General features: G+C 60.4%; 50 protein-coding genes, 2 tRNA genes and 2 pseudogenes (1 of these 54 cut by a window edge). 46 read left to right on the top strand and 8 right to left on the bottom strand.

Annotated elements, in window-relative coordinates; translation table 11 throughout:
* A protein-coding gene (locus DXC67_RS06445) for a hypothetical protein (RefSeq protein ID WP_117635109.1) crosses the window boundary here: on the top strand, positions 1 to 243 show its final stretch. The gene continues 264 nt to the left of window position 1, outside the view; 243 of the gene's 507 nt are visible here — the last part of the coding sequence; the start codon falls outside the window, past its left edge; its stop codon occupies positions 241 to 243.
* Positions 244 to 389: 146 nt separating this feature from the next.
* Complete coding sequence (locus tag DXC67_RS06440; RefSeq protein WP_158551302.1) at positions 390 to 1,382, top strand: PLP-dependent transferase; 993 nt, start codon at positions 390 to 392, stop codon at positions 1,380 to 1,382.
* A gap of 223 nt (positions 1,383 to 1,605) precedes the next feature.
* Here DXC67_RS06440 and DXC67_RS06435 read toward each other — a convergent pair whose 3' ends face one another.
* A complete protein-coding gene (locus DXC67_RS06435; RefSeq protein WP_117637772.1) occupies positions 1,606 to 1,953 on the bottom strand; it encodes a winged helix-turn-helix domain-containing protein in 348 nt (115 codons plus the stop codon).
* Positions 1,954 to 2,146: 193 nt separating this feature from the next.
* On the opposite strand from DXC67_RS06435, the gene DXC67_RS06430 reads away from it, so the two are divergent.
* From DXC67_RS06430 to ffh, 27 genes are all read left to right on the top strand, one after another.
* Positions 2,147 to 3,658 carry an IMP dehydrogenase gene (locus tag DXC67_RS06430; protein WP_117637771.1) on the top strand — a complete coding sequence of 504 codons (1,512 nt, stop codon included), beginning with the start codon at positions 2,147 to 2,149 and terminating at the stop codon, positions 3,656 to 3,658.
* Between the two features lie 259 nt (positions 3,659 to 3,917).
* Positions 3,918 to 6,494, top strand: coding sequence for a leucine--tRNA ligase (gene leuS, locus DXC67_RS06425; protein WP_117637770.1), 2,577 nt, complete (start codon positions 3,918 to 3,920; stop codon positions 6,492 to 6,494).
* A 258-nt stretch (positions 6,495 to 6,752) separates the two neighbouring features.
* A complete protein-coding gene (gene rimP, locus DXC67_RS06420; RefSeq protein WP_117637769.1) occupies positions 6,753 to 7,247 on the top strand; it encodes a ribosome maturation factor RimP in 495 nt (164 codons plus the stop codon).
* Position 7,248: 1 nt separating this feature from the next.
* On the top strand, positions 7,249 to 8,496 hold the full coding sequence (gene nusA / locus DXC67_RS06415; RefSeq protein WP_006234042.1) for a transcription termination factor NusA: 1,248 nt from the start codon (positions 7,249 to 7,251) through the stop codon (positions 8,494 to 8,496).
* A 91-nt stretch (positions 8,497 to 8,587) separates the two neighbouring features.
* Entirely contained in the window at positions 8,588 to 11,302 is a 2,715-nt protein-coding gene (gene infB, locus DXC67_RS06410) for a translation initiation factor IF-2 (protein ID WP_117637768.1), read from the top strand.
* Positions 11,303 to 11,313: 11 nt separating this feature from the next.
* Positions 11,314 to 11,724 (top strand): 30S ribosome-binding factor RbfA, encoded by a 411-nt coding sequence (gene rbfA, locus DXC67_RS06405; RefSeq protein ID WP_117637767.1) that lies wholly within the window; start codon positions 11,314 to 11,316, stop codon positions 11,722 to 11,724.
* Positions 11,717 to 12,760, top strand: coding sequence for a bifunctional oligoribonuclease/PAP phosphatase NrnA (locus DXC67_RS06400; protein ID WP_099431635.1), 1,044 nt, complete (start codon positions 11,717 to 11,719; stop codon positions 12,758 to 12,760). Before rbfA ends, DXC67_RS06400 begins: the two co-directional genes overlap by 8 nt.
* 15 nt (positions 12,761 to 12,775) lie before the next feature.
* Positions 12,776 to 13,708: a tRNA pseudouridine(55) synthase TruB gene (gene truB, locus DXC67_RS06395; RefSeq protein WP_117637766.1), complete on the top strand. Its 933-nt coding sequence runs from the start codon at positions 12,776 to 12,778 to the stop codon at positions 13,706 to 13,708.
* Complete coding sequence (gene ribF, locus DXC67_RS06390; RefSeq protein ID WP_233503192.1) at positions 13,705 to 14,712, top strand: riboflavin biosynthesis protein RibF; 1,008 nt, start codon at positions 13,705 to 13,707, stop codon at positions 14,710 to 14,712. The genes truB and ribF overlap by 4 nt, the downstream gene beginning before the upstream one ends.
* Positions 14,699 to 16,807, top strand: coding sequence for a DNA primase (dnaG, locus tag DXC67_RS06385; protein WP_233503191.1), 2,109 nt, complete (start codon positions 14,699 to 14,701; stop codon positions 16,805 to 16,807). The genes ribF and dnaG overlap by 14 nt, the downstream gene beginning before the upstream one ends.
* A 116-nt stretch (positions 16,808 to 16,923) precedes the next feature.
* A complete protein-coding gene (gene rpoD, locus DXC67_RS06380; protein ID WP_055286388.1) occupies positions 16,924 to 18,273 on the top strand; it encodes an RNA polymerase sigma factor RpoD in 1,350 nt (449 codons plus the stop codon).
* Positions 18,274 to 18,434: 161 nt separating this feature from the next.
* Positions 18,435 to 18,509, top strand: a tRNA-Asn gene (locus DXC67_RS06375).
* Positions 18,510 to 18,543: 34 nt separating this feature from the next.
* Positions 18,544 to 18,618 (top strand) — tRNA-Asn (locus DXC67_RS06370).
* Between the two features lie 161 nt (positions 18,619 to 18,779).
* Positions 18,780 to 19,169, top strand: a complete 390-nt coding sequence (locus DXC67_RS06365; protein WP_187361832.1) for an Asp23/Gls24 family envelope stress response protein — start codon at positions 18,780 to 18,782, stop codon at positions 19,167 to 19,169.
* Between the two features lie 27 nt (positions 19,170 to 19,196).
* The gene (locus DXC67_RS06360; RefSeq protein ID WP_117637765.1) at positions 19,197 to 20,858 is read left to right on the top strand and encodes a DAK2 domain-containing protein; all 1,662 of its coding nucleotides are present in this window, start codon (positions 19,197 to 19,199) and stop codon (positions 20,856 to 20,858) included.
* A gap of 10 nt (positions 20,859 to 20,868) precedes the next feature.
* Complete coding sequence (gene recG, locus DXC67_RS06355) at positions 20,869 to 23,046, top strand: ATP-dependent DNA helicase RecG (RefSeq protein ID WP_117637764.1); 2,178 nt, start codon at positions 20,869 to 20,871, stop codon at positions 23,044 to 23,046.
* Positions 23,043 to 23,699 carry a 16S rRNA (guanine(966)-N(2))-methyltransferase RsmD gene (rsmD, locus tag DXC67_RS06350; RefSeq protein WP_117637763.1) on the top strand — a complete coding sequence of 219 codons (657 nt, stop codon included), beginning with the start codon at positions 23,043 to 23,045 and terminating at the stop codon, positions 23,697 to 23,699. The genes recG and rsmD overlap by 4 nt, the downstream gene beginning before the upstream one ends.
* Positions 23,692 to 24,189 (top strand): pantetheine-phosphate adenylyltransferase, encoded by a 498-nt coding sequence (coaD, locus tag DXC67_RS06345; RefSeq protein WP_099431641.1) that lies wholly within the window; start codon positions 23,692 to 23,694, stop codon positions 24,187 to 24,189. Before rsmD ends, coaD begins: the two co-directional genes overlap by 8 nt.
* A 68-nt stretch (positions 24,190 to 24,257) precedes the next feature.
* Positions 24,258 to 24,755 (top strand): hypothetical protein, encoded by a 498-nt coding sequence (locus DXC67_RS06340; protein ID WP_022094019.1) that lies wholly within the window; start codon positions 24,258 to 24,260, stop codon positions 24,753 to 24,755.
* Complete coding sequence (locus DXC67_RS06335) at positions 24,755 to 25,309, top strand: DUF177 domain-containing protein (protein ID WP_117637762.1); 555 nt, start codon at positions 24,755 to 24,757, stop codon at positions 25,307 to 25,309. Before DXC67_RS06340 ends, DXC67_RS06335 begins: the two co-directional genes overlap by 1 nt.
* Positions 25,310 to 25,373: 64 nt before the next feature.
* Entirely contained in the window at positions 25,374 to 25,553 is a 180-nt protein-coding gene (gene rpmF / locus DXC67_RS06330; protein ID WP_117637761.1) for a 50S ribosomal protein L32, read from the top strand.
* Positions 25,554 to 25,640: 87 nt separating this feature from the next.
* On the top strand, positions 25,641 to 26,660 hold the full coding sequence (gene plsX / locus DXC67_RS06325) for a phosphate acyltransferase PlsX (RefSeq protein WP_117637760.1): 1,020 nt from the start codon (positions 25,641 to 25,643) through the stop codon (positions 26,658 to 26,660).
* A gap of 124 nt (positions 26,661 to 26,784) precedes the next feature.
* Positions 26,785 to 27,027, top strand: coding sequence for an acyl carrier protein (locus DXC67_RS06320; RefSeq protein WP_055309519.1), 243 nt, complete (start codon positions 26,785 to 26,787; stop codon positions 27,025 to 27,027).
* Between the two features lie 3 nt (positions 27,028 to 27,030).
* A complete protein-coding gene (gene rnc / locus DXC67_RS06315) occupies positions 27,031 to 27,756 on the top strand; it encodes a ribonuclease III (protein ID WP_117637759.1) in 726 nt (241 codons plus the stop codon).
* A gap of 10 nt (positions 27,757 to 27,766) precedes the next feature.
* Positions 27,767 to 31,303 (top strand): chromosome segregation protein SMC, encoded by a 3,537-nt coding sequence (smc, locus tag DXC67_RS06310; RefSeq protein ID WP_117637758.1) that lies wholly within the window; start codon positions 27,767 to 27,769, stop codon positions 31,301 to 31,303.
* Positions 31,303 to 32,220, top strand: coding sequence for a signal recognition particle-docking protein FtsY (gene ftsY, locus DXC67_RS06305; protein WP_089571706.1), 918 nt, complete (start codon positions 31,303 to 31,305; stop codon positions 32,218 to 32,220). Before smc ends, ftsY begins: the two co-directional genes overlap by 1 nt.
* 10 nt (positions 32,221 to 32,230) lie before the next feature.
* A complete protein-coding gene (gene ffh, locus DXC67_RS06300; RefSeq protein ID WP_117637757.1) occupies positions 32,231 to 33,706 on the top strand; it encodes a signal recognition particle protein in 1,476 nt (491 codons plus the stop codon).
* A 120-nt stretch (positions 33,707 to 33,826) separates the two neighbouring features.
* Here the strand turns inward: ffh and DXC67_RS06295 are convergent, their stop codons facing one another.
* Positions 33,827 to 34,591 (bottom strand): DUF134 domain-containing protein, encoded by a 765-nt coding sequence (locus tag DXC67_RS06295; protein ID WP_117564145.1) that lies wholly within the window; start codon positions 34,589 to 34,591, stop codon positions 33,827 to 33,829.
* Between the two features lie 166 nt (positions 34,592 to 34,757).
* On the opposite strand from DXC67_RS06295, the gene thyA reads away from it, so the two are divergent.
* The 4 genes from thyA (at position 34,758) to DXC67_RS06275 (ending at position 38,633) form a co-directional block, all read left to right on the top strand.
* Positions 34,758 to 35,606 (top strand): thymidylate synthase, encoded by an 849-nt coding sequence (thyA, locus tag DXC67_RS06290; RefSeq protein WP_117564144.1) that lies wholly within the window; start codon positions 34,758 to 34,760, stop codon positions 35,604 to 35,606.
* 9 nt (positions 35,607 to 35,615) lie between these two features.
* A complete protein-coding gene (locus tag DXC67_RS06285) occupies positions 35,616 to 36,134 on the top strand; it encodes a dihydrofolate reductase (protein WP_117637756.1) in 519 nt (172 codons plus the stop codon).
* A 109-nt stretch (positions 36,135 to 36,243) separates the two neighbouring features.
* Entirely contained in the window at positions 36,244 to 37,158 is a 915-nt protein-coding gene (locus tag DXC67_RS06280; protein ID WP_055286414.1) for an RNA methyltransferase, read from the top strand.
* 125 nt (positions 37,159 to 37,283) lie between these two features.
* Positions 37,284 to 38,633 (top strand): MATE family efflux transporter, encoded by a 1,350-nt coding sequence (locus DXC67_RS06275; RefSeq protein ID WP_117637755.1) that lies wholly within the window; start codon positions 37,284 to 37,286, stop codon positions 38,631 to 38,633.
* A 22-nt stretch (positions 38,634 to 38,655) separates the two neighbouring features.
* On the opposite strand, the gene DXC67_RS06270 is transcribed toward DXC67_RS06275, so the two are convergent.
* Positions 38,656 to 39,141 (bottom strand): cob(I)yrinic acid a,c-diamide adenosyltransferase, encoded by a 486-nt coding sequence (locus tag DXC67_RS06270; protein WP_117637754.1) that lies wholly within the window; start codon positions 39,139 to 39,141, stop codon positions 38,656 to 38,658.
* A gap of 92 nt (positions 39,142 to 39,233) precedes the next feature.
* Here DXC67_RS06270 and ftsH point away from each other — a divergent pair, with 92 nt between their 5' ends.
* Positions 39,234 to 41,126, top strand: coding sequence for an ATP-dependent zinc metalloprotease FtsH (gene ftsH, locus DXC67_RS06265; RefSeq protein ID WP_198019956.1), 1,893 nt, complete (start codon positions 39,234 to 39,236; stop codon positions 41,124 to 41,126).
* A 78-nt stretch (positions 41,127 to 41,204) separates the two neighbouring features.
* Positions 41,205 to 41,666: a DUF523 domain-containing protein gene (locus tag DXC67_RS06260; protein ID WP_117637753.1), complete on the top strand. Its 462-nt coding sequence runs from the start codon at positions 41,205 to 41,207 to the stop codon at positions 41,664 to 41,666.
* Positions 41,667 to 41,894: 228 nt separating this feature from the next.
* Here the strand turns inward: DXC67_RS06260 and DXC67_RS06250 are convergent, their stop codons facing one another.
* Positions 41,895 to 42,497 carry a Type 1 glutamine amidotransferase-like domain-containing protein gene (locus tag DXC67_RS06250; protein WP_117564137.1) on the bottom strand — a complete coding sequence of 201 codons (603 nt, stop codon included), beginning with the start codon at positions 42,495 to 42,497 and terminating at the stop codon, positions 41,895 to 41,897.
* Between the two features lie 514 nt (positions 42,498 to 43,011).
* On the bottom strand, positions 43,012 to 44,094 hold the full coding sequence (locus tag DXC67_RS06245) for an iron-containing alcohol dehydrogenase family protein (protein ID WP_117637751.1): 1,083 nt from the start codon (positions 44,092 to 44,094) through the stop codon (positions 43,012 to 43,014).
* A gap of 511 nt (positions 44,095 to 44,605) precedes the next feature.
* On the opposite strand from DXC67_RS06245, the gene ileS reads away from it, so the two are divergent.
* The 11 genes from ileS to DXC67_RS06190 all read left to right on the top strand — a co-directional run bounded on the left by ileS (position 44,606) and on the right by DXC67_RS06190 (position 57,049).
* On the top strand, positions 44,606 to 47,383 hold the full coding sequence (ileS, locus tag DXC67_RS06240) for an isoleucine--tRNA ligase (protein ID WP_369831366.1): 2,778 nt from the start codon (positions 44,606 to 44,608) through the stop codon (positions 47,381 to 47,383).
* A 222-nt stretch (positions 47,384 to 47,605) separates the two neighbouring features.
* On the top strand, positions 47,606 to 48,205 hold the full coding sequence (lspA, locus tag DXC67_RS06235) for a signal peptidase II (RefSeq protein WP_233503190.1): 600 nt from the start codon (positions 47,606 to 47,608) through the stop codon (positions 48,203 to 48,205).
* The gene (locus DXC67_RS06230) at positions 48,205 to 49,218 is read left to right on the top strand and encodes an RluA family pseudouridine synthase (protein WP_117637749.1); all 1,014 of its coding nucleotides are present in this window, start codon (positions 48,205 to 48,207) and stop codon (positions 49,216 to 49,218) included. The genes lspA and DXC67_RS06230 overlap by 1 nt, the downstream gene beginning before the upstream one ends.
* Before the next feature lie 82 nt (positions 49,219 to 49,300).
* Positions 49,301 to 50,596 carry a glycosyltransferase family 2 protein gene (locus DXC67_RS06225; RefSeq protein ID WP_117635141.1) on the top strand — a complete coding sequence of 432 codons (1,296 nt, stop codon included), beginning with the start codon at positions 49,301 to 49,303 and terminating at the stop codon, positions 50,594 to 50,596.
* A gap of 81 nt (positions 50,597 to 50,677) precedes the next feature.
* Positions 50,678 to 51,100, top strand: a complete 423-nt coding sequence (locus DXC67_RS06220) for a prepilin peptidase (RefSeq protein ID WP_117637748.1) — start codon at positions 50,678 to 50,680, stop codon at positions 51,098 to 51,100.
* Positions 51,101 to 51,131: 31 nt separating this feature from the next.
* On the top strand, positions 51,132 to 52,379 hold the full coding sequence (locus DXC67_RS06215; RefSeq protein WP_117637747.1) for a deoxyguanosinetriphosphate triphosphohydrolase family protein: 1,248 nt from the start codon (positions 51,132 to 51,134) through the stop codon (positions 52,377 to 52,379).
* A 60-nt stretch (positions 52,380 to 52,439) separates the two neighbouring features.
* Positions 52,440 to 53,789, top strand: a complete 1,350-nt coding sequence (locus DXC67_RS06210) for a replication-associated recombination protein A (protein ID WP_117637746.1) — start codon at positions 52,440 to 52,442, stop codon at positions 53,787 to 53,789.
* Between the two features lie 100 nt (positions 53,790 to 53,889).
* A complete protein-coding gene (locus DXC67_RS06205; protein ID WP_117637745.1) occupies positions 53,890 to 54,480 on the top strand; it encodes a hypothetical protein in 591 nt (196 codons plus the stop codon).
* A complete protein-coding gene (locus DXC67_RS06200; protein WP_117583445.1) occupies positions 54,473 to 54,850 on the top strand; it encodes an ATP-binding protein in 378 nt (125 codons plus the stop codon). Before DXC67_RS06205 ends, DXC67_RS06200 begins: the two co-directional genes overlap by 8 nt.
* Position 54,851: 1 nt before the next feature.
* On the top strand, positions 54,852 to 55,643 hold the full coding sequence (locus DXC67_RS06195) for an RNA polymerase sigma factor SigF (protein ID WP_117583446.1): 792 nt from the start codon (positions 54,852 to 54,854) through the stop codon (positions 55,641 to 55,643).
* Entirely contained in the window at positions 55,640 to 57,049 is a 1,410-nt protein-coding gene (locus tag DXC67_RS06190) for an AI-2E family transporter (RefSeq protein WP_117637744.1), read from the top strand. The genes DXC67_RS06195 and DXC67_RS06190 overlap by 4 nt, the downstream gene beginning before the upstream one ends.
* A gap of 24 nt (positions 57,050 to 57,073) precedes the next feature.
* Here DXC67_RS06190 and DXC67_RS10635 read toward each other — a convergent pair whose 3' ends face one another.
* The 3 genes and pseudogenes from DXC67_RS10635 to DXC67_RS10625 form a co-directional block, all read right to left on the bottom strand.
* Positions 57,074 to 57,313, bottom strand: a complete 240-nt coding sequence (locus DXC67_RS10635) for a hypothetical protein (RefSeq protein ID WP_117637743.1) — start codon at positions 57,311 to 57,313, stop codon at positions 57,074 to 57,076.
* A gap of 6 nt (positions 57,314 to 57,319) precedes the next feature.
* Positions 57,320 to 57,460 (bottom strand): annotated as a pseudogene (locus tag DXC67_RS10825) (topoisomerase DNA-binding C4 zinc finger domain-containing protein); the annotation flags it as partial.
* A 33-nt stretch (positions 57,461 to 57,493) separates the two neighbouring features.
* A pseudogene (locus DXC67_RS10625) lies at positions 57,494 to 57,616 on the bottom strand (rRNA adenine methyltransferase); the annotation flags it as partial.
* Between the last annotated feature and the right edge of the window lie 55 nt (positions 57,617 to 57,671).

The raw sequence follows: 57,671 nt of genomic DNA, 5'->3' as shown, positions 1-57,671 counted from the left end.
GTCCTGCGCGTGCCGTATCTGTATACCGCATCGCCGGCATTAACCGACCCATTTTTGGTGCCGCTATTCGACGCATGCTCGGGCGGGTCGGTCGCGCTTCAGGGTGCGGCAGATGCGCCGTTTCCCCTGCTGTGTGCCGAGGAACTCGCGGTGTTGGTGCATCGTATCTTTGACTGCTGGGATGCCAACTTTGAGATGCTCGACGTTGCAGACGCTTTTGGCCACCCGAGGCCTATGGCGTGATCGTTGACGCTCCGGGTGCGAGCGTGACCTATCACACGCTCAGCATCTAGGCGTTTCGTCGCCCAACGGCGCTATACTGCAGCCGTTGCCCACGATGCGGGGAACACCCGCATCGTGGGTTTTTGCTTATGAAGGGACGGTGCCGCGTGGACGTACAGCAGCTAGAAGAGGCTTGGGCTTTGAGGGCCGGCGCGCGTGAGGCGCGATTGGTTGCGGCCTCGCATGTGCCGGCGGCGCTGTCTCTGTTGGGGATTGTACGTTCCGGCGATCGCCTGGTTGCGTTTGCCGATGACTTTGCCGATGCGTTTGCGCGCAGCTTTGATGGATGCGGCGTGGCTATGGTGGGGGAGCCGTCGGTTGCGGCGTTTAATGCCGCGTCCGAGGGCTTTGATGCTTCGTTTGATGCCGAGGGACCGCACCTGTGGTGGTTCGTCAACTCTATTGGCGGGTTTGGATTGCGCGTGCCCGATCTGCGCGCGCTAGGACGCGCCGCGCGTGAGGCTCATGCGCTGCTCGTGGTGGATAACACCGTGGCTGGTGTCTTTGGGTGCGATCCGCGGCGCTTGGGTGCCGTGCTGTCGCTCGAGGCACTTGATCGCATATGCGCGGGCGATGCTCCGCACAAGTTGGTTGCCGTATCGGTCGCGCGCTCGCAGCTCAAGCGCCATCGCGTGGATGCCGCTGCCGAGTGCGCGCATGCTCTGCTTAAGGGCTGTGGCTTGGTCAAACTTGATTTGCCTGCTGATGAGGCCGGTGTGCTGGAGTGCGGGCTGGACTCGCTCGATGCCCGCATGCAGGCACATTTCGACCGCGCACGTGCGCTGGCCGAGTACTTGGCTGCCAATGAGATGGTGCACGCCGTGCGCTATCCCGGACTGAGCTCGCATCCCGACCATGCGGTTGCAACTGGAATCCTCGAGCACGGCTTTGGTCCGGCAGTTGAGTTTGACCTTATTGAGCGCAGTGCGGGCGATTTGTTCGATGCTTTGCCGGGGGAGTTTCGTACATCGCAGGCCGGCGGCGCAACGACGCGCCTTTCGGCTCCACGCGGCAAGCAGGGGTGCACCATTCGCCTCTTCGCCGGTACCGACGACCCCCTGGTTGTAGCGTCCACCCTGGACAACGCGCTCCGAAAGTAACTAATCGGGGTGTGTGTCACGAAAACGGCCTATTTACTACGTTTAAGCCATAGGGGTCGACCATACCCGCCTATTTCGAAAATTGCCAAGCTGTCTACCAGCGGTTTTATTTTCATAATGTCCGGTATGGTCGAGGGTATTCAGCTAAACGTAGTAGATGGGCCCGTTTTGTGGCGCGAGCCTCAACCCGAGGGCGCTGTGGGCTAAAAACCGCCCAAAAGGACTACTCCGCGTTGATGTTGGCGATGAGGGCGTCGGCTTTGGTGGCGATGACGTTGTTGATGTCGGTCTGCAGCTCCTCGTAGACCGCTATGGCTCGCTCGCCGGCGGGGGTGAGCGTGGATCCGCGGGCGCCGTCGCGCTCGATGAGCTTGCAGCCCAGCTGGCCTTCGGCCTCGTTCACGATGCGCCAGGCCTTGGAATACGCCATGCCCATGCTCTTGGCGGCGCGATTGAGCGAGTGCTCGCGGGCGATGCCCTGCAGCAGCAAGACACAGCCGTGGCCGAACACGCCCGGCAGATCCTTGTCGCACGCTTGAATGACCAACTTTGCCGTTGTCTTGTACTCCATGTGCTCCACGTCTCCCCGCTAAAGTATTTGCTGGGCAAACGCAAAGCCTGCGTCAAACCCTCGTGTGCTCTTCTTAAATCATGCATTGTAGCAGTCAAAGTGCGTTAAGATACTTCCCCAGTATTGGGCGCCCAAGGTTGGGCTGGGTCCTACGAGGCCTGCAGCCGACCGGTCGCATGGAAAAAGGAGAAACATGGCTACGTTCTTTCCCGGTGAGTCCCACACGTTTTCGGAGTATCTGCTGGTCCCTGGTTACTCGTCCTCGCAGTGCATCCCCAACAACGTCTCTCTTAAGACGCCGCTAACCCGCTTTAAGCGCGGTGAGAAGCCGGCAATCACCCTGAACATCCCCATGGTTTCCGCCATCATGCAGTCCGTCTCGGGCGTCGACATGGGTGTCGCGCTCGCTACCGAGGGTGGCCTGTCCTTCATTTACGGTTCCCAGAGCGCCGAGTCCGAGGCCGCTATGGTCAAGGCCGTCAAGGATCACAAGGCCGGTTTCGTTCAGTCCGATTCCACGCTGACCCCCGACATGACCATGGAGCAGGTCATCGAGCTCAAGGAGAAGACCGGTCACTCCACCATGCCGGTCACCGACGACGGCACTCCCAAGGGTAAGCTCCTGGGTATCGTCACCAGCCGTGACTATCGCCCCAGCCGCGATGACCACCAGAAGAAGGTCTCCGAGTTCATGACCCCGCGTGAGCAGCTCATCGTGGGCGACAAGAACATCAGCCTCAAGGTTGCCAATGACGTCATCTGGGACAACAAGCTCAACGCCCTGCCCATCGTCGACGACAACGATCACCTCATGGGCATCGTCTTCCGCAAGGATTACGACAGCCACAAGACCAACCCCAACGAGCTGCTCGATAACGACAAGCGCTATATGGTCGGCGCCGGTATCAACACCCGCGACTATGCCGAGCGCGTGCCGCTGCTCATCGAGGCCGGTGCCGATGTCCTGTGCATCGACTCCTCCGAGGGCTTCAGCGAGTGGCAGAAGCGCACCATCGAGTGGATCCGCGCCAACTACGGCGAGGACGTCAAGGTCGGTGCCGGTAACGTCGTCGACGCCGAGGGCTTCCGCTTCTTGGCCGACTGCGGTGCCGACTTCATCAAGGTCGGTATCGGCGGCGGCTCCATCTGCATCACCCGCGAGACCAAGGGCATCGGCCGTGGCCAGGCCACTGCGCTGATTGACGTCTGCCGCGCTCGTGACGAGTACTACGAGGAGACCGGCATCTACGTGCCCGTGTGCTCCGACGGCGGCATCGTCTACGACTACCACATGACTCTCGCCCTTGCCATGGGTGCCGACTTTATGATGCTGGGCCGTTACTTCGCCCGCTTCGATGAGAGCCCGACCGAGCGCGTCAACGTGAACGGCCAGTACATGAAGGAGTACTGGGGCGAGGGTTCTGCTCGTGCCCGCAACTGGCAGCGCTACGACCTGGGCGGAGCCGCGAAGCTCAGCTTCGTCGAGGGTGTCGACTCCTACGTTCCCTACGCCGGCTCCCTCAAGGACGGCGTGGGCGGCACGCTCTACAAGGTCAAGTCCACGATGTGCAACTGCGGCGCCCTCTCGATCCCCGAGCTCCAGGAAAAGGCGCGCCTGACGCTGGTGAGCTCGACCTCGATTGTCGAAGGCGGTGCCCACGACGTTGTCGTAAAGGACTCTCAGCAGAGCGTTTCCTATCGATAGGATAAGAGCTGCACATAAAGGTTGAGTATCAACCACGTTATTTAGATAAAGCGAGATGCCTGCAAGTCGCAGGCATCTCGCTTGTCGTATTTGCTATCATCAGACGAGTTAACCTTAGGGTCGGGCGGCTTGGCTTTGTTCGCTACAAGTTCCGCACGCAAAGAAGAGCACTTAATGTGCTCTTCGTCTTGCGCAGGACTGTCCGCAGTAGCGAATAAAGCCAAGCCGCCCGACCCCATCTAAGATTAAAGGAGCTGATATGTGCGATTGCACAGATCATAAGGACGAGATCCCTGCCTACGACGCGCAGGCCATTGAGTCCAAGTGGATGAAGGCCTGGGAGGACTCCAACCTCTTCGCGGTCGACACCGACGCATCCAAGCCCAAGAAGTACGTGCTCGAGATGTTCCCGTATCCGTCGGGCGACCTGCACATGGGCCACGCGCGCAACTATACCATCGGCGATGCCATGGCCCGTCAGGCCCGCATGCGCGGCTTTGACGTGCTGCACCCCATCGGCTTCGATGCCTTTGGTCTGCCCGCCGAGAATGCCGCCATCAAGCACAACACACAGGCTGCCGCCTGGACGTATAAGAACATGGACCAGGCGCTCGCCACGATGAGGCGCATGGGCTTCTCCTACGATCTGGATCGTACCGTTAAGACCTGCAGCCCCGACTACTATCGTTGGGGTCAGTGGATCTTTGAAAAGATGTGGGAAAAGGGTCTGGTCTACCGCAAGAAGAACCCGGTCAACTGGTGCCCCACCTGCAAGACCGTTTTGGCCAACGAGCAGGTAACCGAGGGCAAGTGCTGGCGTTGCGGCACCGAGCCCGAGAAGCGTGACCTCGAGCAGTGGTACTACAAGATCACCGACTACTCCCAGGAGCTGCTCGACGACCTGGAGAAGCTCCCCGGCTGGCCCGAGCGCGTCAAGCAGATGCAGGCCAACTGGATCGGCCGCTCCGAGGGCGCCGAGGTCGACTTTACCCTGTGCGACAAGGATGGCGAGCCCATCGAGGGCGACGAGGGTAAGATCACCGTCTTCACCACGCGCGCCGACACGCTCTTTGGTGTTTCCTTCTTTGTCCTGTCTCCCGAGTACGCGCGCCTGCACGAGCTCGTCGAGGGCACTCAGTACGAGGAGGCCGTCACCAAGATCGTCGAGGACTCCAAGCATATCTCTGCCGTCGAGCGCGCCCAGGGTACCCTCGAGAAGCACGGCGCCTTTACGGGCCGCTACGTGGTAAACCCGGTCAACGGCGAGAAGATCCCCGTGTGGGTTGCCGACTATGTCGTTGCCGACTACGGCACCGGCGCCGTCATGGCCGTTCCCTGCGGCGACCAGCGCGACTTTGAGTTTGCCCGCAAGTACGACCTGCCGATCGTGCCGATCATCCTGGACGATGAAGACCGTGCTGCCGTCGAGGCCAGCGGCGAGACCATCGATACCTTCCATGCCGAGACCGTCGACTGGGATTGTGCCCACGCTGCCGAGGGCACGCTGGTCCAGTCGGGCAAGTACACCGGCATGCGCGGCGGCAAGCACTCCGAGGGCGAGGCTGCCATCGTGGCCGACCTCGAGGCCATGGGCTGCGGTCGTCGCAAGGTCGAGTTCCGCCTGCGCGACTGGCTCATCAGCCGTCAGCGCTATTGGGGCAACCCCATCCCGGCCATCCACTGCGAGCACTGCGGCATCGTGCCCGTGCCCGAGGATCAGCTGCCGGTGACGCTGCCCGAGAATCTGGACCTGGGCGCAGGCGAGACCCTCGCCGAGTGCAAGGAGTTCTACGAGACCACCTGCCCGGTCTGCGGTCGCCCGGCCAAGCGCGAGACCGATACCATGGACACCTTTACCTGCTCCAGCTGGTACTACCTGCGCTATACCGACCCGCACAACACCGAGCTGCCCTTCTCCAAGGAAGCCGCCGACCGTTGGATGCCCGTCGATAACTACATCGGCGGCATCGAGCACGCCATTCTGCACCTGCTCTACAGTCGCTTCTTTACCAAGGCCCTGCGCGACCTGGGCCTGCTGAGCGTGGACGAGCCCTTCACCAACCTGCTGTGCCAGGGCATGGTCAAGGACGAGAACGGCGACACCATGTCCAAGTCTAAGGGCAACGTCGTGCCTCCGAGCTCGGTCATCGAGCCCTACGGCGCCGACACTATGCGTCTGGCGATCCTCTTTATTGCCCCGCCCGAGAAGGACTTCGACTGGGATCCCAAGGCCGTCGAGGGCGCTAACCGCTTCATCAAGCGCGCCTGGCGTATCGTGTGGCAGCTCGTCCAGTCCGGTGACGCCAACGTGGCCTTTGACAAGTCCGCGCTCGACGAGGCCGCGATGAAGCTCTATCGCGAGCGTCACCGCACCATTGCCAAGTGCACCGAGGACTTTGACCGCGGCCAGTTCAACACCGCGATCTCGGCCGTCATGGAACTCGTCAATGCCGCGAGCGCCTACCTCAACGCTACTGAGGGCGCTTCCCGTGACAAGGCCCTGTGTTACGGCGTGGCCAAGGATATCGTGAGCGTCCTTGCCCCCATCTGCCCGTTCTGGGCCGATGAGCTGTGGCATGAGGCGCTCGGCTGCGAGGGCAACGCCTATACCGCCGCCTGGCCCGAGTTTGACCTGGCCGAGTCCATCGAGGACACGGTGCAGATTGTCGTACAGGTGCTCGGCAAGGTCCGTGGCCGCATCGACGTCGCCCGTGACGCCTCCAACGAGGAGATGCAGGCTGCCGCCGAGGCCGCCGTTGCCAAGTGGCTTGAGGGCAAGACGGTCGTCAAGGCCATCTGCGTGCCCGGCAAGCTGGTCAACCTGGTGGTCAAGTAAGCGCTGCGCGCTTAGCTGACACATTAAAGACGAGGGACGATCCGGCTGGGTCGCCCCTCGTCTTGCGTGTACCCGACCAAGTGCTTGCGGTCAATTGTCCTATTCTTGTGGAGAAGCTGTGCGCACGCTGACCTGCAGATTCGTACGGTGCTTGCACGTTTCCGCAGCTATTGGTATAGTTTGCTTGCAAATGAAGTTGTAATTGAAAGAAGTGGGGTTTCGGCCCCGCTTCTTTTTTGTATGGATGGAGGCGCCGCAATGGTCAAGACCAAGACCGAGCAGGCGATCATCGACGCGCTCGAGGCCGTTGCTCCCCAGCACGATGTCGACATCGTTGACGTCGAGCTCGTGGGTGCCACCAAGGCCCCCTGCGTGCGTGTGCGTATCGAGGGTGCCGAGGGCCAGAGCCTGTCGCTCAATGACGTCACGGCCAACACCAAGTGGGTCGGCGATGTGATTGAGGAGCTCGACCCCATCTCTTCGAGCTATACGCTCGAGGTGTCGAGCCCGGGTATGGCGCGCCCGCTGCGCCGCCCGTGCGACTTTGCCCGCTTTGTGGGCGAGAACTGTGAGCTCACCTCCACCGCCACCGAGGGCCGTCGCAAGTACGCCGGCAAGATTGCCGCTTCGACCGAGACCGACGTGACCCTCGAGCTCGAGGACGGCGAGTCCGTCACCCTCGATTTCTCTGATGTTAAAAAGTGCAAGTTGAAGCCCACCTACGACTTCAAGCCCGCGAAGGAAGGAAAGTAAGATGGCAGCATCCGACATGATGTCCGCCCTGATGGAGCTTTGCCAGGAGAAGCACATCGACCAGCTCTACCTGATCGACCGCCTGGAGCAGTCGCTCGCCAAGAGCTATGCCGAGATCCTGCATCTTGAGTGGGGCGCCAAGGTGACCATCGACCGCACCACCGGCAAGATCTACGTCTACCGCCTGGAGCCGATCGACGATTCCATGGACGAGGAGGGCAACTTCACCGAGTTCGAGGAGATCGACGTCACCCCCAAGAACACGAGCCGCATCGCTGCCCAGCACGCCAAGGCCGAGATCAACGCCATCGTGCGCAACTCCGCCCGCGAGCAGATCTACGAGGAGTTCTCCGGCCGCATCGGTGACCTCATCAGCGGTACCGTGCTGCAGTCCACGCCCGACTTCACGATTGTCAAGATTCGCGAGGGCGTCGAGGCTGAGCTTCCGCACTTCGATCAGCGTCGTTACGAGAACGAGCGCAACGAGCGTCCGATGGGCGAGCGCTACCTGCACAACCAGCACATCAAGGCCGTGATCATCGACGTTCGCGACCCCAACTCCAACCTGCAGCCGGTTCGTGGCGAGCACAGCCGTCCGCCGATTGTCATCTCCCGTACCCACCCCGAGCTCATGCGTCGTCTGTTTGAGCAGGAGGTGCCCGAGATCTATGAGGGCACCGTCCAGATCAAGTCGATCGCCCGCGAGCCCGGCCAGCGCTCCAAGGTCGCCGTCCACTCGCTTGACGACCGTCTGGATCCCGTGGGTGCCTGCGTCGGCCCCAAGGGCAGTCGTGTTCGCGCCGTCGTGGGCGAGCTCCGTGGCGAGCGCGTCGACGTCATCCTGTGGGATGCCGATCCTGCCGTCTACGTCGCCAACGCCCTGTCGCCCGCTAAGGTCACCCGCGTCCTCATCGACGAGGAGAAGGCCTATGCCGGCGTCATCGTGCCCGATGACCAGCTGTCCCTCGCCATCGGCAAGGAGGGCCAGAACGCCCGCCTCGCTGCGCGCCTGACCGGCTGGCACATTGACATCAAGTCCGAGACGCTTGCCGCCGACATCCTCAAGAACGTTCCCGTTCACGAGGAGCCCGCCGCCGACCTGATCGGTGACGAGGAGGACGAGGACGTCCGCCGCTGCGAGTACGTGTCCGAGGACGGCATCCAGTGCCGCAACCAGGCTCGTCCCGGCTCCCGTTTCTGCGGTGTCCACGACACCGACGCCTTCGATGATGCGGAGGACCTGATCTAGCGCGCGGTCGCGCCGGGCGGGTCCCGGCGCGTCTCCCACGCTCGTTCAGTCTCTAGGCACCCAAGGTGCCAGAAAGGGTAGGTGAAGTCATATGGCAAAAGTCCGTGTGTCCACCCTGGCCAAAGAGTTCGGCATGACCTCCAAGGAACTGATGGGTCATCTCGCCGATATGAAGATTCCCGCTAAGTCCGCTTCCTCCACCTTGGAGGACGCTTATGTCGCTATGGTCCGCAAGCAGCTCGCCTCGGTGATCGAGGCCCGCGCCCAGGAAGTCGAGGCCGCCAAGCAGGCCGAGGAGCAGGCAGCTGCCGCCGAGGAGGCCGCCCGCGCCGCCGAGGCCGAGCGCGAGCGCATCGCTGCCGAGAAGGCACGTGAGGAGGAACGCCGCCAGTTTGCCGCAGCCCAGGCTGCCGAGGAGGCCGCCCGCGCCGAGGCCGAGGCCAAGAAGAAGGCCGAGCAGGAGCGCCTTGCCCGCGAGAAGGAGGAGGCTGCCCGCGAGGCCCAGCGCCGCGCCGTTCCCGCTTCCGACTCCGGTTCGCGCTTCCGTTCGCTGCTCGACCAGATTGCCGCACAGGAGACCGTGCTCAAGGAGAAGAAGGACGCCGAGGACAAGGCCAAGGCCGAGCGCGCCGCCGAGCGCGGTAACCGTCGTGGCGGCAACAACGACCGCCGCGGTGGCCGTCGTAACGATCGCAACGCTTCCGACAACAACTCCGAGCGCAACGCCTCCGAGAGCCGTCCGCACAGCCATCGCACCAACGCCAGCAACAACGTCGCTGCCGGCATGAACTTCCCCAACCCCGATAAGCAGGGCAAGGGCAAGAAGCGCAAGGGCGGTCACAACAACGAAGAGGACCGCTATAGCCGCATGGCTCGCGAGGCCGAGGAGTACAGCCGCGAGAAGGTGCTCGAGGAGGCTCGAGCTGCCGTCGAGGAGGCCTCTCGCGAGTCCACCGGTCGCCGCAAGAAGCGCAAGGAGAAGCGCGAGCGCGAGGCTGCCAAGGCTCAGGAGGAGCGCAAGATAGAGGAGGCGCTGGCCCAGGGCGTGAATCCCGAGGAGCTCGACGCCATCAAGGTCTCCCAAGGCGTTACCGTCCAGGAGCTCGCCGAGGCGCTTGACGTTCCGGCCAACGACATCATCAAGCGCCTGTTCCTGCTGGGCACGCCGCTCACCATGACGCAGTCCATGTCCGACGACCTCGTCGAGCTCGTTGCCGACGACCTGGGCCGTCAGATCAAGATCATCACCCCCGAGGAGGAGAACACCTTCTCGTTCTACGACGATCCCGCCGACCTTAAGCCGCGCGCCCCGGTCGTCACCGTCATGGGCCACGTCGACCACGGCAAGACGAGCCTCCTCGACGCCATCCGTCACACCGGTGTCGCTGCCGGCGAGGCGGGCGGCATTACCCAGGCAATCGGCGCTTCGCAGGTTATGATCAACGACCGCAAGATCACCTTCATCGATACCCCGGGCCATGCCACCTTTACGGCCATGCGTGCCCGTGGTGCCAAGGTGACCGACATCGTCATTCTGATCGTGGCTGCCGACGACGGCGTCATGCCCCAGACCGTCGAGTCGATCAACCACGCCAAGGCCGCCGGCGTACCCATCGTCGTCGCCGTCAACAAGATCGATAAGCCGGGCGCCAACCCCGACCGCGTGCGCCAGGAGCTCACCGAGTACGGTGTCATCCCCGAGGAGTGGGGCGGACAGAACATGTTCGTCAACATTTCGGCCAAGCAGAAGATCGGTATCGACGACCTGCTCGAGACCGTGCTGCTCCAGGCCGACGTGCTCGAGCTCAAGGCCAACCCCGACACCTTTGCCTCCGGTAACGTCCTCGAGGCTAAGCTCGACAAGGGCCGCGGCTCGGTCGCCACGGTGCTCGTGACCCGCGGTACCCTGCACGTGGGCGATACGCTGGTCGCCGGCCTTACCTACGGCCGCGTCCGCGCCATGCTCGATCCCAAGGGCAACGCTGTCACCGAGGCCGGCCCCTCCGACGCCGTCGAGATCTTGGGCCTGCAGTCCGTGCCCAACGCTGGCGACGAGTTCCGCGTTTTCGAGGACGAGCGCGAGGCTCGCGCCCTGGCCGATGAGCGTTCGCTCAAGGCCCGTATCGAGGAGCAGAGCCGCGTGAAGCACGTCACGCTCGAGAACCTCTTTGAGACCATCGCCGACGCCGAGGTCAAGGAACTCAACCTGATCATCAAGGCCGACGTCCAGGGTTCCATCGAGGCCCTTCAGGACTCGCTCGACAAGATGGATCAGTCCGAGGTCCGCATCAACACGATCCACTCCGCCGTCGGTGCCATCAACGAGACCGACGTCGTCCTGGCCGACGCCTCCAACGCCATCATCATCGGCTTTGGCGTGCGTCCCGACGGCAAGGCCCGCTCCGCTGCCGAGCGCGAGGGCGTCGAGATCCGTTGCTACGACGTTATCTACAAGTGCCTCGAGGAGCTCGACGCTGCCCGCATCGGCATGCTCAAGCCCACCGAGGTCGAGGTTTCCACGGGTACCGCGACCGTCCTGGACACCTTCAAGGTGCCCAAAGTCGGTATCGCCGCCGGTGTCCGCGTCGAAGAGGGCGAGATCGCCGCGACCGATTCCGTGCGTCTGGTGCGCGACGGCATCGTGGTCTTCAACGGCAAGATCGCCTCGATGCGTCACTACAAGGACGAGGCCAAGAGCCTCAAGAGCGGTTCCGAGGGCGGCATTGGCCTGGAGAACTTCCAGGACATCAAGCCCGGCGACCAGATCGAGGGTTATCGTATCGACCAGGTTGCCCGTACCGAGTAGGGGGTAGCGCTATGAAGCAGACGCAGGCAACCCGCCGTCTGGGCGAGCAGCTTCGCGAGAAGCTCGGTTATATCCTGCTCTTTGAGGTTTCCGATCCGCGTCTCGACCTGGTTACTTTGACCGCGGTCGAGGTCGCGGTGGACCGTTCGTTCGCGCGCGTGTACGTGTCGTGCGATGCGAGCCGCTACGACGAGGTCTTGGAGGCGCTCGCAAGCGCTAAGGGCCGTATTCGCAGCCTGTTGGCTCGCTCGCTCGATTGGCGTGTTACGCCCGAGCTCGATTTTCGCATCGATCGCTCGACCGATGAGGCCGAGCGTATCACGCGTGCGCTGGAAAACGTTCCCGCCACGCTTGCGATCGAAAAGGACGAGGACGGCTATCCGATAGCGGATGCCGCCCAGGAGGCAGCTTTAGATGACTAATTCCGCCGACCTCGCCTCGTGCGAGTCTGCAGATATTCAGCGACGCATCCTCGAGCTCATCGAGGGTGCGTCCTCCATTGCGATTTCGGGACATACTTCTCCCGATGGCGATGCCTTGGGCTCCGTTTTGGGTCTGGGCCTTTCGCTCATGAAGTTTTTCCCCAACAAGGACATTGCCCTGCTGCTGGCAGACGATGATCCGGTTCCGCGTATCTACCGCTTTATGGAAGGCTCCGATCGCCTGGTGCCGGCATCTGCGTACACCGGCAATCCGGACCTGTTCATCTCGGTGGACGTGCCGGTCGTCGAGCGTCTCAATAATTCCGCCGAGGTGCTTCGTCGCTCCAAGCATGTGGTGTGCTTCGATCACCATCCGGCGCGTGAGGAGTTTGCCGAGCTCAGCCTGAGGCGCGTCGAAGCTGCAGCCTGCGCCATGATCATCGACCGCTTCTTGGACAATTGCGGCATTGTCGCACGTGATGGCGTTGCGACCTGCCTGCTGTGTGGCTTGGTTACCGATACCGGCCGTTTTCAGTACCAAAACGCCGATGCCGCCGCGTTCCATGCAGCCTCGCGTCTGGTCGCCCACGGTGCCGATCCGGCGCGTGTGGCACTCGAGGTCTACCAGAGCATGCGCGTTGAATTTTTGCACCTCAAGTCCATCGTTATGGGCCGCATTAAGACGGTGGCCCACGGGCGCGTCGCGTATAGCTACGCGTACCAGAGTGACCTTGAGGCTTGCGGTGTCACCTCGGATGAGTGCGACGGTCTGGTTGACGTGGTGCGCTCGGTGATGGGCGTCGAAGTCTGCCTGTTCCTGAAGGGCATTGAGGGCGATACCAAGGTGCGCGGCAACCTGCGCTCCAAGGGCGACCTCAACGTGTCCGAGATCGCTGCTGCCTTTGGCGGAGGCGGACATCCCGCTGCCGCCGGTTTCTCCAACAACGGAACGATTCTCGAGACGCTCACCGTGGCACTTCCCATGCTGGCCGAACTGGTAGGGGAGGATCCCGCTTCGGTGACCGTCGAGCTTTAACTTTTTGGATGGTACATGGCTCGTCGTACGCCTTCTCAACTGAATATGCTGCTCGCCGTCGATAAGCCGGTGGGCTGCACGTCCCACGATGTGGTCTCGCAATGTCGGCGCGCCCTCCATGAGCGTCGCGTCGGCCATGCCGGCACGCTCGACCCCATGGCATCGGGTGTCATGGTGGTGGGTGTTGGCCAGGCTACTCGTTTGCTGGGCATGCTCACGCTCGATACCAAAAGCTATGTCGCCGACATTTCGTTTGGCGCCGAGACCAATACCGATGATGCGGAGGGCGAGGCGGTCCGCACGGTGGCTATTGCCAACGAGCTCCGCGATCCTGCCTATGCCCGTGAGCGCTTGGCGGCCATGCTGGGTCCGCAGATGCAGGTGCCGCCGGCGTTTTCGGCTATCTCGGTCAATGGCGTTCGCGCCTACAAGTCTGCTCGCGAGGGCAATGCGGTGGACCTACCTCCGCGCCCTGTCGAGGTCTATGCCGCCGACCTGATCGCCGTGGGCGGCGAAGGTGATACGTGTGTGTGGACCGTGGCGTTCTCGGTGAGCAAGGGCACCTATATCCGTGCGCTCGCTCGAGACTTGGGCCGCGCCTGTGAGAGCGCCGCGCACATTTCCGCGTTGCGCCGCACGGCCTCCGGTGTTGTTTCCATTGGCGCTTGTCATGCGGTCGAGGAACTTTCCCCCGAGTCCGCGGCTGGCTTTGCCCTGGATCCCATTGCGGCCCTGGGCGCCACGCGTGTTGACTTGCCTGGCAATCTTGCCGATGACCTGCTCTGCGGCCGACGCATTCCCGTTGAGCGTGCGCTTGCGGATTTCGATGCCTCGAAGGCGCCGTTTGCGTTGGTGCTCGATGGGGGACTCAAGGCGCTCGCCCGCATTGAGAGTGGCCGCTTTGTCATGGAGCACGTGTTTCCGCAGGCAATCGGCGGTGTTCGATGATGTTGTCCGCTCGCGAGCTCGCGCGTATCTTTTTCGCGGGCGAGTCGGACGAGGCTCGCATCGTTGCTGCCGATGCATTTGATGAGTGCGAGCACTTGGGTGCTGCCTCCATCGGCATCGGCGTTTTCGATGGTGTGCACCGTGGACACCAGGAACTCATCGAAGCGCTTGTCTGTGATGCCCGTGCCCATGGCTGTAAGGCGGTCGTGGTTACCTTCGATCCCGACCCGGACGTCGTGGTGAGCCCTTCGCCCGCTCAAAAATTGATGACGACGGCCGACCGTCTGCATGCCCTGGCTCAAACCGGGGTCGATTCAGTGGTGGCCGTTCCCTTTACGCCTGAGGTTGCGGCGCTCGACCATGTCGGTTTTCTCGCACTGTTGTCACGCGTGGTCGACATTCGCTCGATTCGCGTTGGCGGCGACTTTAGGCTGGGTCGCGGCGGTGCTTCTGGTGTTGCCGAGATGCGCGCCTGGGGTGCCGAGCGCGGCGTTGACGTATACGGGCACGACTTGCTTTGCGAGGGCGGTGAGGCCATTTGCGCCACCCGCATTCGTCACGAGCTGGGACAGGGCCATGTGGGGCTTGCTGCTGGGTTACTTGGCCGCCCGTATATGGTGCGTGGCGGTGTTATTCGCGGCCGTCACGAGGGCTCTGGCATGGGCTTTCCCACGGCAAACCTACAGGTTCCCGACGGCATTCAGGTGCCTGCCGATGGCGTGTATGAGGGCCTGGTGCTGGTAAACGACATCGTGTGGCCCGCTGCCGTTAACGTCGGACTGCCGCCGACGTATGCCGACGATGCGGCATCTGCGCATCTCGAGGCCAATTTAATTGGTTATACGGGCGACCTGTACGGCGCTTCCGTTTCGCTGGCGTTTACGCGCTGGCTGCGTCCGTCGCGCGTGTTCGATTCGCTGGATGAGTTGATCGCGACCGTCGAGGGTAATATCGAAGATATTCGTCACAACTTGGGTGAGCAGGGGGTGAGTGTCCGTGATTAGTGATGAGGAAAAAGACCAGGTACGCGTTGCGTCCGACCTAGTTGCCATCGTGCAGGAAACGGTTGAGCTCAAGCCCCGCGGCCATGAGTTTTGGGGTTGCTGCCCCTTCCATGGCGAAAAGACTCCGTCCTTCCACATTATTCCCGCCACGCAGGTGTGGCATTGCTTTGGCTGCGGCGAGGGTGGCGACGTCTTCACCTATATCATGAAGCGTGAGAACCTGAGCTTTCCCGAGTCAATCCGTTATTTGGCCGATCGCGCGGGTATTGAGCTGCACGACACCGGAGACCGCCGCGAGCGCGGTACCAAGCGTGCCCGCATCTACGATCTGTGCGCCGAGACCGCCCAGTTCTATCACACCATGCTTATGCGCGGTAAGGACGGCCGTCCGCGCGAGTACTTTGCCAGCCGCGGCATGGGTGGCGACGTCTGCCGCCGCTACTGCCTGGGCTTTGCGCCTGGCCGCAACGCGCTGGTGTCGCACCTGTCCCAGGCGGGTTTTACCCCGCAGGAGATGATCGATGCCAACGTTGCCGTGAGCCGCGGGCGCGGGCAGCTTGCCGACCGCTTCTACGACCGCGTGATGTTTCCCATCTTTGACGAACAGGGTCACAACATTGCCTTTGGCGGTCGCATCATGGGTGACGGTCAACCCAAGTACCTCAATACCGCCGAGACGAGTGTGTTTCATAAAAAGCGAAACCTCTATGGCTTTAACTGGGCCAAGGAGTTTATCGTCGCGCAGGATACGGCCATCGTGGTGGAGGGCTATACCGACTGCATCGCCTGCTGGGAGGCGGGGATCAAAAACGTTGTCGCCACGCTGGGCACCGCGCTCACGGAGCATCACGTCAAGACGCTCACCCGCTTTGCCAAGCGCATCGTGTATATGTTTGACGGCGATGCCGCCGGTCAAAAGGCCGCTCGCCGTGCAATTCAGTTTATCGAGCAGGATTCTATGGACCTGCGCTGCGTGGTGCTGCCCGACGGTAACGATCCCATGGAGTTCATCACGGCGCACGGCGGAGGGGAGCTGCAGAAACGCATTGACGCCGCCGAGCCGCTCATGGACTTCGTGTACCGTTCGCTGCAGGAGTCGAGCGACATCTCCACGCCGGGCGGTCGCGCCAAGGCGCTGGAGGATGCGCTCACGCTCATCTATCCGCTGCGCGACAGCTATATGATCGACACGTACTTTATTCAAATTGCCGACCTGTTGGGTTTGGATCTGGAGACAGTGCGTGCGAGCTCGGGCCGTGTGTTTCGCGATGTCGCCAAGCGCGAGGATGCGGAACGACGTCGTGAGCAGAACTATGAGCGCCAGCGGGCACAGGCTGAGCGCTCTGGTAGCGCGGGCGGTCGGACGTCTGGTTCGCAGGGGGCATCTCGCGGTGCTTGGGCATCGGGCGCGACGCCGCCTGTGTCCGCGCCGGTCGAAGAAGAGCCGTATGACTACGTCCCGCTCGATGCCTACGGCGCCGCGCCCGTGGAGGTCGTCGACGACCTGCCGCCGATCGACGCGCCTGATGGTATGGGTGCTGTACCTGCGACTGATGGTTCGGGTGCTCCGGCTGCGGCGGCGCCGATGGTTCTTACTGATCTTGAGCGTAAGTCCTTGGCAGGGGAGCGTGAGCTGCTGACCATGCTCACGAGCTACCCCGACCTGTTCCGCACGTATGCCGACCGCATCTGCTCTATCGAGTGGGTTGACCCACGTCACGAGTCCATCGCATGGGCCGTTCTGGCAACGCCGCCGGGAACCGATCCTGCAGCCTGCATGGATGCGGCGCGCTCGGTGTGTCCCGAGGCGGCAACGCTTGTGAGTGCCGGGCGCATCTCGGCGACGAGCAAGCACCCCACCGAGACGAACATCGTGTTTATGCTCGATACGCTCGAGCTCTACACCATCAAGCGCCGCATGCGTGCCGCACAGGCCAAGCTGCGCCAGGACCGTTCGCTCGACGATGAGGCCCGTCGCGCGCTGACCGTGCAGGCCGCGCAGGATTCGCAGCGTCAACGCGAACTGCAAAAGTCGATCGGCGGCGTGGCGGACCCGTTCCGTTTGATCGGTCTGGAGGCCGCAGACGCCGAATAGGCCTAGATGTTGTGGTCAACCAGCGTATTCTCGCCTATATCCTGTCCTCTTTTTGGGTATAGACGTCGATGTGTGTGCTAAAGTATTGAGTCCTGTGGACTATGAAGGGAGAATCTGTGCCAAAAAAGACTGAGAGCACGGGTACTGGGCTGGAATCCTACGTTGCAAAGCTCATGGGCAACGGCTCAAACAGGACTTCGGTAACCGAGGACGAGATTCAGGTCGCCCTGAAGGATATCGATGTTTCTGACGAGCAGCTCACCGCGGTGTATTCCGCGCTGCGCAACAGCGGCATCCAGATTATCTCCGCGAGCGGAAACGACGACGCCCCCATGGACGTCGACGATGACGATAACGATACCGATACCGACGATTTTGATGACGACGACGAGCACGATTCCGGCTCGCTCGACGATCACGAGCTCAAGATGGCCCGTCAGGCCGACGCCGAGATGGGTTCTTCCAAGAGTAAGAAGAAGCGCACCGTGCGCACGTCCCGTTCACGCTCCCGCGTGCGTGGCATCGATGCCTCCACGGTGATGCTGACCGGCGATCCGGTTCGTATGTACCTCAAGGAGATCGGCAAGGTCGACCTGCTGACCGCTTCCGAAGAGGTCGATCTGGCTATGAAGATCGAGGCCGGTCTTGAGGCCACCGAGAAGCTCGAGGCTGCCGATGCCGGCGAGCTCGAGCTCACGCGTGCCGAGATGCGTCGTCTTACGCGCATTGAGAACGTGGGCCTCGAAGCCAAGCAGGCACTCATCAGCGCAAACCTGCGTCTGGTCGTCTCCATCGCCAAACGCTATGTCGGCCGCGGCATGCTGTTCCTTGACCTGATCCAGGAGGGCAACCTCGGTCTGATCCGCGCTGTTGAGAAGTTCGACTACCAGAAGGGCTTTAAGTTCTCCACGTACGCCACGTGGTGGATCCGTCAGGCCATTACGCGCGCCATTGCCGATCAGGCCCGTACCATCCGTATTCCCGTGCATATGGTCGAGACCATCAACAAGCTCGTCCGCGTGCAGCGCCAGCTCCTTCAGGACCTGGGTCGCGACCCGACCCCTGAGGAGATCGGTGCCGAGATGGACATGAGCGCCGACCGCGTCCGCGAGATCCAGAAGATTTCGCAGGAGCCCGTGTCGCTTGAGACCCCCATCGGCGAGGAAGAGGATTCCCAGCTGGGCGACTTCATCGAGGACTCCCAGGCTATCGTTCCGCCCGATGCCGCCAGCTTCTCCATGCTGCAGGAGCAGCTCACCCAGGTGCTCGACTCGCTTGCCGATCGTGAGCGCAAGGTTATCGAGCTGCGCTTTGGCCTTGTCGACGGGCATCCCCGCACGCTCGAGGAAGTCGGCCGCGAGTTTGGCGTCACGCGCGAGCGTATCCGCCAGATCGAGTCCAAGACCTTGGCCAAGCTCCGCCACCCGAGCCGCAGCAGCAAGCTCAAGGACTATATCGAAAGCTAGTCAAGCAAGAAGCGCCCTCAAGCACATCCGCTTGGGGGCGCTTTCATGTGGTCATTGGGGACGTCCCCAATGACTAGGCGGAGAAAAATTCTTAAAAAAGTTCTTGCCCTGCGCTGATTCGTCCGTATAATAAACTTCGTTGCTTGAGAGCACGCACCTATTCCTCGGTAGCTCAATGGTAGAGCACGCGGCTGTTAACCGCGCTGTTGTAGGTTCGAGTCCTACCCGGGGAGCCAGAATTTCTCAGCCCATTCTGCTGGGCTTTTAAATTCCTCGGTAGCTCAATGGTAGAGCACGCGGCTGTTAACCGCGCTGTTGTAGGTTCGAGTCCTACCCGGGGAGCCAGGTTGTAAAACCCGTCGCTTATGCGGCGGGTTTTTTCATGCCGCGACCACTTGACTCGAACGTTGCCATATCAACATTTCGTGTCGAGGATGTAATCCCGCGACCCACCACCTCAACATGGCGCGGTCGTTGTAGAATATTGCAATGATTGCTCCCACGACATGGTGCCGCGAGCACCAGATAAGGAGATTCTTGTGTCTGAGACCATTAACGGCAGCCTGAGCGTCTCGAACGACGTTATTGCCGATATTGCCGGTTATGCCGCGATGACGTGCTATGGCGTTGTCGGTATGGCTGAGCAGCTCCAGGGCGCCGAGAGCGTGCGCCTGCTTGCCGGCCAGCGCCTCCGCAAGGGCGTGCTTGTCTCCGCCGACGAGAACGGCCTTACGGTCGATCTTCACGTCGTGCTCGAGAACGGCGTCAACATGAAGTCCGTCTGCCACAATCTTTCGAGCTCCGTTGCCTTCACCCTGCAGGAGATCGCCCAGATCGATCCCGCCAGCCTTAAGATCGGCATCCATATCGACGCGCTCAAGAGCCGTCTGAACTAGCATCCGAAAACGGAGATTCAAATACCCATGATTGCAAAGACCATTCGCACCTGTTTTCCGATCGCTGCGGCTGCCGTTTCCGACAAGGCCGAGGAGATCAACAAGCTCAACGTCTTCCCCGTGCCCGACGGCGACACCGGCACCAACATGTCGCTCACGCTCGCCTCGGTGACCAAGGAGCTCTCCGCCCTTCCCGCCGATGCCGACATGGAGGCCATTGCCGGCGCCATCACCCACGGCTCCCTGATGGGCGCCCGCGGTAACTCCGGCGTCATTACCTCGCAGATCCTGCGCGGCGTGGCCGAGGGCCTTGTCTCCGCCGACGAGCCCATTACGTCCGCCAACATCGCCTTCGCCTTCCGTCGTGCCGTCAAGGTGGCCTTCCAGGCCGTCCGCAAGCCCATCGAGGGCACGATCCTCACGGTGCTGCGCGATGTCTCGACCAAGGCCGACGAGTGCGAAAAGAAGAAGTTCTCGGCCGAGGATGCGCTCGACGCTATCGTCGTCGAGGCCTACCAGTCCGTCGCACGCACGCCCGACCTGCTGCCCGTCCTCAAAGAGAACGGCGTGGTCGACTCCGGCGCCTTCGGCTTTGCCATCTTCCTGGAGAACTTTGTGGCTGCAGCACTTGGTCGCAGCACCGTTGTCGAGGATTTCTCCGCTACGTTCGATTCCGCTGGCTCTGCACGCGATGCCGCTCTTGGCCGCGTTGAGATCGAGGCCAACGACGATTGGGAGGGCTCGGAGTTCCGCTACTGCAACGAGTTCCTCTTTAAGGCCGACGCCCCGTTTGACGAGGATGAGTGCCTTAAGTTCCTGGGTTCCATGGGCGACTGTGAGCTACTCGTGGGCGCCTACCCCGATTACAAGATCCACGTGCACTCCAACACCCCCAACCTGGTGCTCGAGCACATGCTTCAGCTTGGTCAGATCTACGAGGTCTTTATCCACAACATGGAGATGGAGGCCCACGACCGTACCGCCAAGATCCACGAGGATCAGGAGAAGGCCGCCGAGCCCGCGAAGGCCCTGGGCTTTGTCGCCGTTGCCGCCGGTTCCGGCGAGGCCGACATCCTCAAGTCCCTCGGCGTCGACGTGATCGTGTCGGGTGGTCAGACCATGAACCCCTCGACTGCAGACCTGCTGGGTGCTGTTGACCAGGTCAACGCGACCTCGGTCATCATCCTGCCCAACAACGGCAACATCCGCATGGCCGCTGAGGCCGCTGCCTCAGCCTGCACCGACAAGAAGGTCGCCGTCGTTCCCACCAAGACCGTTCCGCAGGCCTTCTCCGCGCTGTTCGCGGTCCTGCCCGATTCCGAGCTCGCTGATGCCGTCGCCGCTATGGTCGACGCCATCAGCGAGGTCCGCGATGGCGAGGTCACCCGCGCCGTGCGCGACTCCAGCGCCTCCGACGGCTCGCCGATTCACTCCGGTGACGTCATGGGCATCATTGCCGGCTCCATCGATGTCGTCGGCTCCGACGTGAAGCAGGTCACGCTCGATTGCATCAACCGCATGCAGGAGGAAGAGGAGGGCGACGCGCTGACGATTCTGGCCGGCGAGGAGCTGTCCGATGAAGCCTTCCAGGAGATCGTCGACGCTATCGAGGAGGCTCAGCCCGACCTGGAGATCGACGCCCATCGTGGCGAGCAGCCGCTCTATCCCGTGATCTTCTCGATCGAGTAGGCATCTGCCCATGTCCGAGCTCTGCTCCGTGCCGCGCGTCTCTGATCGCTTTGCCCAGAGCAATGCGCTCGACGAGGATATCGCGCGACTCAAATATGTTTCGGGTAAACGTGAGGAGGCCCTTCGCCGTCTGGGAATTCGGACGGTGGGGGACCTCCTTCTCCATATCCCTCATCGATACCTGGACTTTACGCGCTCCTGGTCCATCGAGATGGCGCCCATCGGTACCGTGTGCACCATCATCGCCACGGTCGACCGTATCGTTCAAAAGAAGCCGCGTCCGCGCATGCAGGTGACCGAGGTCTCACTCGTTGACGAGACGGGCGTGCTGCAGGTCGCCTTTTTCCGTCAGCCTTGGATTGCCCAGCAGCTTAAACAGGGCGACCGCCTGGCCGTGATGGGCAAGGTCGAGTTTGCCTACGGTTTTAAGCAGATGGCCTCGCCGCACTTTGAAAAGCTTGATGACGGGCGTGCTGCGGGCACCATTTTGCCGGTCCATTATGTGAGTGACGGCGTGAGCCAGGCATGGATGCGCCGCATCGTAAGTGGCGCGCTCGAGGTCGTCGGCAATCCCTTCGACCCGATTCCCGCACGCTTGCGCGTTAAACGTCGCCTGATGAGCGATGCTCGTGCGCTTCGATCGATCCACTTTCCTTCGAGCATGGCTGAGCGCGATATCGCGCGCGCACGGCTTGCCTACGAGGAGTGCCTCTACCTGCAGCTGGCGCTGCGCCTGCGCAACGACGGCAGCCTGGTCGATGTGGTGCCCTACGCCCACGCCGCGGGCGAGCACCTGGCCGCGCTTAAGCAGGCCCTGCCGTTTTCGCTGAGCGACGAGCAGGAGGCCGCGTTCCAAGATATCCTGCGCGATATGTGCGATGGCGGGCGCGTGATGAACCGCCTGCTGCTGGGCGATGTCGGTACCGGTAAGACCGCCGTTGCCGCCTGCGCGCTGGCTGTGGCTGCCGATAGCGGCACGCAGGCCTGCGTTATGGCGCCCACGGGCGTGCTGGCGCGTCAATATGCCGATAAGACCGGCCCCTTGCTCTTGCAGGCTGGCATGACCTGGGCGCTCCTGACGGGCGCCACGCCGGCGGCCGAGCGCGAGCGGATCCATGCCCAGCTGGAATCGGGCGAGCTCGATGTCCTCTTTGGCACCCACGCGGTGCTTTCGGATAACGTGGCGTTTAAGCATCTGTCGCTCGTGGTCATCGATGAGCAGCACCGGTTTGGCGTCGGCCAACGCAACGCCCTGCGTGCGAAGGGCCCTGGTGCCGATCTGCTCGTTATGACGGCAACGCCCATCCCACGTACGCTGGCGCTTTCGGTCTACGGCGATCTGGACACGAGCATCATCCGCCATCGGCCCGTCCCTGGCGCTGGCGTGACGACACGCGTGCTTACCGAGTCGAGCCGCGACCTTGCCTATGGCGCCATCCGCGAGGCGCATGAAAAGGGTCAGCAGGCCTACGTGATTTGCCCGCTCGTGGAGCCGAGCGATTCGGCCGATGAGCTTGAGGATGTGCCCGGTATCGCCCGTGACGACGAGGGTCGCGTAACCGTGCCCGTGCCGCTGCACGATACGGCAACCGAGCTCGATCGCCTGCGTCTGGCGTTGCCGGGTCTTGCCATCGAGCGCCTTCACGGCCGCATGCCAGCGGGGGAGAAGGACCAGGTTATCGATGCCTTTAAGCGTGGCGAGATTGACGTGCTCGTCTCGACTACGGTGGTCGAGGTGGGCGTCGACGTGCCCAACGCCACCGTCATGGTCATCGAGAACGGTGAGCGCTTTGGCTTGGCGGCCCTGCACCAGCTGCGCGGTCGCGTGGGCCGTGGCAGCGTGTCGGGCACGTGCCTGGTCATGACGCACTCCAAGGGCAACGGCGGCGCTTCGGCAGCACAAGATCGCCTGCAATCGCTCGAGAAGACCTCGGATGGCTTTACGCTCGCCCAGATGGACCTGCGTCTGCGCCACGAGGGCGAAATCCTGGGGTACCGCCAGCATGGCGGAGTGACCCTGCGCTTTGTTGACCTGGATGCCGACGAGGAGCTGATCGAGTGGGCCCATTTGGACGCAGTCGAGCTCTTGCGGTATGCTTGCAACCTTGACTCCGTGGCGACGCGCCCCCTGCGCGATGCAGTCGCCATGCGATATCGACACATTTTTAAGGAGGTCAGCGGAGGATGAGAATCATCGGCGGCGAATGGCGCGGTCGTAAGATCGAGGAGCCCCGTGGTCGCGTTGTCACCCGCCCCACGACCGATCGCGTGCGCGAGGCATGCGCATCTATGGTCATGTCGGCATTCGACTTCGATCTGGACGAGGTCCGCGTGCTGGACGCTTTTGGCGGCTCCGGTGCCTTAGGGTTAGAGATGCTCTCACGTGGCGCCCGCTCACTCACGACGTTCGAGATCGATCGGAATGCCGCGCGGCTCATTACCAAGAATATCGAGTCGCTCTGCCGTGACCGTGCGCGTTGGCGCGTGGTAACGGGCGACATGCTGGCGAGCGCCTCGCGCGGTCGTGTGCCGGGCGGCCCCTTTGATCTGGTCCTGCTCGACCCGCCCTATGCTTTTGGTGCCGAGCCGGTCGAGATACTGCTGCAGAACCTGGCTCAGCAGGGTCTGCTTGCACCTGGCGCTTATGCCCTGTTTGAGCATGCCGCCGCCGATGCGGGCGCGCATCCGGCAGGCTTTGAGATCGTGCGCGAGAAGCGCTACGGCATTACCTCGGTCGACCTGCTTCGTTGGGTCGGCGATGACGATAGTGAGGAAGATTGCGCCGGCACCGATGCTTACAACAACGATGCCATGACGGTTCAGGAGAACGCCCATGAGTGACACCATCAACCGCGTGATCGTCCCGGGCACCTTCGATCCCATCACGTTTGGCCATATTGACGTCATCCGCCGCGCCCGCCGCATTTTTCCCAGCGTGATCGTTGCCGTTGCCGAGTCGCAGGGAAAAAACGGCGTAGGCACCACGTTTATGCTCGACGAGCGCGTGGCGCTGGCCCGTGAGGCGCTTGGTGATATTGACGGCGTCGAGGTGCTACCCTTCACCGGCCTCTTGGTCGATTTTGCCCGCGAACAGGGAGCAGGAGCCGTGGTCAAGGGCCTGCGTGCCATGACCGACTTTGAGTACGAGCTGCAGCAGGCCGACCTCAACTACCGCCTGGATAACGAGCTGGAGTCCATCTTCGTCATGAGCGCGCCGCAGTACGGCTATATCTCGAGCTCGGTGGTTCGCCAGATTGCCTCGCTCGGTAGCGACGTCTCTAATTTTGTTCCGCCCAATGTGGTCAAGGCGCTCAAACATCGCTTTTCGTGACGTTTTTTAATGCCTGGTGGCATGTGGTAAACTAACTCGATGATATGTTACCTATGAAAGGAGACCGGATGCCGGGCGAGAATTTTCCTGGCGACAGGATCGTGAGTCTTGTCGACGAGCTCGAGGGGCTCATCGAAGAGGCTAAGACGCCGTTCGGCAAGAACGCCCAGATGAAGGTTATCGACGCCGACGTCTTCTTTAACATCCTCGACGAGATCCGCATGAGCTATCCCGAGGAATGGCAGAAGTCCCGCCGTATCCTCAAGGAGCGCGAGGAGCTTATGGCTTCCGCCGCCGCTCAGGCCGATTCCATCATCGCCGATGCTCAGCAGCAGGCCCTCACCATTGCCGGTGAGCAGGAGATTGTCCGCTTAGCTCAGCAGCAGGCCGACGACATTCGCGATCGTGCCCAGCAGTATGAGCGCGAGACGCGCTATGCCGCCGAGGATTACGCCGAGCAGGTCTTTACGCACCTCGAGGAGAACCTCAAGAGCCTGACCGGCACGGTGACCCGTTGCCGTCAGCAGCTCAACGAGGGTGCCGCCCAGCAGAATGGTCAGTGGTAATGGCTGAGTTCCCGAGCGTTACCGTCGATCTTTCCGAGCAGCTCGAGTTTCCCGGAGACTCGTACCCGCTGACCGGTAAGGTCGATGTTGCCACCTATACGGTGGGCGAGAAGGAGTACCAGCTGCAGAACGGCATTGATTACGATGTGGTCTTTACCAATGCCGGCACCGGTGTTCTGCTTACGGGCATGGTCCGCGCGCATGCAACCGGTGAGTGCGACCGTTGCCTGGAGCCCGCTTCGTTTGATATTGCCGGTGAGATCGAGGAATTCTATCTCTTTAACGAGCCCGAGGATCCCGAGGCCTACGAAGACGGCTACGAGCTGCTGGGCGAGGATCGCATCGTCGATCTGGGTGAGCCCATCAACGACGCGGTTGTCATGGACACGCCGTTCGTTGTCCTGTGCAAGCCCGATTGTCGCGGCCTATGCCCCACCTGCGGCATCAATCTCAACGTTGAGCAATGCGATTGCGCCGCTCAAGCAGAGGCCGAATGGGCCGCTGCCACGGAAAATCCATTTGCAGCATTGAAGAATCTCAAGCTTGACGAGTAAAACTGTGGTAGTATCGCTACTTGCGCGTAATCGCCACACTGGATAGTTCATAAGGAAGGTCACTATGCCCGTACCTAAACAAAAGCAGGGTCGTATCCGCACTCACACCCGCCGTTCCGCCAACATGAAGATCTCGGCTGCGGCTCAGTCCACGTGCCCCCGTTGCGGCGCTGTCAAGCTCCCGCACCACGTGTGCTCCAGCTGCGGTTTCTACAAGGACCGCGAGGTTATCGTTACCGAGTAACTGTATACTCTGGATGCGATGCCGTTCCAACTGGAACCACAATGGCCGGCTCAATGAGTCGGCCATTTTTGTTTAAGGAGCATGTATATGAGTAACGTTCGCGTTTGTGTAGACGTTGTGGGCGGAGACGAGAAGCCTCAGGTTGTCCTCGACGGTATCGAGGCGGCGCTTGCGGCGGATCCCGATATCGAGGTCTTGGCCGTCGGTCCCGCAGAGATCGTGAACCCCTTTGCCGCGGCTCACGCTCGCGTTGAGGCCTTGGAGGCTCCCGATGTCATCGCCATGGATGACGATCCCATTCGAGCCGTGATGACCAAGCGCAAGTCCTCGATTGTGCTTGCCTGCCGCGCTATCAAGAAGGGTAACGCGGATGCCTTCTTCTCTGCCGGCTCCACCGGCGCCATGACCGCTGCCGCTACCGCCTACGTGACGCCATTTAGGTATCAGGCCGAGGGCAAGAAGCAGCCGGTGCGTCCGTGCCTCACTAATGCACTGCCCAACCGCGCCGGCGGCCTGACGGTCCTCTGCGACATGGGCGCCAACCCCGATGTCGAGGTCGACGACATGGTGCGTTTTGCCCAGATGGGTAGCGCCTATGCGCGCGTCGTCTTGGGCATTGAGCATCCCCGCGTCGGTCTGCTTGCCAACGGCACCGAGGACGAGAAGGGCTCCAACTTTACCAAGTCGTGCTTCCCGGCCATGAAGGTCGCTGTTCCCGGTTTTGTGGGCAACTGCGAGGGCACCGATCTTACGTCGGGCAATTTTGACGTCGTGGTCGCCGACGGCATGTCGGGCAACATCGCACTCAAGGCCACCGAGGGCGCTGCCAAGTTTTTGCTGCAGGAGCTCAAGGGTGTCTTTATGTCTTCGCTCGGCACCAAGATTGCCGCCCTGCTCATAAAAAAGCAGATGCGCGAGATTAAGGCAAAGCTCTCGGGTGATGCTAAGGGTGGCGCCATTCTGCTGGGCCTGCGTGGCGTAGTTCTGATCGGCCATGGTGCCACCTCAGTCGAGGCCGTCAAAAACGGTACGCTCGCCGCGGCGGAGGCCGTGCGCGCCGGGCTTGTCGAGAACGTCGCCAACTCTATGGACGGCATCGTTTTGTAGGAGCGAGTTAGGGCGCTGTTATGTGCCTCGCGGCCTGCGTCGTGGGGTAGAATCAAAACCGTGTCTTGGCGCTGCGCTTGCGGCGCCAGCGCGTTGATGTTCACGCAATATGAGAGGAAGCGCTATGGACCGCTCCGAAATCTTCGATAAGATCGCCGAAGTTGCCGCCGATGTGCTGGGCGTCGATGTTGCCGAAATTAGCGATGAGACCACCTTTGACGACCTCGATGCCAACTCGCTCGAGCGCCTGCAACTGGTTACGGCTATCGAGGACGAGTTCAATCTCGAGATCGATGACGAGACCCTGCTCTCGCTCAACTCTGTCGCCGACGCCGTCGACGCGATCGAAAACGCCAGGGAGGCTTAGGTCTTGGCTTTGTCTGAACGACTTACGCGTGCCCAGGAAATCCTGGGCCACGAGTTCAATAATAAGGTGCTGCTGCGCGCGGCGCTTACGCATCCCTCGGCAGTCGAGGGCCAGCCGGTTTCTGCCAGCTATGAGCGCCTTGAATTCTTGGGCGATTCCATTTTGGGCGCTGTGGTCGCACGCTCCCTGTTTGAGTCCTATCCGGAGTTTGACGAGGGCAAGCTCACGCGCCTGAAGGTGTCGCTTGTCTCGGGCGCTACGCTGTCCGAGGTGTCGCACGAGCTGGGTATCGACGACATCATCATCTTTGGTGCCTCCGAGACCGGTACCGGCGCGCGTGGCCTGCACTCGGCGCTCGAGAACGTCTATGAGTCGCTCGTGGGCGCGCTGTATCTGGATGCTGGCTGGGATGCGGCGGCGGAGTTTATCCACCGTACGCTTAAGCCCCATTTGGCCTCTGAGCGTGCCGAGCATCCTGCGAACCCCAAGTCGTTCTTGCAGGAGTGCGTGCAGGCAGACGGCCATGAGCCTCCCGCGTATAAGCTCGTTGGCTCCGAGGGCCCGGCGCATGCGCCCACCTTTACCGCCGTGGTGTTGATCGATGGTATTCGCCAGGGTCGCGGCTCCGGCTCCTCAAAGAAGGAAGCCGAGGGAGCCGCTGCACTCGAGGCACTTGACCGCATGGGCTACACCACCAACGGCGTGATTCTCAACAAGAAGCCTGTTTAAGCGAGGAACCGTGTATCTCAAGTCCCTCACGCTCAAAGGGTTCAAGTCGTTTGCCGACCGCGCCCATATGACGTTTGAGCCGGGCCTGACCGTCATCGTCGGTCCCAACGGCTCGGGAAAATCGAACATCTCTGACTCGATTCTGTGGGTCCTGGGCGAGCAGAGCGCCAAGCAGCTGCGCGGCCAGGCCATGGAGGATGTCATCTTCTCGGGCTCGTCAGCGCGCAAGCCGGTGGGTGTCGCCGAGGTCACGCTGGTGCTCGATAACTCGGACCATATGCTGCCCGTCGACTTTGACGAGGTCGCCATCACCCGTCGTATGTATCGCTCGGGCGAAAGCGAGTACCTCATCAACTCGAGTCCGTGCCGCCTGATGGACATTCAGGACATCCTGCACGATTCGGGCTTGGGCAAGGATACGCATTCCATCATCAGCCAGGGCAAGCTCGACGCCATTTTGCAGAGCCGCCCCGAGGAGCGCCGCGCCCTCATCGAGGAGGCCGCCGGCATCTCCAAGCACAAGCGCCGCAAGGAGCGTGCGCTCAAAAAGATTAAGTCGATGGACGAGCACCTGACGCGTGCCCGCGACATCAATAAGGAAATTGCCCGTCAGCTGCGACCGCTGGAGCGTCAGGTCGATCGTGCGCGCAAGTACAAAGAGCTGTCCTCGCGCGCGAACGAGCTTACGCAGATGCTAGCCGTCGACGAGCTGCGTTCGCTGCAGTCGCAGTGGAACGACCTGGAGAGCCGCTCCAAGGAAGGCGCCGCCGAGCTGGAGCTTGCGCAGTACCGCATGGGCGAAAAGGAGCGCGAGCTCGAGAAGCTCCAGGTCATGCTCGAGGAAAAGGGCCTGTTTGTGGGCGATCTGGGCGAGCAGCGCCGCCATATGCAAGATGTGGTCGGTCGCATTAACTCCGATATGCGTCTGCTCGAGGAAAAGGGCCACAACATGGTGTCGCGCCTGTCCGACATGCGCGGGCAGATTTCGAGCTCCGAGCATCAGCGTCGTCGCGTGGTAGAGGAGCTCGAGGATGCACGTGCGCAGCTTGAGGAAGTGACCGGCGCGCACATGCAGGCCCAGGAGGACGTTGACGCCGCCGGTCCTGCCGCCGCCCAGCTCCACGAGCGTCGCGTGGCACTCGACAATCAGATTTCGCAGCTCACGCGCGAGCAGCGCGATGTGCAGCGTGTGGCCGATAACGCCGCGCTCGAGCTCGCCAAGGTGAAGGACTCGCTGAGTAACGCCGAGGTCGAGGACAACATGTACGCCTCGCGCCTGGAGCAGATCGACGAGCAACTCGAGGAGGTCACGGCCTCGCTTGAGAGCCGTCGCGACCGTGCCGAGGAGCTCGATGGCGCACTCGATCAGACCCGCCAGGCCCAGGTCGATGCGCGTGAGGCCACCGAGGTCGCCCGTGCGGCGCTTAAGGACCTACGTGCCCGCGAGAGCGAGGCGCGCAACAAGCTGTCCGAGGTGCGCTCGGAGCTTGCCAGCCAAAAGAAACTCGATGCCCGCATGGCCGACAGTTCGCCGCTCGTGAGCCGTCTGGTGGGTGCGCTGGGCGACGATGTCTCGGGTCGTCTGGGCGACGTGCTCGAGGCCCCGCGTGAGCTTGAGGGCCTGGTTGAGCAATTGCTCGCTGGCGATATCGATGCGCTGCTGTTCGACGATGCGTCCGCGCTTGAGCGTGCCGGTCGTGCCGCTCTGGACCAGAAGAAGGCCTCGGGCGAGGCGCTGCTGGTCGCGCGCGGTGTGAGCGCCTCTGCTGCCGCTAAGGGCGCTGCCGGTTCCCGCCTGGTCGATCGCCTGTCCGTACGCGCCGGCTATGGCCCGGTTGTCGAGGCGCTGCTCGGCGGCTATTACGTTGTCGACGACTTGGCGGCTGCGCTGGCCGCGCCTGTCGTTGACGGCGTGACTTACGTGACCCCCGATGGCGCCCGCGTCGCCTGCGGCGGCCTGGTGCGTGTGGGGCTCGACGCCGGCGAGGCTTCGGGTGCTTTGGAGCGCAAGCGTCGCATTCGCGAGCTGGAGGGCCTGGAACCCGATCTGGCTGCTGTGTTTGAGCATGTGTCGGATCAGGTCGTCGAGGCCAATGCGGCCGTCGAAGAGGCGCGTGCCGCTGAGGGCGATGCCGCCGGCGAGATCGCCCGTCTTGAGGGCGAGCGCCGCTCGCTGCTCTCCGAGATTGGCCGCCTGGAGCAAAGCGCCAACAACGCCGAGGTCGAGCGCGTGCGCATCTCCAAGCGCCGCGAGCAGGCCGCCGAGGCCGTTCGCGCTGCGCGCCCGCGCGTGGACGAGCTCACCCGCTCGCGTGACGAGGCCCGAGCGCAGGCAAGCGATCTTGGCCTTCAGATTGCCGAAGCCAACGACGAACTCGACCGCGTTCGCCGTGACGATTCCGAGGCCGCCGGCAAGCTCGCCGATGCCAAGGTCCGCCTGGCCCAGACGAGCGAGCGCCTTCGTTCTCTGAAGGGCCGCGTGCCCGATCTGGAGCATCGCCTGGAGGGCATCGACCGCCGTATCCGCGGAACACGCCAGGCCTCGCGCTCACTCGAGCTGCTGCGCCTGCGCGTCGATCCCATGCACGAGCGCTATTCGGCCCTGCTGGAGCGCGCGTCGGATTGGGCAGCGCGTCTGCGTGACCAGGCCTCTCTGGAGGAGGCGGACTCCGCTTCGCTCAAGAAGACCATCGAGGATGCCAAGGCAGAGGTTGCCCGCGCTAAGGAGAAGGTCGATACCGCCACCGCCACGCAAAACGAGTTTAAGGTCGCGCGTGGCAAGCTCGAGGTGCAGGTAGAGGCCGCCATTAAGGCCATTACCGCCGATGGCAACACGGTACTCGAGGAAGCGCTCATGCTTCCCGCGCCCACGGACCGCGATGCCGCCGAGCGCGAGCTCAACCAGCTTGTGCGCCAGATCAACAACCTTGGTCCCGTGAACCAAGTTGCCATGGAGGAGTACGAGCAGCTCAAGCGCCGCGCCGATTACATCGAGGAGCAGCTGGCCGATCTGGAGAGCGCGCGTAAGGCGCTCACCAAGATCACGGTGGCTATTGATCGCAAGATGCGCAAGGCGTTCCTTGTGACGTTTGAGAAGGTCGACGCGAACTTCCGCGAGATCTTCGCTATGCTGTTCCCGGGTGGCCAGGCTCATCTGGAGATGACCGATCCTGAGCATCCGGCCGAGACGGGTATCGAGGTCGTGGCGCAGCCGCGCGGCAAGCGCATCACCAAGATGATGCTCATGTCGGGCGGCGAGAAGAGTCTGACGGCACTCGCCCTGCTCTTTGCCGTGTACCGCACGCGCACGGTGCCGTTCTATGTGCTGGACGAGGTCGAGGCGGCACTTGACGACGCCAACCTGTCCAAGCTCATCGGCGCGCTCGACGTGTTGCGTTCCGATACGCAGCTCTTGGTCATTTCGCATCAGCGCCGTACTATGGAGGACGCTGACGTTCTCTATGGCGTCTCGATGCAAGCCGACGGCGTCAGCCGCGTCGTCTCGCAAAAACTCGATCGCGAAACCGGAAAGGTCGTGAATGCATAATGGGATTCTTTGACGCTCTCTCGCGCGGACTTGAGCGCAGCCGCGAGGCCCTCAACGAGGTCTTCTACTTTGGCGGCGAGGTCGACGAGGACTTTTGGGAGGACCTTGAGGATACCCTCGTTATGGGTGACATGGGTGCCGAGGTCGCCATTCAGGTCTCCGATGATCTGCGCGAGACGGCCGCCAAGAAGAACCTCAAGACCGCCCCGCAGCTCCGTCGCGCCCTGGCTGAGCAGCTCGAGCAGCATTTTGTGCCCGCCGAGCGCGATCCGTTCTCCGACACGCCGAGCTGCGTGCTGTTTGTAGGCATTAACGGCGCCGGGAAGACCACGACGGTCGGCAAGATCGCGAGCGCCATGGCCGCCCGCGGCAAGAATGTCGTGATCGGTTCTGCCGATACCTTCCGCGCCGCCGCCATCGAGCAGCTCGATGTGTGGGGTCAGCGCGCCGGCGTCCCCGTCATCAAGCGCGATCGCGGCTCCGACCCGGCAAGTGTTTGCTACGACGTGCTCGATGAGGCCGATAAGCGCGGCAGCGACCTGGTGCTGATCGACACCGCCGGCCGCCTGCACACGAGTCCCGAGCTCATGCGCGAGCTTGCCAAAGTGGTTAACGTGACGCGTAAGCGCGCCGCCAATATGGCCGCCGGCCCCATGCCCGTCTCGGTCGTGCTCGTGATCGATGCCGCCACCGGCCAGAACGGTCTGAACCAGGCGCTCGAGTTTAACGAGGCGCTGGGTCTGGACGGTATCATCATGACGAAGCTCGACGGTACGGCAAAGGGCGGCATCGCCATGGCCGTGGCCGAGAAGCTCAAGCTCCCGATTCTGCGCGTGGGCGTGGGCGAGCAGGTCGATGACCTACAGGAGTTCAATGCCAAAGATTTCTGCCGCGCCCTGGTGGGCGAGTCCAATTAAGGAGTGACTAGTGTTTGATTCTCTGAGCGATCGCCTCAATGACACATTTGACCGCTTGCGCGGCAAGGGTAAACTGACCGAGGCCGATATCACTTCGGCCATGCGCGATATTCGCATGGCGCTGCTCGAGGCCGACGTTAACTTTAAGGTTGTCAAGGAGTTCGTTGCCAAGACCAAGGAGCGCTGCATGACCGCCGAGGTCATGGAGTCGTTGTCGCCGGCGCAAAACGTCGTCAAGATCGTGCTCGACGAGCTCACCGAGATGCTCGGCTCAACCGAGAGCAAGCTCGTCTTTAGCAACCGCATTCCCAATGTCATCATGCTCGTGGGCCTGCAGGGCTCCGGTAAGACCACGGCTGCCGTAAAGCTTGCCTACCTGCTCAAGAAGCAGGGCCGCTCGCCGTTGCTCGCCGCGTGCGACGTCTACCGTCCCGCCGCTGCCGACCAGCTGGCCACGCTCGGTGGAGAGATCGGCGTTCCGGTCTTCCGCGGCGACGGCGCGCACCCGGTCGACATCGCCAAGGGTGCCATTCAGGAGGCCGTCGACCACCTGCGTGACGTGGTCATTGTCGATACCGCCGGTCGTCTTCAGATCGACGAGCAGATGATGCAGGAGGCCGTCGACATCAAGAAGGCCGTCAAGCCCGATCAGGTGCTGATGGTCGTCGATGCCATGACCGGCCAGGATATCGTCAACGTCGTCTCGACCTTCGCCGAGCGCACTGACTTTGACGGTGTTATCATCTCCAAGCTCGACGGTGACGCCCGTGGCGGTGGCGCACTTTCGGTGCGTCAGGTGACCGGCAAGCCCATCAAGTTCGTGAGCATGGGCGAGAAGCCCGACTCGCTGGAGCCGTTTTACCCGGACCGCATGGCCAAGCGCATCTTGGGCATGGGTGATGTCGTAGGTATTATCGAGAAGGCCCAGGAGGCAGCCGATGCAGAGCAGCTTGAGGCTGCCGAGCGTATGCTGCGCGAGGGCTTCACCATGAACGACATGCTCGACCAGATGAAAGCCGTCAAAAAGATGGGCGGCATGAAGGGTATCCTGGGCATGCTCCCCGGTGGCCAGCGCGCGCTCAACCAGATGGGCGGTAACCTGGACGAGGGCATCTTCGACAAGAACGAGGCCATCATCATGTCGATGACCAAGGAGGAGCGTCTGCGTCCCTCCATCATCAACGGCCAGCGTCGCGCGCGTATCGCCAAGGGCGCCGGTGTGACCCCCACCGAGGTCAACAGCCTTATGAAGCAGTGGGGCGAGATGAACAAGATGATGGGCCGCATGCGCACGATGGCCAATCAGGCACAGGCCGGCGGCAAGAAGGGCAAAAAGGGCAAGAAGGGCAAGAAGATGCGCATGCCCAATATCCCTGGGCTGGACGCTATGGGTCTGGGCGGCATGGGCGGCCTGGGTACGGGCGGTCCCAAGTCCGATATGGAGCTGCTGCGCCAGATGGAAGCACAGATGCGCAATAAGAAATAGGGCTGTAATTCCAGCTTGATATGGCAAAGGCCACTCGGAAGCTACCGGGTGGCCTTTGTTGTTGGCTTTGATAGTTGGGCTGCGTTCAGCGTCGCGCCCCGAGCTCGCGGTGCCGTGCCGTTAGTGGCAGCCGCAGTCCTCGTGGCCCTCGTGCTCGTGATGGCCGTGGCAGCTGCAGGACTCACCATGTTCGTGGGCGTGGTCGTGGTCATGGCCGTGGCAGCCGCACGTGGCCTCGCCGTTCTGTGCGAGCGTTCCGGCGATAAGGGCCTCGACACAAGCGTCGCAGCTGCCCTGAGCTCCTGCGTACACCGTGATGCCGGCTTGGGCAAGCGCGTTGATGGCGCCACCGCCGATGCCGCCGCAGATGAGCGTGTCCACGCCACCGTTGGCGAGCAGGCCCGCAAGGGCACCGTGGCCGGTGCCGTCGGTGCCCACGACCTGCTCGTTGAGTACCTTGCCATCCTGAATGTCGTAGATCTTGAACTGCTCGCTGCGGCCAAAGTGCATAAAGATGTTGCCGTTGTCGTACGTGGTTGCCACCCTCATGGTGTCGACCTCCTTTGCTGGCCATGCGGCCGTCGTTGCGGTGATGGGGGAGTACGCGATATTGCCGCCCTCGATGACGAGCGCCCGCCCGTTGACCAGCGCGTTTGCCACCTTGCGATGTGCGCGGCTGCAAATAGCCGCCACCGTGGCGCGCGCGATACCCATCTGCTTTGCGACTGCCTCTTGGTTAAGGCCTTCCAGGTCGCACAGGCGCAGCGCCTCGAGTTCGTCGACCGTCATGTCGATGGCGTCTCCGCTGGCTAGGCCGTCAGGGGTAAAGCCGCGGTATTCGGGGATGATCCCGACGCGGCGCAGTTTCTCGCGTCTTCCTGCCATACGTGCTCCTTATCTGACATATGTCAACAATAGAATAGCGAACGCGCAGATTAACGCAAGGAATTTCTGGCATATGCCAGAAAATGAAGGCATATGTTTGGGCTGTGGGGCCGCATGTGCCTGGGATACAATGAATCTCGCTTTTAGGCGACTGACAGGAGGGTCAATGAGCAAGGCTGATCAACAGTTTGTAACCATGTGCCGCGATATTCTGGACCATGGCACCACCACCGAGGGCCAAAAGGTCCGCCCGGTGTGGGAGGATGGCACCCCTGCCTATACCATTAAAAACTTTGGTGTCACGGCACGCTATGACCTGCGTGAGGAGTTTCCGGCGCTTACCTTGCGTCGTACGGCCCTCAAATCTGCCATGGATGAGATCCTATGGATCTATCAAAAGAAGTCCAATAACGTGCATGACCTCAACAGCCATATTTGGGACGAGTGGGCCGACGAGACTGGCTCCATCGGCAAGGCCTACGGGTATCAGATTGGGCAGAAGAGCCATTATGCCGAGGGCGACTTTGACCAGATGGATCGCGTGCTGTACGACCTTAAGAACACGCCGTACAGCCGCCGCATTATGACGAACACCTATGTGTTTAGCGACCTGTCCGAGATGCACCTGTATCCGTGTGCCTACAGCGTGACGTATAACGTGACGCAGCGTCCGCAGGATGATAAACCGACGCTCAACATGATTCTCAACCAGCGCAGCCAGGATATTTTGGCTGCGAACAACTGGAATGTGTGCCAGTACGCCATTTTGCTGATGATGGTCGCGCAGTCGGTCGATATGATCGCTGGCGAGCTGCTGCATGTGATCGCCGATGCCCACATTTACGACCGTCATGTCGATATCGTCCGCGAGCTTATCGAGCGTCCGCAGTTTGCGGCTCCCAAGGTAACGCTCAACCCCGATGTGCATGATTTCTATGCGTTTACGACCGATGATCTGATTGTCGAGGGCTATGAGCACGGTCCGCAGGTCAAGAACATCCCCATTGCGGTGTAGGTGACGCGCATGACGTGCAAGCTTTCCGCTATTGTCGCCGTGTGTGACGATTGGGGCATTGGGTGCGAGGGTGACATGGTCGTGTCCAATCGCTCCGATATGCGCCATTTTGTGGCGTGCACCAAAGGTTGCCCGGTCATTATGGGACGCAAGACGCTGCTGAGTTTTCCCGGCGGGCGTCCGCTTAAGAACCGCCGCAATATCGTGCTCACGCGCGATGAGGACTTTGCTCCCGAGGGCGTCGACGTGGTGCATAGCATCGACGAAGCGCTCGCCGCGGTAGCCGATGAGACCGTTGCGTGGGTGCTTGGCGGCGGCGAGGTATATCGACAGTTTTTGCCGTATTGCGTGGAGGCCGAGGTTACGCATAACCATTGCGTGCATGACGTGGATACGTATTTTCCCGATCTGGATGCCGATCCCGCGTGGGAGATTGCGCGGCGTGGCGGTGTTGCCACGATTGCCTCGGGCGAGGGCGACGAGGGTGTCGATTATGAGTTCGTAACGTATCGTCGCGTTGAGGCGTAAATCGTCCGGCGTGAACGGTATCATCGGATTGTTTGAATGCATGGGGCGGCGCTTAGCGTCGCCTCGTTTGGTATAGATGCGCTGTAAAGAAAGGTGCGGGCTGGCTGCTATGACTGATGCCGTTGAGGTGCTGCGAATCGATTCGCTCGAGGACGAGCGGCTTGATGCCTACGTGCGACTGACCGAGCGTGAGCTGCGCTGCGTGCTGGAGCCGCAGAAGGGCATTTTTATCGCCGAGAGTGCCAAGGTCATCGAACGTGCGGTTCGCGCCGGATACGAGCCGGTGAGCTTTCTTTTGGGCGAGCGCTGGCTCGACCAGATGATGCCGCTGTTTGAGCGCCTGGCGGTACGCGAGGGCGCGGGTCCGGTTCCCGTGTTCGTTGCCTCGATGGAGCTTATGGAGCGTCTGACGGGTTTTAACGTGACGCGCGGTGCGCTCGCGGCATTTCGTCGCCCGCGACAGATTCCGGTTGATGAGTTCTTGGGCGGCGTCGTCGAGGCGGCGGGGGAGCGCCCGGTGCGCGTGTGCGTGCTCGAGGGCATTGTCGACCATACCAATGTGGGCGCAATATTCCGCTCGGCGGCCGCGCTCAACGTCGACGGCATTTTGGTCAGTCCTACGTGTTGTGATCCGCTGTATCGTCGTTCGGCCCGCGTGAGCATGGGCACGGTGTTCCAGGTGCCCTGGACACGCATTGGCAGCGAAGCGCGCGTATGGCCGCATGATGGGCTGGCGGCGCTACACGATGCCGGCTTTTCGTGTGCCGCTATGGCGTTGACGGATGATTCGGTGTCGCTGGACGATCCCGCGCTCCAGGAGATTGACCGCCTGGCAATCTTTATGGGCACCGAGGGTGCTGGCTTGGGCGCCAAGACCATTGCAGGCTGCGACCGCGCCGTGCGCATTCCGATGGCGCACGGGGTCGATTCACTCAACGTTGCCGCTGCGAGTGCCGTCGCCTTTTGGCAACTGTGCCCGCATGTGAGCAACGAGTACCACTACCAGCCGGGGCTGTATCACTAGGCAGATAGTTCGCACCGGGCTCTGGTTCGGGGCGTTTCGGCCGACGTCGGTCGGTGCTAAGCTGGTATTGGCTTTGGTCTTAAATTGCCGTTTTGTTGTTTGACGTACGCTGGTGGGGAGGGCGTGTGGCTAAGAAATCTACGGCTATCGATGTAACGCAGGGCGTTATTTGGCAGCAGCTGCTGTCGCTGTGCGTCCCTATCTTCTTTAGTTCGTTCTTTCAGCAGGCATACACGCTTATCGGTACCTATATCGTCGGTCAGTTTGGCGGCAAGCTCGCACTGGGTGGCATTCAGGCCACGATGGTGCTTACGGAGCTCTGCATTGGTTTTTGCGTCGGTGTTGGTGCTGGCTGTGCCGTTATTACCGGCCAGTTTTTTGGTCAGCACGATGACGAGCGCTTGAGCCTATCGGTCCATACGGCCATGACGCTCGCGCTGGTGGGCGGCATTGTCATTTCCATTCTGGGCATGGTGTTTGTCGAGCCGATGCTTGTGTTGATGAATACGCCGCATGAGCTGCTGGCCGAGGGTGTGGCGTATGCCCGTTGCTACTTTGCCGCCATGTTTGCGGCGCTGCTGCTCAATATGGGGACGGCGTTGTTGCGCGCCGTGGGCGACACGCGCGGTCCGGCGGTTATTATTGCCTCCGGCTGCTTCGTCAACGTTGCACTCGACATTCTCTTTGTCGCCGTGCTGCACATGGAAGCGCTGGGCTGCGGCATCGCGGTGGCGCTGACTATCTGCACCAATGCCACGATGATTGTGATCCGCATGATGCGCGCTCCGGGGGCGTGGCGGTTGTCGCTATCCAAACTCGGTATCGATCGCGGCATTTGCAAGAGCATGCTTTCGTGCGGTTTGCCGCTGGGCGTTCAGTCTGCGGCGTATTCGATCTCCAATGTTTTGATTCAGGTGTCGGTCAACTCGTTTGGAGCCGATGTCACGACCGCTTGGGGTCTTTCCGGTCGCCTGGACGGCATTATCTGGATGGTGACCGAGGCACTCGGCGTGTCGATCACCACGTTCTCGGCGCAGAACTTTGGTGCGCGCAATTACGAACGCATGCGAAAGGGATACCACACGTCGCTCGTGCTGTCGTTTGTGCTTATCGGTGGCCTGTCTGCCGTGCTGCTGGTATTCTCGGGCCCGCTTTCGCGTCTGTTTATCGACGATGCCGCAATTTCGGCCTACACCACGACGATTCTTCATTTCATCGCGCCGTTCTACGCGATCTTCTCGATTATCGAAAACGCGTCCGGCTCCATCCGTGGCGCTGGCGTGAGCTTCCAGCCTATGATGCTGACGATATTCGGCACGGTCGTGCTCCGCGTGGCGTGGGTGTTCGCGATTATGCCGCTCGACCCCTCGCTCGAGCATCTGCTGCTGGTCTACCCCGTAACCTGGGTAATAACCGCCACGATGTTCACCGTCTATCATCACAGCGGCAACTGGCTAGGCCGCGCCACTGCCTAGCCATTGGGGACGTCCGCAATGGCTAGTATTCGATGCCTTGGCGGGCTAGGAGGCCTTCGTCGAAGTAGTGTTTGACGGGGCGCATTTCGGTGACCAGGTCTGCCAGATCGGCGAGGGGCAGCAGACCGCGGCCGGTGAGCACGAGCTCCGTGGTGGCGGGCTTTGTCGCGATCAGCGCTTCGACATCCACGCGCGTCACAAATCCACGGCGCATGGCCTCGCCAAATTCGTCCAGAATCAGAACGTCGACTTGGCTAATCTGCTCGCGCGCCAGCTCCATGATCTGTGCGGCACAGGCTTCGGGCGTGTCGCGGTCGGCTTGTACGATGCGCAGACCTAAACGGGGCGCCGCATCATGCTCGGCGCAGTGCAGCTTCTTGGCAAACTGCAGCATAAGCACGTTAAGTCCATAGCCCGTGGCGCGCAGTGCAAGCCCCAGCGCAGCCGTCGTCTTGCCCTTGCCGTCGCCCGTGTAGATCTGAACCTTGCCGACTTCCAGTGATGCCATCTCTGTCCTTTCGTGCCCGGCGTCGGTTTATCGCCGTCCGGGTTGGGTATTCTAGAAACCATTATCAACCCCAGTAGATGGAGTTCAAGCAGATGGAGATGGATGACAACAAACGTAGACGGAATATGATCCTCTACGTGCTCATCGCCTTCGTCGTCTACCTCGTGCTCTCGACCGTTCTGTTCCCCAACATCGGTCACACGCAGCAGATTACGAAGACCGATTACTCGACCTTTGTCAAAGCGCTCGATAAGAAGAGTGTCGACAAGGTCGAATACAATACGGACGATTACACGATTTATTACACCAAGAAGGGCGAGGACGAGAACATCGCCTACAAGACGACCGGTGTGCCGAACGATGCGGGCTTTACCGATCGCGTGCTTGAATCCGGCGCCTCGCTGGAATCTGTTGTCCCCGATAAGAACTCGGGTCTGATGACTTACTACCTGCTTACGCTCATTCTTCCCATGGCTATCTTCTTCCTCATCGGTTGGTGGCTCAATCGTCGCATGAAGAAGGCCATGGGCGATGACGGTCCGTCGATGAACTTTGGCGGCGGTGGTTTTGGCGGCGGCGGACTGGGCAAGTCCGGTGCTCGCGTTATCGCTTCCAAGGATGTGGGCGTGACCTTTAAGGACGTTGCTGGCCAGGAAGAGGCCAAGGAATCCCTTAAGGAGGTCGTCGACTTTCTGGAGAAGCCGCAGCGCTACGAGGAGATCGGCGCCAAGCTGCCGCGCGGTGCTCTTCTTGTCGGCCCTCCGGGTACCGGTAAGACCCTGCTTGCCAAGGCTGTGGCCGGCGAGGCCGGTGTTCCGTTCTTTAGCATTTCGGGCTCGGAGTTTGTTGAGATGTTTGTCGGTCGCGGCGCTGCTAAGGTGCGTGACCTGTTTAAGCAGGCCAAGGAAAAGGCCCCGTGCATCGTTTTTATCGATGAGATCGATACCATCGGCAAGAAGCGCGATGGCGGCGGCTTTAGTGGCAACGACGAGCGCGAGCAGACGCTCAACCAGCTGCTGACCGAGATGGACGGCTTCGATAACCACAAGGGTATTGTCGTTCTCGCTGCTACCAACCGACCCGACAGCCTTGACCCGGCCCTGTTGCGCCCCGGTCGTTTTGACCGCCGCATCCCCGTTGAGCTGCCCGACCTGACCGGCCGTAAGAACATCCTTGAGCTGCATGCCAAGAGCGTGAAGACTCAGCCGCCGATCGACCTGACCGCGATTGCCCGCGCCACGCCCGGTGCCTCGGGCGCCGACCTGGCCAATATCATCAACGAGGGCGCGCTGCGCGCCGTCCGCGAGGGTCGCAAACGCGCGACGCAGGATGACTTTGAGGAGTCTGTGGAGGTCGTTATCGCTGGCCAGCAGCGTAAGTCGACGGTGCTGTCCGACCACGAGAAGCAGGTCGTTTCCTACCACGAGATCGGCCATGCAATCGTTGCCGCTCGCCAGAAGGGCTCTGCGCCGGTTACCAAGATCACCATCGTGCCGCGTACGAGCGGTGCTCTGGGCTACACCATGCAGGTCGAGGAGGATGAGCGCTTCCTGACCACGCGCCAGGAAGTCCTGGACAAGCTCGCCGTCTACTGCGGCGGACGTGCTGCCGAGGAGCTGATCTTTGGCGAGATGACGACTGGCGCGGCCAATGATATCGAGCAGGCCACCAAGCTCGCCCGCAACATGGTGACGCGCTTTGGTATGTCGGATGAGTTTGGCATGATGGCGCTCGGTACCGTACAGAATGCCTACCTTAACCAAGACACGTCGCTCACCTGCGCCCCCGGTACGGCCGAGCGCGTCGACGCGATCGTCGCCAAGCTGATCGAGGATGCGCACGATCGCGCCCTGCAGATCCTCAAGGAGAACAAGTTTAAGCTCCATGAGCTGGCTCGTTATCTGTACAAGAAGGAGACCATCACGGGCGAGGAGTTTATGAATCTCCTCACGCGTGAGAATCCGCTGATGCCAAAGCAGCAGTAATACTAGTTGCGCAGTGTCGATCGCCCCATTTGAGTGTTCATCTCAAATGGGGCGATTTTTCGTGAGGAGAGTTGTTATATGAAGATCGTGGTAAGTGCCTGCTTGATGGGCGAGAGCTGTAAGTATAACGGGCTCGACAACTACCATCGCGAGCTGATCGAGGCTTGCAAGCGCACGGGGGCCGAGGTCCTGCTGGTGTGCCCCGAGGTCTTTGGCGGCCTTCCCACGCCGCGCAAGCCATCCGAGATTGTGAACGGCGAGGTCCGTACCTGCGAGGGCGTCTCGATCGATCGCGAGTTTCGCCTGGGCGCAGAGCGCGCACTCGATATGTGCGAGCAGGCGGGCGGCCCGTCCGAAATCGCTGCGTGCATCCTTCAAGATCGTAGTCCCTCGTGCGGCGCGGGTCGCATCTACGACGGAACGTTCAGCGGTACGCTCACTGCGGGCAACGGTGTTTTTGTCGACCTACTGCTGCACCACGGGTATCGTGTGATTCCCGCAAGTGAGTTCGACCCCAGCATACTGGAACATTGTCCATAGCACTCGAACCCAACACTTCCTCACGGGTGACCGTTTTGGCATCATCCGTGAAGTTTATATTGAGTACGACCCGGTCATCAAAGACGTAGACCGAGTTGACAGGCACGTACCCAGGCAGCCCCTCCCCGCGGCTCTCGCGCAGGAACGCGTACACGGCCCTCCCGTCTCTTGCGCCCCTCCTGCCCCAAACCCTGCTAGGAATGAGTACAGCAAACTGAAATATTCAAATTAGTCTTTGCAAATTACCTTTGAACATTCACCATCAATTACAATTCCCTGACGGTTGTTAATTGGGCATAGATTCAAATCCGAAAACTCAGTCATTATCTTCTCGGTAACTTTCTTAAATGGTGCTGTAAGATAATGCGGAAGAACATAGAAATCAATCAAATTAAGCCCTGCATCATCTTCTTGTGAGTAGTCCTCCGGCTTTTCATCCATTTGCTCGATATATTGGATGCTTGGAGCGCATACAATCGCACCTGCCGATTCACCAATCATCAGTTTTCCCTTTGCCAATTCTTTCTTCAACAGCTCATCCGTTCCCGTTTTACGGAGCTGGTCTATAAGGAAAAAAGAATTTCCGCCGGTAAAATAGATCACATCCGCATCTTCAAAAAGAGACTGTATCGTTGAATAAGCCTCCGTTGAAATATCAATTTCAGTTACGATTGCTCCCAACTTTTTGAATAATTTTCGAGCCGAGCCGACATAACCGGTGTAGCCTTCACGCAGCGAAGCTGTTGGAATAAATGCGACTTTTTTATTTTCAATTTCTTCCTTTATCAGACTTCCTACACTTGAAAAGTGAGAACATAAAAACAGTTTCATCAATAATCTCCTTTATATATAAATTCTTATTTGTTGAACTAAGCCGTGTATACCATACTCTCCAATGAAAGAACACCCTGATAGAGCGAAATTTTGCCGTTTTCCTGCGTACGTGCGTACACACTCCACAGGAATTCTAAGGGGCCTGCCCCCTTGGCACACGGACTTTGGAACAAAGTCTAGTGTGTTACGCCTTGCCAGAGGTGTACAGGCTCCCGGTATGCACGTACGAAGCAATTGCCATCAATGTGCCATATAAGTGGCGATCAAGTTCGCATAAAGCGACCTTGATCCCGCAAAATAAAAGGCAGGATACCATCACCACGATGATACCCTGCCTCTGTTCGTTCCTGTTTACCGTTCCGAGTAGTCCTTCCGCAGAATTTCCGATAAACAAAAAACGTACCCGAACCCTTTCTCGTAAAGAATCGGGTTCGAGTACGAACTGAATGCTGGAGCAATAAAAAACCACCAGAAAGGTGCCTGTCCCCTTTGTGGTGGTTTTGGGCCAGTCCTAGAGCGTGTGGCCGTAGGTGTTGGCAGCCTTGATGGCGGTGGCGAACTTTTCGTCGGTGAAGGGCTCGGGGTTTCCCTGCTTCCACTCGTTGGTGGTGTGCGCGTACTCGCACAGGGCGGGGATATCGGACTCGGAAAGCCCGACCTGCTCAAGCGTCACGGGCAGCCCCATCTCCTTGTTAAAGGCTGCGTAGCGCTCAAGGTTCTCGGTATCGCCCGTGTAGGCAAACAGCACCAGCACGCCCAGGCTCACGACCTCGCCATGCAGGTAGGAGCCCTCGCGAGGAATGCTGCAGGTGGCGTTGTAGAACGCATGCGCCACGCTCGAGTTGTAGTAGTAATCGTTTTGGTTGGTCAGGTTGGAGACGTAGCCCGTGTTGACCACGATATCGAGCGCGATCTGCTTGACGGCTTCGGTCGACAGGTTCTGGCGAACGTCCTCAAGACCCTGCACGCCATAGGTAAACAGCGGCTCGGAGCAGGTGTGTGCGAGCGCCAGGCCAAGACCTGCGGTGTGCTCCAGGTTGCCGGCGCTCGTGGCGTACTCGACCTCGGGCTGCTTGGACAGGGCATCGCCCACGCCCGCCCAGAAGTACTTCGCCGGAGCCTCGGCGATGATCTTGGGGTTGATGAAGATGTGCGCGGGGCGGTTGGGGTACGAATAGCCCTCGAGCGAGCCGTCGTCGTTGTAGACAACGGCAATGGCGGTCGCGGCCGAGCAGTTGGAGCAGATCGTCGGTACCGTAAAGACGATCTTCTTGAGCTCGATGGCCGCCGTCTTGACGGTGTCGAGCGCTTTGCCGCCGCCGCATGCGATGAGCACATCGGCCTCTCGGCAGGCGGGGGAGTTAACAAGCTTGGCGATATTGGCACGCGTGCTGTTGGTGCCGTAGACGCGTGTCTCCAGTATCTCGATGTCGGTGCCCTCCAGTGCCGCTTCGATACTGGGAAGCGCCGCGGCCAGTGCTCGTTTACCGCCGATAATCGCGACCTTGGCCGCTCCGTACTCGTCCAGCGCGCCGAGCAGCTCGTCAAAGCAGTCCTCGCCGACGGTGTAGTCGCTCATTCCAATCGTGCGCATAGCAGCCTTCTTTCGTTAGATAAAGTGCTTTCAGGTATTTTGCTCCAAGTGAGTGCTTGCGACCGCGAGAAATTACTAAAGTATGAAACCGATGTTGAGGGTTTTTCACCGGCGTTGACCGTGCTACCATACAGCGCATAAGCGTTGATGGGGACGAGTAGTCGGCCGTCCGTGTGCTACAGAGAACGGGGAGCGCTGAGAACCCGTGCATGCGACCGATGAAAATCACCCCGGAGCTGCGGTCCCAACGGACGCGCCGTACAGGCACGTCTTAGTAGACATCGCCGAGATGGTCGTCGATACAGGCCAGCCGAGTAACGGATGCGAGCGCGCTGTAATGCGGGTGAGGGCATCTAAGCTGGGTGGTTAAGCGAAGAGCTTTTGCGGGCAGACGGCCCGTTTTGTGGCGCTTCGTCCCAGCTTGCAGGGACGGGCGCTTTTTTTGGTGCCCAGAGGGCGTGCGCGCCCATGACAAGAAAGGGGTACCGTGGCAAACGAGTACAAGCAGACGATGAGTCTGCCCGAGACCGGTTTTCCCATGCGTGCCGGTCTTTCCAAGTCCGAGCCCAAGCGACTCAAGGACTGGCAGGACAACAAGGTCTACGAGCAGGTTCTGAAGAAGAACGAGGGTCACAAGAAGTTCGTGCTGCACGACGGCCCTCCGTACGCCAACGGTCCGATCCACATCGGCCACGCCATGAACAAGATTTCCAAGGACATGATCAACCGCTACTGGATGATGCAGGGCTATGAGGTTCCCTACGTCCCCGGTTGGGACTGCCACGGCCAGCCGATCGAGCACAAGGTCGAGGAGAAGCTTGGCACCGAGAAGTTCAACCAGACCCCCACGGCCAAGATTCGTGAGCTCTGCAACGAGTTCGCTGTCGAGAACATCGAGCTGCAGAAGGCCGGTTTCCGTCGCTTGGGCGTGCTCGGCGACTGGGACAACCCCTACCTGACGCTCTATCACCAGCATGACGCTGCCGACATCGAGGTCTTTAAGGCCATGTTCGACAAGGGCATGATCTATCGCGGCCACAAGCCGGTTCACTGGTGCAAGCACTGCCACACCGCACTCGCCGAGGCCGAGATCGAGTACTCCGACGAGACGAGTCCCTCTATCTTCGTCCGCTTTGAGATGACCTCCAAGCCCGCCGGCCTCGAGAACTTCGACGGCCCGGTCGACTTCATCATCTGGACGACCACGCCGTGGACCATCCCCTCCGACCAGGCCGTTTCCCTTAAGCCCGGCGCCGCCTATGTCGCCGTTGAGCACGATGGCCGTGCCGAGGTCATGCTCGAGGACCTGGCTCCCAAGTGCTGCGAGGAGTTTGGCTGGGAGTACATCCCGGTCATGGTCGACGGCAAGCCCTACGTGGTTCCCGCCGAGACCTTCCACCACATCCACTACAAGCAGCCGATCTTTGATGGCGTTGAGGGCGTGGCGCTGCTGGCCGATTACGTCGGTGTCGATGACGGTACCGGTATCGTCCACAACTCGCCCGGCCACGGCGTCGACGACTACTTCGCCTGCCTCAAGGAGGGCATCACCGACATCTGCATGCCGGTTGATGACGACGGCAAGTTCTACACCGGCGAGGAGTTTGGTACCGGTGGCCCCTTCAGTGGCATGGATACCGACGGGGCCAACCCGCACATCATCGAGTTCCTGCGCGAGCGCGGCACCCTGGTCTTCGAGAAGAAGATCACGCACAGCTATCCGCACTGCTGGCGCTGCAAGCACCCGGTGCTCTTCCGTGCTACCGACCAGTGGTTTGTCTCGATGGACAAGACCGGTTTGCGCGAGCAGGCCGGCAAGGAGGTCCGTGAGAACGTCAAGTGGTATCCGGCCCACGCGGCCAACCGCATCGGTGCCATGGTCGAGCAGCGTCCCGACTGGTGCATCAGCCGCCAGCGCAACTGGGGCGTGCCTATCCCCAGCTACACCTGCGCCGACTGCGGCGAGAAGGTCATGAACGACGCCACGCTCGACGCCGTCATCAAGCTCTTCCACGAGAAGGGCTCCGACGCCTGGTTCACCGACGCTCCCGAGAGCTATCTTGGCGAGGCCTGCGTCTGCCCCAAGTGCGGTGGCCATCACCTCAAGGCCGATAAGGACATCCTCGACGTGTGGTGGGACTCCGGCGTCTCCTGGAAGGCCGTCTGCGAGTATCGCCCCGAGCTGGAGTATCCGGCGGACGTGTACCTCGAGGGCTCCGACCAGCACCGCGGTTGGTTCCAGAGCTCGCTGCTCACCTCGGTGGGCGCCAACGGCCACGCCCCGTACAAGGCGGTCGTCTCGCAGGGCTTCACGCTCGACGGCCAGGGCCGCAAGATGTCCAAGTCGCTCGGTAACGTCATCGACCCCAATAAGGTCTGTGACGAGATGGGCGCCGACATCATCCGTCTGTGGGTCGCCTCGGTCGATACCAGCTCCGACGTCTCCATCGATCACGAGATTCTCGCCCGTTCGTCCGATGCCTATCGTCGTTTCCGCAACACGCTGCGCTTCCTGCTCTCCGAGCTCGAGGGCCAGTTTGAGCCCGAGACCGACGGCGTCGCTTTTGCCGACCTGCTGCCGCTCGACAAGCTCATGGTTGCCCGTCTGACCCAGGTCCAGGCCGAGGTCGACGACGCTTACTCTTGCTACGAGTTCCCGCGCGCTTACCGTGCGCTTTACGACTTCGTGGTTACCGAGCTTTCCAACGTGTACCTCGACGCCCTGAAGGATCGTCTGTACTGCGACAAGCCCGGTTCGCTCGAGCGCCGCAGCGCCCAGACCGTGCTTGCCGAGCTCTTCTCGATGCTCATGCGCGACCTGCAGCCGATCCTGTCCTACACGGTCGACGAGGCCATGGCCTATGCACCCGCCGGCTGCGTCGATCACCAGAAGTACGCCGCGCTGCTCGATTGGTATAAGTCGCCCATTACGGTCGACGAGGCCAATGAGTTTGAGGGCGTGCTTGAGGCTTCGCTCGAGCTCCGTAGCGCCGTGACCAAGGCCCTTGAGGATGCCCGCTCCGCCGGCACCTTCACTAAGAGCCAACAGGTCCGCGTCAAGGCGGTCGTTCCCGCCGAGATGTATGCGCTGCTGACCGGCGACAAGGCCGTTGACCTGGCCGAGTTCTACATCGTCTCCGCTGTTGAACTGACCCAGGGCGAGGAGCTCTCCGTTGCCATCGAGGCTGCCGAGGGCGAGTGCTGCGACCGTTGCTGGAACTACCGCACCACCGTCGGCGAGTACAACGGCCACGCACATATTTGCAAGAGGTGTGCGGAAGCCCTTTAAGGCACGGTAACTCGGCATTTTAGTTATAGGGAGTATTTGGGCGCCCTCGCCCCTTTTGCTCCGCTGAATAAAAGCGGCATTCTGTTTTTCGGAATGCCGCTTTCTTTTTATGCTGGTTATTTAGCTTGCGTTGGTGGATATGTCGTGCGTTCTGCGCGTGGCAATATAAGATGGTTAATTGCGTTAAACGTAATTCGATGTTTTTGAGGGTAGGGGATTGATTTGGGTCGTTCTGCGGATATGACGCCGCCTTTGCGTTGGCGGTTGGGTGTTGCTGGTAGCGTGGCGTTGGCCGTGCTGCTTGTTGACCAGCTGACTAAGCTTGCGGTTCGTGCCGTGGGCGATGCCCTGCATGTGACCGTTATTCCTGGTGTGATCGACTTTCTATTCGTCCGCAATATCGGTGCCGCCTTTAGTATGGGCGAGGGTCATGGCGTAGCATTTGCTGTGCTGGCACTTGTCGTCATCATTGCTATCGCAGTGTACCTGGTTCGTGCGCCTCAGCTCGCTCGCCTAGAAGTTGTTGGCATGGCTATGGTTGCGGGCGGCGCTATCGGCAATGCAATCGACCGTCTCGCCTTTGGGTTCGTGACCGATTTTATTGCCACCACCTTCATTGATTTCCCTGTCTTTAACGTTGCCGATATCGGTATTACGGTCGGTGTCGTGCTGGCGCTCATCGGTTATATGTTCTTGAGTCCTGCCGCCCGTGAGGTCGACGCGACCGCCGAGCTCAACGCCCGTGACGAGGCCCGCGCTAAGCGCAAGGCCCAGCAGCGTGGGGAGCGTGCCCGCAAGATTCGCGAAAGGAGCGAGCGCTAATGGCCGACATCCATATCCTTGTTGCCGACGATGCCGCTGGTCAGCGTCTTGACGCCTATCTGGGCGCTAATGACGGCTGCCCTACGCGCTCTGCCTGCGCGCATCTGATCGAGGGCGGTGCCGTTGCCGTCAACGGCGAGACATGCCTGTCAAAAAAGTATGCCGTGCGCTCCGGCGACCGTATTTCGGTCGATTTGCCCGAGCCGCACGATCCCACCGATGTGATTCCCGAGGCCATTCCCCTCGATATCCGCTACGAGGACGACTACCTCATCGTGCTCTCCAAGCAGCGCGGTCTGGTGTGCCATCCCGCCCATGGCCACGAGAGCGGCACCCTTGCGAACGCCTTGGTCTATCACTGTGGCATTGACCATCTGGGCACCGTGCAGGGCGAGGACCGCCCCGGCATCGTGCATCGCCTGGATCGTGACACCTCGGGCCTTATGCTCGCGGCAAAAGACGACGACACCCAGCGCGCGCTCCAGAATCTCATCCGCACACGCACGCTCGACCGCCGCTACATTACGCTCGTCCACGGCCACATTGCCATGGACGAGGGCACCATTAACACCGGCATTGCCCGTTCTACGCGCGACCGTGTCAAGATGGCGGTTTCGGACGATCCTTTCGCGCGCCAGGCCATTACGACCTTTAGGGTCCTCGAGCGCTTCGATTCCACGCGTTTTGACGATGGTTATACGCTTGTCGAGTGCCACCTGTTTACGGGTCGCACGCATCAGATTCGCGTGCACATGCGCCATATCAACCACGCCTGCGTGGGCGATCCGCTCTACGGTAAGTGCGATGCGCGTGCCGACCAGGGTTTGACCAGGCAATTCCTCCATTCCTGGCGTGTGGCGCTCGATCATCCCGTGACGGGGGAGCACATTGAGTGCCGCGATGAGCTGCCGTGGGATCTCGCCGCCGTTCTGGATGACCTAGCCCCGCGCTCGCTCGGCCGCACTGCCGCCGGCGACGAAATCGTTCCGCAGCTCGGTCTGCTCGAGGCCTAACCAGTATTAGGTGGTTTCTTGAACTCGGTTAGCCTACGGTAAGATATACGGTTGTTTACGTAACGCGTTCTCGGGAGCCTGCATGCTCGCCTTTTTACAAACCAACACACCCATCGTGATCTTCAACCAGATTGTGGTTACGCTGCTCACGGTCTGCTTTTTGTACCAGGTGGTCTTCTTTGTCATTGGCGCTCTTCGTGGCGAGGTCGCGCCTCCCAAGGCCAAAAAACTCCACCGCTATGCCTTCTTCATTGCGGCGCATAACGAGGAGGCCGTGATCGCCAATCTCGTACGCTCTATCAAGGATCAGGACTATCCGTCCGAGCTCATCGAGGTCTTCGTGGTCGCCGATGCTTGCACCGACAACACGGCGCAGCTCGCGCGCGAGGCCGGTGCCATTGTTTACGAGCGCAATGACCTGGCCCGCAAGGGCAAGAGCTGGGTCATGGACTTTGGTTTCGATCGCATTCTCAACGAGTATCCCGACACGTTTGAGGGCTACTTTATCTTCGATGCCGACAATGTTATCTCCCGCGATTACGTCTCCAAGATGAATGATGCCTTTGACCAGGGCTTTCATGTGGTCACGAGCTATCGTAACTCCAAGAACTTCGGCAGTTCGTGGATTTCCTCTGCCAACGCCACCTGGTATTTGCGTGAGGCCCGCTTCCTCAACAACGCGCGCAACATCTGCAAGACGTCCTGCGCCGTCTCGGGCTCGGGCTACCTTATCTCCGCCAGTGTTATCGAGGGCATGCACGGCTGGCAGTTCCATACACTGACCGAGGACATCCAGTTCACCACGTTCTGCGCCATTCACGGCATCCGCATCGGTTATGCGCCGGCGGAGTTCTTTGACGAGCAGCCGGTGACGTTTAAGGCGTCCTGGAAACAGCGCATGCGCTGGACCAAGGGCTTCTACCAGGTCTTTTTTACCTACGGCAAGCATCTGGTCAAGTCGACGTTCCGCTATCATCGCTTTGCCGCATATGACATGTTTATGACCATCGCTCCGGGCATGCTGCTGTCCCTGATCTCTATGCTCGCCAATGCGACGTTCCTGATCGTGGGTGGCCTTTCGCATGGTTTCTTGGCTACCGAGGTCGAGATGCAGGCTTGTGCCGCCTCGCTTATCATGACGTTCGTGATGATGTACCAGACCTTCTTTATCCTGGCGCTGCTCACGACCATCTTTGAGTACAAGCACATTCATTGCGCTCAAAAGTGGCGCCTGGTGACCAACCTGTTTACCTTCCCGATCTTTATGTTCAGCTATATCCCCATCACGGTTGCCGCGCTGTTCCTGAAGGTCGACTGGGTTCCTACCCAACATGCCGTAAACGTTACCCTCGACGAGGTCATGCAAGGCGCCAAATAACCACCACCAAAACCACCACAAAGGGGATAGGCACCTTTGTGGTGGTTTTTGCTTTTGCGCAGCTGTTCATGGAGGTGCACGATGTTCTACATCCCATTTTGGATCTGCGCCTTTGCCGGTGCGGTGGTTGACGCCCGTGAGCGGCGGTTTCCCAACGCGCTTGCCGGTGCGTGTGCGGTGGCGGCGTTTGCAGGCGTTTGGCTCGACAGGGGCGTTAACACGGCGCTTGACCACGCCGGTCTTGCGGTTATTGTCTACCTTGCCCTCGTGCTTACAGAGTCGCTCCGGCGTTGGGTTCGCCACACCTCAGGTATCGGCATGGGGGACGCCAAGGCGCTCTTCGCGCTTTGCACACTCAACCCTATGGGCGGCATCGCGGCATTTGCCGTCGCGCTCCTGGTCCTTGCCCTCTCCTGCCTCTTCATAAAATCGCGCTCCCTACCATTGCTCCCGTTTTTGGTGCCGATTTTTGCCATAATCGAGGTCGTGGGCTGCACATTGTAACCGATTGCGCATCCTTCTTAAGGAGCATGCCATGGCAACTAATCAAGAAACGGCCGTCATTAAGGCGCGCATGGACCGTATTCCCTCGGCGTTGTCGCCCGAACTTGTCGAGCGCATTTCCGCCGATCGTGCTTCGGGCTATGTCAACCCCTATCGCTGCAACGACGACCAGGTCATTCGTCGTATTGATCGCGCTGCCGACAAAGGCACGCTTATGCGTCCGGCGTTTATGCGCGATACCGAAAAGATTCTTCATCTTCCGGCGTACACGCGTTATGCAGGCAAAACGCAGGTCTTTAGCTTCCGCAGCAACGATGACCTGTCGCGCCGCGGTCTGCATGTGCAGCTTGTCTCGCGCATCGCTCGCGATATCGGACGCGCCCTAGGTCTCAACTGCGATCTGATCGAGGCGATTGGCCTGGGCCACGACTTGGGACATACGCCTTTCGGCCATGCCGGTGAGCGCTTTCTCAACGATACCTATCACGAGCGTACCGGCCGCTTCTTTTTCCATAACGTGCAGTCGGTACACGTGCTCGATGCGCTGTATGGCCGCAACGTGTCGCTCCAGACGCTCGATGGCGTTTTGTGCCATAACGGCGAGTACGAGCAGCGCGTGTTTGAGCTGTCACACATGGTATCCTTTGGCCAGTTCGACCGGACGGTTGAGGACTGTATCGCCACGGGCTATAGTGCGGTTGAGCACCTGCGCCCCATGACGCTTGAGGGCTGCGTGGTGCGTATCTCGGATATCCTCGCCTACGTCGGTCGCGATCGTCAGGACGCCATTGCGGCGGGCCTGCTCGACCCCGACGCTTTTGACGATGGTCGGGGCGGCGCCTACAACAGCTGGATCCTCACGCATGCTTCCATCGATATCGTCGAGCATAGCTACGGCAAGCCTCGTATCGAGATGAGCGAGGACCTGTTTGAAGAGATCCGCCGGGCCAAGCGCGAGAACTACGAGAAGATCTACAGCAAGGGCGGTATCGAGGGCGATTCCGAGGCGGAGCTGCGCGAGGCATTCGAAAAGCTCTACGACCGTTGCCTGCGGGATATAAACGAAGGCGACGAGTCCTCGTACATCTTTAAGCATCATATTTCGCGCATCGAGCAGCAGCTTTCCTACTACCATCGCACTTATGCCTGGCAGGACGACAAGGATCAAGCGGTGGTGGATTACATCGCGAGCATGACGGACGGCTATTTCTGCGAGCTGACGAGCAAGCTATTCCCTGGTCTGGAGTTTCCGCATCGTACCTATATTAACGAACGGTAGTTCGTATCTTTTCGGTATACTGTTCGTGGAAAACGTTTTTGATTGATACACGGGATGGCTATGGACGACCTTTTTTCTGCTTCGACGCGTGAGCGTTCCTTTCAGAACGCGCCGCTTGCGGTGCGCATGCGCCCCAATTCGCTCGACGAGTATGTGGGCCAGCAAAAGGCCGTTGGTAAGGGCTCATGGTTGCGTGCAGCGATTGAGCATGATGTGCTATCGAGCGTAATTATGTATGGGCCTGCTGGTACGGGCAAGACGACGCTGGCCCACATTATCGCCAACCATACCAAGAGCGAGTTTGTCGAGGTCAGCGCCGTGACGGGCACCGTGAAGGACCTGCGTCGCGTGATCGACGAGGCAAAGACGCGCCTGAATACGTATGACCGCCGTACCATCTTGTTCATCGACGAGATTCACCGTTTTTCGAAGTCGCAGCAGGATGCCCTGCTGCATGCCGTTGAGAACCGTACCGTCATTATGATTGGCGCCACGACCGAGAACCCGTACTTCGAGGTCAACTCCGCGCTGTTGTCGCGTGGGCGCGTGGTAGAGCTTGAGCACTTGAAAGATGAGGATATCGCCACGCTCATTGAGCGTGCGCTCGAGGCGCCGCAGGGTTTAAACGGTAAGTTCTCGGCCGATGAGGATACCGTCAAGACCATTTGCACGTTGGCCGCGGGTGATGCGCGCTCGGCTCTGACGACCCTTGAGCTTGCGAGCGAGATTGCCGTCACGCGTCCCGATACCGAGGGAACGCCAGCGCCGGCGGCGGGGAAGTGCTATCCCATCACCGTGGATGACGTTAAGATTGCCAACCCACGCCGCGGTTTTTCGTATGACAAAAACGGCGACATGCACTATGATATTATCAGTGCGTTCATAAAGTCCATGCGCGGTAGCGACCCCGATGCCACGATCTACTGGCTTGCGCGCATGATCGATGCGGGGGAGGATCCCAAGTTTATCGCTCGCCGCATTATGATCCAGGCTTCCGAGGATGTTGGCAATGCCGATCCACAGGCGCTGCTGGTGGCACATGCCGCATTTACATCTGCCGAGGTCATTGGCTATCCCGAGTGTCGCATCAACCTGGCACAGGCTGCGCTCTATGTGTGCCTGGCGCCCAAGTCTAATGCGTGCGAGGCCTCGATCGATGCGGCGCTGGCCGATATCCACAGCAGTGGTCTTCGCGAGGTGCCCAGCTACCTGCGCGATCGCCATCGCCCGGGTAGCGATGAGTACGGTGTGTACAAGTATCCGCACGATTATCCCGAAGGCTGGGTCGATCAGCGCTATTTGCCCGAGGGGCTGGAGCGCGGTGCGTTTTGGAAGCCCGCCGGCCGCGGCTGGGAAGAGTGGCGCGTAGAGCAAAGCGAGCGCGACCGTAGCGGGAATGCTCCGAAGTAGCTGCTGATTATTTTGTCCCACGATCTCACGCTTGGCATGTTCGGTCCCCTTTGGGGTACCATGAAGAGCGTCTGTATTTCGATTCATTTGGGAGGCTTGTATGAGTCCCATTCAAATCGCCTTGCTGCTACTTGCCGTTGCCGGCGTGTGGGCTGTTATCGAGCTCGCGCTCACGCTGCGCAAGACGCGCACCGTCGTTGATTCGCTCGACCAGACGGTGGGCGACCTCAACAACACGCTCGCCGAGGTACAGCCCGTGGTGGCGAAACTCGATGGTGCCGTTGACGAGCTTACACCGGCACTTGCCCAGGTGGAGCCGCTCCTCAAATCGAGCAAGACTGCCGTTGACGCCCTGACGTCCAACCTTGTTGAGGTTGAGGCGGTCGTTCGCGACATCTCTGAGGTCACGGGCAGTGTGGCCGAGGCCAGCAATGCCGTGTCGAGCGTGACCGACTCTGCGGCCGGTGCCGTGCAGAAACTATTTAACAAGGTGAAGGCTCCTGCAGCCGACGCCGATCGCAAGCTCGCCACTGCCGCCGAGGCCGAACAGCCTACCGAGCACGTTCTGATTGGTGAGGCTGAGGACGAGGCCGCCGATGGTGCAGATACGGCTCAGAAGCCCGCAGACAAGCCTGCTCAGTATTACACCTATACGCCCGCCGAGACCTCCGAGGAGTCCTGCGATGAGTAGCGAAACAACCTGTCCCATTACGCTGAGCGTTGCCGGTGATCCGCGTTTCGCGCGCTTGGTGCGCATGACGGCCGCCAACGTCGGCGCCCTGTGCTCTATGTCCGTCGATCGCATCGAGGATATTCGCATGGCTGCCGAGGAGGCCTTCATCTTTGGGTGCACCGCGGTCGACTGCGACGATATCTCGATCACATTCGATGTCGACGAATCTCATGTGGGAATGACCTTTACCTTTGGCGATCAGGCGACTGTCGATGAGGATGACCAGGCTGCCGTGTATGCCGAACTCATTCTTGCAAGCGTGTGCGATTCCTACGAAAAGACCGCGGCGCCCCTAACGCTTTCCCTCGACCTCAAGGCGGATATTTAATATGACCGAACGTTCCCGGAGCGGCAAGACCGCTTGGGACAAGGAGAAAACCCGCGAGCTGTTTCGTCGCTACAAGGAGACCGGTGATCCGGATGCCCGCGAGCAACTCGTCATGTCCCACATGAACCTGGTTAGGTTTCTTGCCAACAAGTTTAAGAACCGCGGTGAGCCGCTCGATGACCTTTTGCAGGTCGGCTATCTGGGCTTGCTCAAGGCTATCGACCGTTTTGACCCTGAGCGCGGGCTCGAGTTCACCACGTTCGCGACACCTACTATTCTGGGAGAGATTAAGCGCCACTTCCGCGACAAGGGCTGGAGCGTGCGCGTGCCGCGTCGTCTGCAGGAGCTCTCGGCCAAGGTTAACCAAGCCACCGATAAGCTCACCAACGAGCTGCAGCGTTCTCCTAAGGTTGAGGAAATCGCTGAATATCTGGACGTGACCGTCGACGAGGTGCTCGAAGCTATGGAATCGTCCTCGGCCTACACCTCGGTACCCATCGAGGCCCCCGGTGCGTCCGATTCCGACGATGCGCCTTCGATTCTCGATCGCTACGCCGACGACGACAACGAGCTCGACTTTACCGATGACCGTCTGGTGATTGAGGAGGCCATTCGCGATTTCTCCCCGCGCGAGCGCGAGGTGATCGAGCTGCGCTTTGTGAAGGGCATGACCCAGATCGAGATCGCTAAGAAGCTGGGCATCTCCCAGGTGCAGGTTTCGCGTCTGCTGCGCCGTACGCTTAAGAAGATTCAGGACAAGATTGACCCCGACGGAGTAATGGTTCGTTCATGAGTGAACACCCCCAACAAACCGATCGCGTGCTGCGCGACACCCGCATTCTGACGCTGCGCATTTGGGCCGTCGTCGGCTGCATCGTGATCGCTGCCGTCATCTTTAACCTCATGGGGATTCTGGCGCCGGTTATTGAGTTTTTGGCCGTCGGCTCCATTATTGCCTTTGTGATGTCGCCGATCACCAACTGGCTCGAGCATCATGGGGTGGGCCGTGGCATCGGCTCGCTCATCGCGCTCATTGTGGTCGTAGCCGTGCTCGTCGGTGTCGTCTGTATCCTGTCGCCGATTCTCTTTGGCCAGATCATGGAAGTCCTGAGCCGCCTGCCTGAGCAGCTACGTGTTGCGGGCAGCGACCTTAATGAGATGATCTCGCGCGCCAAAACGCTCAACAACACGCCGGTTAAGGAGTACCTGGACGATAACCTTTCTTCGCTCGTTACGGTGGCGTCCAAATATGTCTCACAGATTGCCGCCGAGCTCGGCCGCGGCGTGTTCCCGCTCATCACCAACACGGCCTCACAGCTGTTCGTGATCTTTTTGGGTCTGGTGCTTGCCTATTGGCTTGCCTGCGATTATCCCCGCATGCATCACGAGGTCTGCACCATCATCGGTCAGGAAAAGGAGACCTCGTACCGCTTTATGGTCGCGATTCTTTCGCGCTCAGTCGGCGGTTACATGCGTGGCATGGTCGTGACGTCCATCTGCGGTGGCATCCTTGCCTTTATCGGCTTTACGATCATCGGGCATCCGTATGCGGCGCTCATGGCCATCTTTACCGGCATCATGCACTTGGTCCCGGTTGTCGGTCCCTGGGTGAGCGCCGCGATTGCCACGGTGCTCGGTTTCATGTTTAGCCCGATGCTGGCGTTGTGGACCTTGGTTGTGACCATGGTGGCACAAAATGTCACCGATAACGTCATTTCACCTAAGGTCATGCAGAGTTCGGTGCAGGTGCATCCCATCATGAGCCTCACGGCCCTGGTTATTGGCTCGGCGCTTATGGGCCCCATCGGCATGGTTATCGCCATCCCGCTGTGTGCGGCCCTCAAGGGTATCTTCGTGTACTACTTCGAAAACGAGACCGGCCGCCAGCTCGTTGCCTACGAAGGCGCCGTGTTTAAGGGTACGCCGTATCGCGATGCCGAGGGCAACCCGGTCGCCGCCTATGACGCGCTTGGCGACGACACGTTCATCTATGAGTCTGAGCTCATCGGCAATGAGACCGCGCCCGAGGCCAAGGCCATGCCCAAGCCCGAGCTCGATAATTCCTGGATTAAGCTCTCGGGTCTTCAGCCCGACGCGACGGGCTTTTTCAAGAACCCCTTCGCCAAGGACGACGATTCCAATACGGACGACGACACCAAAACCGGCATCGACGGCTCCATGGATGATTCGGATTCCTAAGAGGCCCAGTTAGAATAGGCCCTGTTAGCGTTTTTTGATGTTGTAAAAGACAAGAAACACGAGCAAAGCGATTGATAAGGGGCCGGCTACATAGAAATAGAGAACGTCAATTGCGCGTAGAGGGCAACAGGCCTTATCGCCGGACATTACTGCATATAATACGTAGCCAAATGCTGGTTGGTTTGAATACCAGTGGGAGAAGGCCAAGAGCGCTAAAAGTGCTACAACCAGAAGTGCATTCAGGATAAATCGTTTGGTATTCATCGGCCGCTCCTTCCGGATGATTCTTATATAGTATTTTACTATAAAATGTTCAGCTAAAGTAAACTTACATTCAGGATAATTTGAACAACCATAAAACGATTTTTTTAATACAATATTGTTGCCACACTTAGGACATTTTCCTACAAGGGGTCCCGAGCGCTTAGTGGGAATTTGTACCCCTTATCGATACAAATTCCCCGTAGGCGCTAGGGACCTCTTTAGCTTCTTGGAAGCTGTCAGTAGTATATCTAATAATTTATCTCCATTCCCTTTAGTAACGTGTAACTTTCCAAATTTAAAAAAGCCTTGATTATCGACTTTATCCGAACACCTCCCACATTCATCCGTACATGTACGG

It is taken from the genome of Collinsella sp. TF07-1, assembly GCF_003437235.1.
GTDB lineage: Bacteria > Actinomycetota > Coriobacteriia > Coriobacteriales > Coriobacteriaceae > Collinsella.
Note: the sequence above shows the minus strand (reverse complement) of the source record. Positions and strands in the feature narration are given on the sequence as shown.

Coding starts and splice junctions, on each gene's coding strand:
- ileS (WP_369831366.1), top strand. CDS start 44,606: ATGAGTCTGCCCGAGACCGGTTTTCCCATGCGTGCCGGTCTTTCCAAG.
- DXC67_RS06220 (WP_117637748.1), top strand. CDS start 50,678: ATGTTCTACATCCCATTTTGGATCTGCGCCTTTGCCGGTGCGGTGGTT.
- infB (WP_117637768.1), top strand. CDS start 8,588: ATGGCAAAAGTCCGTGTGTCCACCCTGGCCAAAGAGTTCGGCATGACC.
- leuS (WP_117637770.1), top strand. CDS start 3,918: ATGTGCGATTGCACAGATCATAAGGACGAGATCCCTGCCTACGACGCG.
- DXC67_RS06320 (WP_055309519.1), top strand. CDS start 26,785: ATGGACCGCTCCGAAATCTTCGATAAGATCGCCGAAGTTGCCGCCGAT.
- plsX (WP_117637760.1), top strand. CDS start 25,641: ATGAGTAACGTTCGCGTTTGTGTAGACGTTGTGGGCGGAGACGAGAAG.
- ftsY (WP_089571706.1), top strand. CDS start 31,303: ATGGGATTCTTTGACGCTCTCTCGCGCGGACTTGAGCGCAGCCGCGAG.
- DXC67_RS06205 (WP_117637745.1), top strand. CDS start 53,890: ATGAGTCCCATTCAAATCGCCTTGCTGCTACTTGCCGTTGCCGGCGTG.
- DXC67_RS06295 (WP_117564145.1), bottom strand. CDS start 34,591: ATGGCAGGAAGACGCGAGAAACTGCGCCGCGTCGGGATCATCCCCGAA.
- DXC67_RS06360 (WP_117637765.1), top strand. CDS start 19,197: ATGATTGCAAAGACCATTCGCACCTGTTTTCCGATCGCTGCGGCTGCC.
- rsmD (WP_117637763.1), top strand. CDS start 23,043: ATGAGAATCATCGGCGGCGAATGGCGCGGTCGTAAGATCGAGGAGCCC.
- DXC67_RS06285 (WP_117637756.1), top strand. CDS start 35,616: ATGACGTGCAAGCTTTCCGCTATTGTCGCCGTGTGTGACGATTGGGGC.
- DXC67_RS06430 (WP_117637771.1), top strand. CDS start 2,147: ATGGCTACGTTCTTTCCCGGTGAGTCCCACACGTTTTCGGAGTATCTG.
- DXC67_RS06260 (WP_117637753.1), top strand. CDS start 41,205: ATGAAGATCGTGGTAAGTGCCTGCTTGATGGGCGAGAGCTGTAAGTAT.
- DXC67_RS06230 (WP_117637749.1), top strand. CDS start 48,205: ATGGCCGACATCCATATCCTTGTTGCCGACGATGCCGCTGGTCAGCGT.
- DXC67_RS06200 (WP_117583445.1), top strand. CDS start 54,473: ATGAGTAGCGAAACAACCTGTCCCATTACGCTGAGCGTTGCCGGTGAT.
- DXC67_RS06400 (WP_099431635.1), top strand. CDS start 11,717: ATGACTAATTCCGCCGACCTCGCCTCGTGCGAGTCTGCAGATATTCAG.
- DXC67_RS06190 (WP_117637744.1), top strand. CDS start 55,640: ATGAGTGAACACCCCCAACAAACCGATCGCGTGCTGCGCGACACCCGC.
- ribF (WP_233503192.1), top strand. CDS start 13,705: ATGATGTTGTCCGCTCGCGAGCTCGCGCGTATCTTTTTCGCGGGCGAG.
- rbfA (WP_117637767.1), top strand. CDS start 11,314: ATGAAGCAGACGCAGGCAACCCGCCGTCTGGGCGAGCAGCTTCGCGAG.
- DXC67_RS06280 (WP_055286414.1), top strand. CDS start 36,244: ATGACTGATGCCGTTGAGGTGCTGCGAATCGATTCGCTCGAGGACGAG.
- DXC67_RS06250 (WP_117564137.1), bottom strand. CDS start 42,497: ATGAAACTGTTTTTATGTTCTCACTTTTCAAGTGTAGGAAGTCTGATA.
- DXC67_RS06215 (WP_117637747.1), top strand. CDS start 51,132: ATGGCAACTAATCAAGAAACGGCCGTCATTAAGGCGCGCATGGACCGT.
- DXC67_RS06245 (WP_117637751.1), bottom strand. CDS start 44,094: ATGCGCACGATTGGAATGAGCGACTACACCGTCGGCGAGGACTGCTTT.
- rimP (WP_117637769.1), top strand. CDS start 6,753: ATGGTCAAGACCAAGACCGAGCAGGCGATCATCGACGCGCTCGAGGCC.
- coaD (WP_099431641.1), top strand. CDS start 23,692: ATGAGTGACACCATCAACCGCGTGATCGTCCCGGGCACCTTCGATCCC.
- DXC67_RS06195 (WP_117583446.1), top strand. CDS start 54,852: ATGACCGAACGTTCCCGGAGCGGCAAGACCGCTTGGGACAAGGAGAAA.
- DXC67_RS06335 (WP_117637762.1), top strand. CDS start 24,755: ATGGCTGAGTTCCCGAGCGTTACCGTCGATCTTTCCGAGCAGCTCGAG.
- nusA (WP_006234042.1), top strand. CDS start 7,249: ATGGCAGCATCCGACATGATGTCCGCCCTGATGGAGCTTTGCCAGGAG.
- DXC67_RS06210 (WP_117637746.1), top strand. CDS start 52,440: ATGGACGACCTTTTTTCTGCTTCGACGCGTGAGCGTTCCTTTCAGAAC.
- DXC67_RS06225 (WP_117635141.1), top strand. CDS start 49,301: ATGCTCGCCTTTTTACAAACCAACACACCCATCGTGATCTTCAACCAG.
- DXC67_RS06365 (WP_187361832.1), top strand. CDS start 18,780: ATGGTGCCGCGAGCACCAGATAAGGAGATTCTTGTGTCTGAGACCATT.
- DXC67_RS10635 (WP_117637743.1), bottom strand. CDS start 57,313: ATGAATACCAAACGATTTATCCTGAATGCACTTCTGGTTGTAGCACTT.
- ftsH (WP_198019956.1), top strand. CDS start 39,234: ATGGAGATGGATGACAACAAACGTAGACGGAATATGATCCTCTACGTG.
- rpmF (WP_117637761.1), top strand. CDS start 25,374: ATGCCCGTACCTAAACAAAAGCAGGGTCGTATCCGCACTCACACCCGC.
- DXC67_RS06435 (WP_117637772.1), bottom strand. CDS start 1,953: ATGGAGTACAAGACAACGGCAAAGTTGGTCATTCAAGCGTGCGACAAG.
- truB (WP_117637766.1), top strand. CDS start 12,776: ATGGCTCGTCGTACGCCTTCTCAACTGAATATGCTGCTCGCCGTCGAT.
- recG (WP_117637764.1), top strand. CDS start 20,869: ATGTCCGAGCTCTGCTCCGTGCCGCGCGTCTCTGATCGCTTTGCCCAG.
- thyA (WP_117564144.1), top strand. CDS start 34,758: ATGAGCAAGGCTGATCAACAGTTTGTAACCATGTGCCGCGATATTCTG.
- DXC67_RS06270 (WP_117637754.1), bottom strand. CDS start 39,141: ATGGCATCACTGGAAGTCGGCAAGGTTCAGATCTACACGGGCGACGGC.
- DXC67_RS06340 (WP_022094019.1), top strand. CDS start 24,258: ATGCCGGGCGAGAATTTTCCTGGCGACAGGATCGTGAGTCTTGTCGAC.